We start from the raw sequence: 57,671 nt of genomic DNA, 5'->3' as shown, positions 1-57,671 counted from the left end.
TTTATTTGTTGTTGATTTACAATTGATGGATACCAGTTCCAATATAGCCCACACAACGTGTTAATTATTAGGCGTTACCCTAAACCAGTCTACATCAGCATAGCCCGAATCATTGATCTGGCTTGTACGCGTACAAAACAAGCCAATCTTGGCCCCAATCCAACGGCCTGCCTCGGCCGTAAATGGCCTGCCGGTATTTTTATAATCTATTCCATCGGTGCTGTAGCTGAAGTTACATACAGTATTCTTCGTTACTTTAACACGCAGGTAAACAGTTGGTGACGATAGCTTCGTAATTACTTCCTCCAGCTCCTTTTTGCCCTTATCTGCTTCCGTACAAGTAGTAAATACCAGGTATATGCCATCCTTTTTACTTTGCATGGCTATATTAGCGTAGCTGAAACCCATAATGGTAAGTCCCGTTTTTTCACCCTCCAGCTTTAAGTTAGGCGTAAAGGTGATTTTGGTAGTAGCCATAAATTCATCAGCCGGAAACTTTTGTAACAGCACATTTGGCGTAAACCACAGGTTAGCGGGATCATTTGGGGGTTGATAACTATAAAGCCTCAAAGCACCTTTATTGGTGTTCATAAACATCCATACGGGCTTCGCGTTAGCCATCCATTGCCATTGTAAGCCCGGAGACATGGTATTAAATTCGTCACTTTCCTGCGGAGTGCTTACCGGAAAGATTTTACCAACAACGGGCTTTTTATACGTTAATACCGGTTCGCCTTTGCCATCACCATCCGTATCCACACCAATAACAGGCCAGTTATCCTTCCAGATCATTGGTTGTAAATGCACCACGCGCCCATAAACGCCTTTGTCCTGGAAATGCAGAAACCAGTCTTCTCCGGTTGGTGTATCCACCCAAGCACCCTGATGTGGGCCATTGATGCTACTTTTCCCCTGATCCATTACTACCCGCCGCTCATATGGCCCATAGATACTTTTTGAACGTAGTGCCAGTTGCCAGCCTGTGGGGACGCCCCCTGCCGGAGCAAAAATGTAGTAAAACCCGTTACGCTTATAAAACTTCGGGCCTTCTATGGTAGGGTCCATTTCATGTCCGTCATAAACAATCACGCCATCGTCAACTACCCTGGTTCCGTCATTATTTAATTTGTTTACAGCGATTACGCTTTTTATACCTGCCCGGCTTCCTGCAAAGCCGTGCACAAGGTACATGCTGCCGTCGCTATCCAGCAGCGGGCAGGGATCTATTATACCTTTGCCTTCCATTACCATAACGGGTTTGCTCCAGGGGCCGGCGGGATTTTTTGCTTTTACCACGTAAATGCCAAAATCAGGGTCAGGATAATAAATATAAAATTCGTTATGGTAATAGCGGATGGCGGGAGCCCAAACCCCATCGCCGTGCCGCGGTACGTCAAAATGATCAAAGGGTGGCTGCTTCAATAACGCGTAACCTAAGATGCTCCAGTTAACCAGATCTTTTGAATGCAAAACAGGCAAACCCGGAATTGCTTCAAAGCTTGAAGATACAAGATAGAAATCGTTGCCAACGCGAATAGCGTCAGGATCGGAATAATCGGCATTTATCACCGGATTTTTATAGGTGCCATTACCCTGATCAGCCACCCATACTTTAGAGATATAATTGGCACCAGTTACGGATAGTCCTTTTTTTTGTTGCGCAAGAACCTGTCCGTTTATAATTAATAGCGTAACGAACAGTAATTTATTTTTCATATAACGGTTTAACATTTGAATGCGCGATATGCGGGGTAAGTCCAAGCTTTAACGACCGGATGCCTGCTAAAACTATTTCGGCCATTTTCAGGGCTCCCAACTCACTAAAGTGCGTATCATCAGCCCGGCCTTCCGGATAGTTAATACTTTCTCCCGGAGTAAGGTAATTAAACAACTTTTTTGATCCCTCGGGTCCGAGTTTTTGCAATAAAGCCTGGCTTTCCCTGTCCAGGTCAATCAGCGGGACCTTTTGTTCTGCTGCCAGTTTACGCACTATGGCCGAATACACTTCATGTGTGCCAACTATGGTTCCTGTTGTATCAAACTTTCTTCGCGCTGCTGGTGTCAGCAATACCGGGTTTGCTTTTTTTTTCCTGGTTTCACGGATGAACCTTGCTAGGTTATCCCCGAACCCCTGCTTATTGATATAGCTCTTTTTAGTAGGCACTTCATCATTATGGCCAAATTGTATAAATACATAATCGCCTTCCTTTAAACTGCCGATAATAGAACTCCATAAGCCTTCACTAATAAACGTTTGGGTGCTTCGGCCATTCTGTGCACGGTTGTCAACAACTACCGTACTATCAAAAAAAGCGCTGAAAGGCATCCCCCAACCTGTCTCGGGAAATGCCTTTGGCTGCTTATTGGCCATTGTTGAATCACCCGCCAGGTATACGGTGGTATGGCCGGGAGTAATCAGAAAAGACATCAATAACAACGCGCTTATTAAAACACAAATAAATAATAAGCCTTTAATTTTAATATTACCGCTCTTATACATCATATATTGTTTTTTAACAAAATGTTTTCTCTCCGGTTGCATGCTTATAGCAGGCTCAAAAATTATAAAAAGGGATCATTTATCAGATCCCTTTTATACCGTTTCAAATTAATTATAGCCCGGGTTTTGTTTAAATACATCTTTATTGGTTACGGCATCAATTTGTCCCTGAGGTATGGGTCGTACCAATTCATATGGCTTGAAATTGGCTGCGGCGTCCGGGTTCATAGCCTGGATCCGGCTCGCCAATTTACCCGTCCGCTTCAAATCAAACCAGCGTAACTGTTCGCCGCCCAACTCACGTGCTCTTTCGTCCAAAATAAAATCGAGCGTAACCTGTGCGGGAGTGATCTGCATTTCTGCTATATGACCAGGTTTTGCCGCCCTTGTCCTGAGTACGTTAATATAAGTTGCCGCGGTTCCCGGGTCGCCCAGGTTTAATTTTGCTTCGGCAGCAATCAGGTACATCTCGGCCAGCCTGATCACAAAGACATCGCGGGCACTTTGGGCCTCAGCCACACTTGCACGTGTTGAATCTTTAAATTTCGATAAAGAAACATAAAACTTACGCTGAATAGGTACCCCATTTGATTTATATACCTTGGACAGGTCATAAGTAACGTATTTACTGCTCTGCGACGCTGCAGGTATAGTTGCATTAGGGGTATAACAAACCGTATCGCCAACTTTAACAGCATTACCATTATAAGTACCTGCTTTGTTAGCATACCAAACACTTTGGAAAGAACCGCCATAGCGTGAATCATTTTGCTGATCGAACATGTTTAGATAAGCCAAAGTGGGCATATACCTGTTAAACGGCCTTCCGTTTGGAATATCACGGACGAGCAGGCTTGAATTTATCTGGTCATAAACCATCAGGTATAGTAAGTGCCCGTTGTTTGAACCGCGATAGTGCCCGTTTGGATATGTTGCCGAGGTAAGATCATTATTGGCCAGGTTGGTTGAATAATCAATGGCCCAAATCACTTCCTTGTTTTTCAGGTTCCCCATATTCCACAGATCAGCATATTTAGGCTGCAATACATAGCTATAGTTTTTAATCACATCATCGGCCATGTTAAATGCCTCGGCATTCATACCCCGGGTTAAGTACATCCGTGCTAAAAAAGCTTTAGCTACCGGCACTGTTGCCCGTCCATAATCGGTGGTGGTTGGAGTCAGGTTAGCTACTGCAAATGTAAGATCTTCAAATATCTGCTTATAAAAAGTCTCAACCGGTGTTTTATTAGCTTCTGTATTGGCACCTGCGGTTGGTTTGGTGGTAAAGTTTACACCGCCCCAGGTTTCAACAATATGCCAGTAATAAAATGCTCTTAAAAAACGCAGCTCGGCTTCGCGGTTCAATTTTTGGGCTGCCGTATAATCTGTAACGGCAGCAATCTGGGCTATGCCCGTATTACATAAATTTACACCGGCATACAAGTTGTTCCACAATAACGGCAGCGGGTCTGCAGTGCCTTGTAAATTAATATATTGAGTAAACATTGGGTATGGGTCGCCGGTACCGCTCGTCCAGATATCCGTTCCCATTTCAGAGGCCAGGTACCCTTCTTCCTTCCCATACCAAAACCGGGTATAGGTATAGGCTGCATTAACCAATGTTTCAAAACCTACCGCTTTGGTATAAACCGTTGTAGCGGTTAAGTTACTGGGGTTATATTCTTCGAGCTTTTTGCTGCAGGCACTAAATAAAGTGGCAATGGCTATAAGCAGCAGCGCCCAACTTTTTAGTAAATTTTTCATAATATATTTTTTAAGATATTAGTATTTGTTAAAAAGAAAGGTTTACACCGGCCAGGAACAATTTAGTAAGTGGCCTGTCAAATGAACCACCGCCTTCAGGATCATAATCCTTTATCTTTGAGAAGGTCGCAAAGTTTTTGGCGCTCACATAGATTCTTAAATTAGATACATGGATGGGTTTAGTTACACTTGCGGGAAAGGTAAACCCAAGCGTTGCGTTCCTTATTTTAACATACGAACCATCTTTGTAGCCCAAGGTTGAAGCAAATGGCTCGGATGCCTTTGTGATATTGGCACTTGGCCTTGGGTAGGCGTTTGTTGGGTTTTCCGGCGTCCAATAGTCTACATTGGCGCCATTTTCAATTCCATTCGGCTCATACTTCAATGCGTATTGAGATACGAACGTCTGCCCGATACGTCCAAATACCTGCACATTTAAATCGAAGCCCTTATATTTGAAATCGTTGCTAAAGCCAAAGCTATACCTTGGGACAGCTGAGCCAAGTATTTTACGGTCAAATGTTGTGGTAAACTTTCCGTCATTATCTAAATCAGCAACCTTAATGTCACCTGGCTTGTACCCATAAGTTGCAGCCTGGGCGGCTTCAGATGTTTGCCAGATACCTGTTTTTTGATAATCGTAAAAAGATACAACCGGGTAGCCTATAAACCAGCCATTGGCAAGGTCGTTCACACCATTTGGTAAATAAGTGATGCGTTCCTTATTGCGTGTATAGGTGATATTGGATGTCCATGTAAAGCTTTCTGATTGGATGTTAATGGTTTTCAGTGCAATCTCAATACCTGTATTACGGCTTTTGCCAACATTGGCCAATGTTCTTAGCGCTCCTGTTGAGGCAGGTAATTGCTGTGGCAATAACAAATCCCTGGTGTGCGAATCATAATAATCTATAGTGCCCGAAACCCTGTCTTTATAAATTCCGAAATCTATACCGGCGTTTAAGGTTCCTGTTAACTCCCACTTTAATTGAGGGTTTCCGATATTGGGATCAAGGCCATATGCTAACGCAGTTATATCGTTCCATGAAAATGGAATAAGCACTGCCTTACTTTGTGTTTGGTATGCGCTTACAGCAGCATTGCCGGCAACCCCATAGCTTAAACGTAATTTCAACTCAGAAAACACGTTTTGGGTCTTCATAAATCCCTCATCAACCACACGCCAGGCCGCGGCAGCCGAAGGGAAGAATGCCCATTTATTTCCTGACGACAATACTGATGAACCATCAGCACGCCCGGTGAGGGTTAGTAAATACCTATCTTTAAACGCATAATTTAAACGTAATGCTCCTGAAGTTAAATGTTGCCCAACGTAATTACTTGATATTTTTAAGTTAGACGGATTGTTTTGCAGCGCGTAGAAAGATTGGTCGGGTATTAATTGTCCGGTGCCTTGTGCTGCAGATTGGTCCATAACATTTGATTGATAACTGGTAACACCCGTTACAACTACGCTATGCCTGGCTATTGTCTTTTGCCAGGTAATAATATTTTCCCAAAGCAAATTAGTTTCGTTTGAATTGGTTACTGACGACAATGACCCTGAAGATAAGGCCCGGTTTATAGTATTGGCACTTTCAAAATGGCCGTTTCGTGAACCAGATAGTGTGATACCTAAATTTGACCGTATGGTTAAACCATTTATTGGCTTCCATTCTGCATAGGCGGTTGAAAGCAAATGAATAATCTTGTTTTTATTTACAAACTGGGATGCATCATCATCAAAAAGAGGATTGGCCTGGTTACCGTTACCCGGAAATTTAGCTATACTACCATCTGCATTATACGGATTAAAATAGGGAATAATTTTATTGGCTATGGATAATACCCCATCGTTTCGAAGGTTTTGATCATAATAAGCAAGCTGACTTTGCAGCCCCACTTTAAAAGCTTTGAATAACTGGTGATCTATATTTAACCGCAGGGTATACCTGTTTGAGTAATCATTAGCATATAACCCTTTTTCCTTAAAATAATCAAAAGAAAAGTAGGCTTTTGTTTTTTCACTACCACCGGAAACGCTGGCGTTGTAATCCTGTTGGGAGCCCTTATGCAGTAAAAACCCCGGCCAGTAATATGACAGGCCGCTTTGAACCGCAGCCAGATCGCCTGCACTGGTAAAAACTTTCGGATCGTCGGCAGGGGAATTCCATGTTCCGATAGTTCTGAAGCTTTCACGTTTCAGGTTTGCATATTGCGGCCCTGTCATGGGTACCGGATAGCCTGCAACATCCGAAATTCCATAATATGAACCCGCAGCTACTTTCGGTTGCCCGCTGCTGCCTCTTTTTGTTGTAATTATAATTACGCCGTTTGCTCCGCGCGAACCATAAATAGCAGTTGATGAAGCATCCTTTAAAAACTCCATTGATGCAATATCGTTTTGATTGATATCTTCATAATTGCTGTACTGGATCCCGTCGACTATATAAAGCGGGCCATTACCTGCAGATAGAGACCGGTTACCACGAACAGTTACGCTTACATTTGCACCTGCAGCACCGCTTGTACGCACGATATCTACACCCGAAACCTTTCCCTGAAGCGCTTCCATAGGATTTGATGCCGCAACTTTGGTGATCTCATCCCCCTTAACAGAAACAACGGAACCGGTAAGATCCCTCTTTTTTACCGCGCCATAACCCACAATAATCACCTCTTCGAGCGATTTGCTTAAAGGAACTAAAGCCACCTTTAAAAAGGTTTTGCCATTAACACTCTGTTCTAACGGCCTGAATCCTAAAAAAGTAAATACCAATACGGTATTGGCATTGGGAACAGTAATGGTAAAATCGCCTGAAACATTAGTTGCTACACCGATATCAGTGTCTTTTATCCTTACCGATACACCAGGCAGGGGTTCGCCTTTTTCGTCGGTTACTTTGCCATTTATGGTTATTGTTTCAATTTGCCCATTGTTGTTGCTCGCAGCAGGCCCTACGGTTGTGGTATTAAACAAAATAATATTGTTATCTATCTGGCTGTAGCCAATTCCCCGGCTGGCAAAAAGTTCGTCCAGGATATCCTTTACCGATTTGTCGAGTGAAGAAAGGGTAACACGGGCGTTGGGTGACAGGACATTGTCTTTATATGCAAACCGCAAATTGGTTTGTTTTTCAATTTTTTTGATTACCGATTTTATCGTCTCGTTACCTACTTCCAGCCTGACATTGATCTTATCGAGCGATTGCCCCTTGCTTGAGGAAGCCAAGAGCAATTGGCCGGAGACCAGAAATACCAACAGGATCATAAAACTGAATCGCATAACTTTTCGGAACGTGTTTAAAAATTGGCGTGCAGAGGCACCGGATAATGTGCACCATTGCTTAAACGCAAGAGTTTTTTTCATAACTTGCATTGGTTTTAATCGGTTAATAATAATTGGTTAAATACTTGCCCTGTCGCCGAATGATGTGAGAAGTCGTAAGCAACGGGGCTTTTTTAATCTGGAAGGTTTAAAGTATCAATGTTTCATAGGTTTTTTATTTAAGAGGTAAAAAATTGGTTATTATTCACAGCCGGAACCGGATAGCGTAACATCACCTTCCTTACTCCATTTATAGCTCAGATTATTCAGGTGCGATAATACTTTGATAACCTGTTCCAACCCCGTGGTATTTAAGAAGGTTGCGCTAAAACGGCAGCTTCCTATCTTTTCGTTATCAAGGATAACTTTTACACCATATCTTTCTGTTAAAACGGCCGCGGCTTCTTTCAATGTTATATGATCCATCACCAAATCGGTCTCTTTCCAAAGTACCGTTGTTTTGGCATTCAATATATCTATGGAAGATTGATTATTGATTTCGTTATAACTTATCTGATGATTGGGCAATACAATGCCTAAGGTTTTTTTAGGGGTAGATACTTTAACTTTTCCACGGGTTACCGTTACCTGGATCAAACTGCCTGCCGATTTAATATTAAATGCCGTACCTAACACGCGGGTTGTAATTTGCCCTGTATGCACCAGGAAAGGGTGAAGCGGATCATGCCTTACATCGAAATAAGCTTCGCCGGTTAAATATACTTCGCGGGTTTTCCCGGTGAATTTTGCCGGGTAATCTAAATGACTGTTCTCATTTAATGTCACTACGCTTCCATCGGCCAGCCTGATCTCGTGCACATGGCGGACGGAGTTTGATAGTGTTACCCGGGCCTGCATGGGCATTGGTTTAGGCCTTGTGTGTAAAAAGTACAGGCCTGCGCATATTAACAATGCAATGGTAGCGGCAACCGAACGGATAATTGTTTTGGAGCTTCTTTTTTGAAATGAGTAAACGTTTTTTTCCTTTTTTACAATCTCAAGCAACTTATTGTATAAAACTTCCTGGTGAACGACTTCTGCGTCAGCATCAGGTTTCATTTCAGTATCGGCCCATAGTTTCTCCAATAAACCTTCAATTTCTGGCAAATTCTCCTCTTTGGCCATCAGCTCAAAAAGTTCGTTAAACTCTTCTGTAGTACACGAGGTGTCCAGGTATTTTTGAAATAAGTATTTTATGCGAAAAACAGAGGCTGTTGACATGCTGCACTTGGCTGGTTTAAAACCAATTCATATACATGACGATAAAAAGAGAAGAGAGGACTAATCAGATCTGAAAAAAAATAAAAAAAAACGAGATTGTAAGCAGGATGGATAGTTGACCGTGTTTTATAAACTCGCGTATTTTTTTTAAAGCAGTAACAATGTGATTTTTTACCGTGTTTTTTGACAGGTTTAGCTTATCAGCAATTTGCTCATGCGTAAGCCCTTCTTCCCGGCTTAAATTGAGTATCAATTGTTGCTGCTGAGTAAGCATTTGCAAACAATGTATCACATGCTGGTTATATTCTTTAAAATCATGATTTGAGGCTGCAGTTGCCTGCTCATACAGCATGTGTTGGTTAAGGAGCTGCTGTATTTTTTTTTCGCGGGCGGCCGTACGTAAAAAGTCGAGTGATTTATTTACAGCCATCCGGTGAAGAAAAGCATCAACATTTTCTACTTCACTTAAGATCTCTTTAGCCGACCAGATCTTTACAAAAATATCAAGCACCAATTCTTCTGCAATTTCGCGAGACTTGACAACTTTATAAATATAAGCGAAAAGCCGGGGTTGGTTTTTTTGGAAGAATAATTTAAAAGCAAGCTCATCGCCCGATGACAGACGCTGGTGCAGCGAATTTGATATTTCGTCACCTATATCGGATGAACCCAAATTGTTAAACAAAGCAATATTATAATTGGAATCATAAAGTAACAATCTATTATTCAAATAATCAATAAGTAAGTGAATAAATGATTGTTTAGAATACAATTAATAATACGCTCTGTACCGGTCAACCTTTACTTAAATGATATATCGTAAATTATTGCTAAATATGTCGATAACGGAATCTTAAGGTCCGCTTCAGACCTGTCCTGACTTCAATACAAGTGCATCTCCTTCAAACCTGATTCCCGGCCAGCCATAGGCCATAAACTGACGGATATTCTGATGATCTGTACCATCTGGATTTGCAAGGACGGTCCTATAGTGCTCCGCAAATAAATAAAGCGTATCAGGCTCACTTAGATTATTGAGTTGTGCAAAAGCGAAAACCCTGGCGCTGCCCTGGTTCTGAGCTGCTTCGTTATAAACATTGCCATTTTTAAATGCAGTTGGCTGATGCTCGTAATAATTATTAATAAATTCGATAACTTCATTAAATGTAACTGTACCCTCTTTTAGGGCGGTAAGTAAACCAGACAATTGCTCTTTCATTAAGAAAATATTTTCGCGAAAATAAAATTTAAAAATAGTTATTGATGCAGGTCGTTGATTTCAATTGAAATGGAGCCGGATTAACCGTAGCCTATAGCCAGCCCTGGCCTTTCAGATAAGCAACAAATTGCGGGTTTTGCGCGGAAAGCACCGGTAACCATAATCCTAACTTTTCCCGCTCCCAGTAAGGGCCGGCACCAGGCGCGGGACGGGCAAAACGGTAACGGTAAATAACTGCACGAATATAACGCGGTGGTTTTTCCGGGAAAGGATTTCCGGCAAATAAACCAACTACCCCCGGTTCATTATGCAATAGTTTCCACGCCAGATGATATGTCCAGGGGTACTGATCGGCTGTGGACATTGCGGCAAACCACATCTGCCAGTCCAGTCTTAATTGGTACGGCGCCACCTGGCGAGGAGACTGGTCAGGTGCTACCGGCAAGCCATTATAAGGATAAGCTTTCCAGTTTGCACTATCGGGATTGAGGTCTCTTGTTCCTTCAAAAACTACATTAAAACGTTCCTGTCCCACGCTGCCGAATGCACCATAGGTATTTACAAGCTCCAGTGGATCAAATGAGGTATTCATAATTTGTTTGGGCGACAGGAGGTTAAACGCGGGCTGGAAGCTTAGCAATCCTACTATACAAGTTACTATCAGTGCGGTGTACTGCATAGGCTGCGAAACTTCAGCTTGCTCTTCGGCCTTCGCAGCTTTGCGTACAAGTACACCCGGCAAAAGCTTAGCCCAAAAACCATCATCAAGGCAAGCCAGCGCAGGCACAATGGTAAGCCAATTCAAAAAAGAAAGGTTCCCGCTCGAGATGATTGCAAATTGAAACAAAATAATAACACTACCAGCGATGTGTCTGAATATCCGCGGGCCAAAAACAAACCAGGGTGCCAATAGTTCGGCCAGCCAATTGAACCAAACACCAAGCCGCAATAACGAATGTGGCAGAAAGTGAAACCAGCGGCTAAACGGTCCCGGTATTGGCTGGGTTTCAAAATAATAATACAATGCAGTTCCATTGCGCCACACAGCATCGCCACGATATTTGATCATTCCAGCACCAAACATAATCCTGAAGATGAGCCAGCGAAACAGGATAATAATGAGCAAAGGCGGCGGGCGTTTAGGAAAGGGCCGCATATCCAGCAAAGGGCATAAAAATATAGCCAGAAAGCCGGTTTCTGTAAGTTGGATTTCCCAACCATAACCATACCAGTCCTGCCCAACATGTACCAATGATAGATACAATACCCACAATACCCCCATTGAAAGCGCGTTGGCATAACCGGCCACAACAATCAGGGATAAAATTAAACCTATCCATGAAACAAGCAGTAATGCCCGATCTGAGTGCCAAAACCAAAACACTGAAGGCAGCCGCATAAATCCTGCTCCTTTTGAACCCAGTGCTATACTTACCTGATGCAAATAATTATCAACCGGTAATAAGCCATTTGCGCCCATTAAGGGCAGTACCTGGTTTATAGCTACAAGGAACGCTACCGCGTAAACCGCACCCAGTAGGCGAAGAATCACAAAGCGGGTGAGCCAGTACTGAGGTGTTGGGATATGTTCAAAGCTATATAACATAATGACATGTATCTTAAAGTTACAGAGATTTGAAGATTATGGGTAGAAATATTTGATTAACGCAGTATGCGAATCAAAATGACTTTTCTTGCTCATACCATAAGGACTTCAGCCCAATAAGCAGCCACAGCAATTAAATTAATATATTTATTACCTAAAGCTTAATTCTTAAAAAATGTCAAACAATAAAAAAAACTGGTATCAAAGGCATATTGATTCTGTGAACTTTGGCCAGCGATTGGCCGACTCTGTAGCGGCCGGCATGGGTTCATGGCGGTTCATCATCATTCAAACCTTAATTGTTGCGTTGTGGATGGCGCTAAACGTAGTGGCCTTTATTGGTCATTGGGATCCCTACCCATACATTTTATTAAACTTGTTGTTTTCAACCCAGGCGGCATATGCAGCCCCGATTATCATGATGGCACAGAACCGCCAAAATGAACGTGACCGCGCCCAGGCCAATGAAGACTTCCGAACCAATGTGGAAGCAAAAAAAGAAATTGAAGAATTACAACTGCGCTTAAACGCCATTTAAGTAGACAAGCTCGACAGAATCCTGGCACTGCTTGAAAAAACGGATAAAAAATAATCAATAATCTCACAAACACGAAACCAACCACCTTTTCAGGATAGTTGGTTTCGTAATCTTTGCCAATCGTTTATTGAGTGTAAACTACGGGGTAATGGTTGCCGGCGCTTTAAGAAAAATCTTCATAGCTATTATTTTACAGGTGTATCAAATAAAGAAACCGTAAATTGGCTATCGGCGTCCGTTTCGCTTGTTTTGGCATAAGGAGAAAATGTTTTGACTGACAACTCGTTGCGCTTAACCGAAAATTTATACAAACGCATCAACCCATTGCCGCCGTTAGGCCTGCTTTGATAATCGTTAAGGAAGACCTTAATCGTGTGGCCGTTAAAAACTTCTGTACGATAACCCTCCCCATTATCACCAACGTGCCCGCAAAGCATCATAAACATATTGGGATTGTTTTTAAGGCTCTCATAAATAGCCTTGCCCTGTGCATTAAAAGGAGCCTGCGGCACATTGGAACCCTTTACCGGGTTAAAGTGTAAAATGGAGTGGCTTACCACAATTGCCTTGCGGGAGACATATTTGCTTAAAATTTGGTTAGCCCAACCATACAGCCCTGCCTGATCTTCGTTAAAAGCATCAAATTCGAGAAACAACACGATAAAATCAATACCTCCCGCAGTAAACAAGTCATAATGGCTATCGTTATTATCACCGTAATGACCGCCATAATATGAACGGCCTTCAAAGTGTTTTACACCAAAATATTGATTATATCCATTAGTAGTGCCTGTAACCGGGTGCTGTGACGGGAACTGGTCATGATTACCAACAGCCAAACCGTAAGGAATACTAACTGGATTTTCCAGGCCATAAAGCGCGGTTTTGGCAAGGTACCACTCGCTTCTGGCTGTTACCGGGTTATCACCATGTTCGGTAATATCACCCATGTGTGCTACATAGGCTATGTTTTCTTTAGTCTTGTTCTTCTGGATCCAGTCAATTTGCGCCTTGAACATCTCAAAAGTTCCGCCAAGCTGTGCCTGGGCCAGGTAGTATTGCGAATCGGGAATTACAGCGATTGAAAAATCGCCGGATTTTACCGTTGCTTCGGGTCCCGGAGTGTTTAACACGGTATCTCTTGGAAGCAATGGTTCTGATTGCGCGCTGTTATTCAACAATAATGAGCCAAGGCAAAGCCCGGCTGCGAATGCATTTCTGTATTTCGGTAACATGTGGTATTAGTTTGATGGTGAAACTATTCCCCGCCTTCAGCAATCTGAAAGCGGGGACAGTAAACATTGATGGATCAATAACCCGGGTTTTGAGTCATGTAGCCAGGGTTTAAATCAATTTCGGGCTGTGGGATGGGATATAACAATTTATTGGCTGTTACATTGTAAGTATCAGGTGTAAGGTAGTTTACATGAGTTTTTAGTACAGCTCCAAAAGCGTTCATCACGTCAACAGCTTGGCCGGTGCGTACAAGATCGTTCCAGCGGTGGTTTTCGAAGGCCAGCTCGACCCGGCGTTCATGTGCTATGATAGTGCGCAAAGATGCCTGGTCGGCAGTGGTTGTTGCGGGTAGCCCAGCCCTTGACCTTACTGTGTTCAGTGCAGTTAATGGCGATTTACCCTGCTCGTTCTGTGCTTCGGCTAAAAGCAGCAATGCATCTGAATAACGGTAAACAGGGAAGTTATCACTTGACCCGGTAACCGCAATGAGTGGCGGGTGCTCGTACTTTTTGATGTAAGGTACGCCCATTTTACCTGCTGCCGGTGTATAACCAATTACACTTTTATTGGCCGAATAAACAAACAGGTCGCTGGCGTTATAAGTACCTTCAACAATCCCGATAGAAGCATCAAGGCGCTTGTCATTGGGCTCATAGGCATTGATAAGATCCTGGGTAGGTGTATTCCAGCCACCGGTTGAGCTGTTGTTGATATTAATCCCGGTGATGATTGAGGTATTTGTACTCCTCGGTAAAAAATGAAAAGGCAGCGGGTTTGGCGTAGTGCCTAAAACTGTCCCTTCTAAAAACTGGATGTCAAATAATGATTCTTTGCTGTTTTTATTTCCGGGTGTAAAGGCATCTGCGTAATTAGCGTTTAATCCGTAACCCATGCCCGAAAGCGTAGTTAGTAAGGTTTCAGCATCTGCCCATTTCTTTTGAGTAGCGTAAACCTCGGCCAGGAGCATCGTTGCCGATCCTTTGGTGGCTTCTCCTGTTTGAGGGAATTTCGCCGGTGCACTCAACTCACTGATGGCATCCTTAGCATCGGCAATAATTTGATTATATATCGCGTCAGCTGCTGAACGTGGTAAAAAGGCATCTTCGGCCTTGGTCACTTCCTTTAAAAATAAAGGAACGCCACCAAATAACTTAACCAGTTTAAAGTAATAAAAAGCCCTTAAAAATTTGGCCTGGCCGTCAATGGGCGCTTTAACAGCCGCGTCAAAATCCGCAGCTCTCAATCGCTCAATAACAATATTGGTGCGGGAGATCCCAGTATAGCAATGCTGCCAAACAGCGTTTACATAATCGTTGGTAGATGTATTTGTGAAGTTTGAAATACTTTCGCGATATAAATACGCGGTACCACGGTTGCTGGGATAAGGCTGGTAAATGGTATTGTCCGAGCGCATTTCTGAAGTAAAGTAATCGTTTACCAAAACGTCACGCAGCGGTGCGTAGGCGGCGATGTTGGCCTGTTTAAACTGATCAACAGTTTTATAAAATGTAGCATCGGTATAGGAATCCTTTGGTGTAAGGTCGATAAAGTCTTTTTTACACGAAGCAGCGGTAAGCGCTGTTAATGCAAGGATGATATATGTCTTTTTCATACAATGGTCTTTGGGAGATTATTTAAAAGTTGCTGAAACACCAAATGAAAAGGTGCGTGGGATTGGGTAAGCATTTTCGTCTACGCCAATGCCCAGCGTAGGATCAAGCCCGGCGAAGTTGATCTCCGGGTTCATACCCGAATATTTGGTAAGCACAAAAGCTTGCTGAACAGAGGTATAAACCCTTAAGCTGCGCATCAAAAACTTTTCGCCCAAATTAAACCGGTATCCCAGCGAAATATTCTTTGCAGTTAGGTATGAGCCGTCCTCAACCCATTGCGAGTTAACTTGCCTTCCCATTGCTGTAGTTCCGGTTTTTGTACGTGGATAAACGCCCGAGCTAGGGTTTTCCGGCGACCTCCAACGGTCGGCAGCAGCGGCAAGCATCACACGTGAACCATCGAGATTGGTTTGATAAGCCCATTTAGCCGCATTTAATATTTTGCCACCAACTGAAAAAGCCATGTGGATGTTCAGGTCCCAGTTCTTATAAACAAAATTATTGGTAAGGCCGCCGGTAAAAGTTGGCGTAGGATCGCCGATAAAGGTACGGTCATTTACATCATCAATAACGCCATCTCCATTAATATCCTTAACCTTGATGGTACCAACATCCGAGGCACTGCCATATTTGGCCGAATTAGCCAGATCATTGGCGTCTTTATATAAGCCTAAAAACACGAAGCCATAAAACTCGCCGAGGTGATGTCCCTCCTGCTGGCGGTAATAATCTGACGATACGGTATTGTTACGGCGGATATAGCCCGGAGAAACAAGATTTTTGATCAGGTTGCGGTCGAACGAAATATTTAAATTAGTTGTCCATTTCAATTTCCCGGCAAGGTTGGTTGAATTAACCGTGAACTCATGTCCCCACAACTCAATAGCACCAACGTTATCCAGGATACTTGTGAAACCTGATGCCTTAGGTATAGGGCGCTGCATGATAAGCCCGTCGGATATTTTGTGGTAGTAATCGTAAGTAAAATTCAACCGGTTATTGAACAGCGACAGATCCAGGCCGAGGTCAAATTGTTTATTGCGTTCCCAGCGAAGATCACTGTTAGCCAATCGGTTAATAGTTTGCCCGGCCACAGATGCGCCACCAAATTCATAATAATATTTTCCGATGGTTGCCTGTGCATCATAATAACCAGGGAAGAAATTATTACCGGTTACGCCATAGCTTGCATGGATCTTCATCAGGTTAAGAAAGCTGAAACGATCCATGAACTTTTCATCGCTTACTACCCAACCGGCAGATATTGATGGGAAATTACCGTAACTCTGGTTTGAGCCAAAGCGGGATGAACCGTCACGACGAATTGCGCCTTGTAACAAGTACCTGCCTTTGTAGTTGTAGTTAATACGTGCGATGCTTGACAACAACGAATAGGCATTATATGAACTCCCACCTGCAGATAAACTGGTCGCCGCATTTAAATAGGGAATATCATCACTTGGATAACCTAAACCGGTTAAGGTATTATTAGTACCGCTATATTTTTGAGCAGAATATCCTGCCAGCGCTTCGATATTATGATTTCCAAAAGATTTACGGTAAACGAGGTTCGCCTCCGCTGTATATGATCCATTATCTACCGAACTGCTGGTTCCGGTGGCCTGGCCTACCGTTGAAGTAACCACACCCGACTGAAAATACTGCCGCGTTTCACCGCCTTTATCTACAGCAATATTAGCTTTGATGCTAAGGCCGGTTAAAAACTCGTAGTTTAAATAGCCATTGGCCAGGATGCGTGTAGTTTTATAATCATCGTTAGTAAGGTTGAACTGGGCCAGCGGGTTAATATAAGCTACCATACCCGGTGAATAAGTATCACGGTTGTAACTGCCATCTGCATTATAAGGCGACTTTAACGGACTGGCTTCAAAAATCCTTTCAAACAAACCGCCAACCCCATCAGTACCTAAACGATTGTTATGGTCAAGGCGATAGCTTGGCGCAAGATTAAAGCCTATTTTTAATTTATTGTTGCTTAATGAAAGGTCCTGGTTAATGCGTAATGAAAACAATTTGGTACCGGTATTGATCAATACACCTTGCTGCTCCTGGTAGCCGGCCATAACTGTTGAGCTTGACTTTTCACGTGCACTGCGGATGGTGATATCATAACTTTGTATAGGCGCGGTTCGGGTAAGCAGTTTATACCAGTTTGTACCTTCGCCATATTGCTCCGGATTAAGGTACTCAGTTGGGGTGGCAGTTGTATAACCGGGTTCATATTTACGGCTGTCGGCAAATTTTTCATTCATGTATTGGGCAAAGCCGCGTGCATCCATCATTTTCGGAACGCGCTCGCCCGGTATTTTCTGTACACCGTAATTAGCGTTAAAATCAATCTGTGCATCACCCGGTTTTGCATGTTTGGTGGTGATCAGAATTACGCCATTTGCAGCACGAGATCCATAAAGTGCAGTAGCCGAGGCGTCTTTTAATATGCTGAAGCTCTCGATCTCGGCTGGGTTCATGTTATTGATGCTGCCTGTAACAGGGATTCCATCAATCACTACCAAAGGCTGGTTACTGGCATAAAAGGATGCCGCCCCCCTAATCCTGAATTCTACACCACGGCCCGGCTGTCCGCTGCTTTGTGCTACCTGAACACCTGCAGCCTTACCTTGCAATTGCTGAGCAAACTGCATTACAGGCATATCCTGAAGCGGAGCTGCATCAACCTGGGTAAGCGAACCCGTAACTTCCCTTGCACGCTGTTTTCCATAACTTACGGTAACTTCTTTTAACTGGCTGCCGGCCACAAGGCGAATATTTAAAGTAGTTGTTTGATTACCATTGATTGTAACATTGGCAGATTCAACACGGCTGTAACCCACAAATGAAGCAGCCACGGTGTAAGTACCTTCGGGCAGGCTGATATTGTACCTGCCATCTGCATCGGTCATCATTCCAAACGAGGTACCAACTATGCTTACCGATGCACCAGGTAAGGGCTGTCCGCTTTCATCTGTTATCCGCCCGCTTACCCGTCCGGTAAGCTGCCTGTAAAGTATAATATTACCGGCTTGCTCCTTAAAGCCTATCTCCTGCCCTTTAAACAAATCCGTTAGGATATTTTTCAGGCTTTCGTTCTGATAATTTGCCGCATTGACGTGTTTATTAGCGAGTTTTAAAAACAACTCGTCATAGGCAAAAGCAACGTTGGCCTTTTGCTCCAGTTTTTTTATAACTGAAGAAAGGTCTTCGTTCCCGATGCTGATATCAAGCCGGGTATTAACCCCCTGGGCCGCTAACTCAGTGGCTTTTACCGATACCAGGCCGATGGTTATTGATATGGAAATTAGTAAAAAAGAGATACGCATAAACTGTCTGCATAACTGTGTATGGAAATTCATATTTTTGATTGCTTTGTAATAGTCAAATTTTGCTGAGCATTGCGGGTTGTGGTCGGCAAACCTTCACCTGCTGAAATTAAAGCCGGCTCCTGCTGAAACAGGACCGGTTTCTTTTTTAAGGGTTAATAAATAATTACTTCAGTACCCTCCTTTCTGAAATGTGCATTATGTATGGCGCTGATGAGTTTCAGCGTTTCTGTGGCCGGTGTATTGCGCTTAATACGTAAGGTGAATAAATAATCATGCACCCGTTTGCTGCCTGCTTTTAAAGTAAGGCCATACAGGTTTTTAAAAACCAATGACAGTTCCTCAAACTTTACTCGATTTAAATAAGTGTCACCATCTTTCCAACTCTGGCTTTGACCGGCATCCACTTTTTTCTGCTCAAAGGTGCCATTGTCCGTCATATAGCTGAGTTCCTGTCCCGGTGCGAGGAATGAAAGCAACTTTGTTCCTTTACTTACCCCTACCTTGCCGGTAACAACAGTAATTTTAACATGAGGAAGGCTGTGATATGCGTTGATGTTGAACGAGGTTCCTAAAACCTGCACCTGTAAAGGAGCGGTGATAACCCTGAATGGTTTGTGAACATTGTGCTTAACCTCAAAATAAGCCTCCCCCTCATCCAGGTAAACCTGGCGTATAGTTTTATCAAAATTAGAAGGGATCCGTACACGGCTTTGGGCATTTAACCAAACAACAGAACTATCCGGCAATGTCAGTTTCCTGATCTCACCGTTATGTGTACTTAAAGTGGTATAAGTTTCCGGAACTATAGTTGCGGGGTTTCTCAGAAAATAAATCAACGCAGCGGAGCAGCATAACAATAAAATACTTGCAGCAATTCGATAGCTGAACCACATCGACCGTACAGGCGTATTGATGGAGCCGCTGATCTTTGCATGCATAGCATTTCTTGCGCGCTCCAGCTCTTCTGCCGGCAACGCTTGCTTTTCATTCCCGGCATCATATGAATCATACCAGGCTTCAATGATCGCTTTTTCGGTTTCGTTAGTTGCGCCTTTCTGGTACCGGCCCAGTTGTTTTATAAATTTACGTAGCTCCATAGTGGGTTTTCAACAGTAAGTCGTTAAAAGGCCCTGGAGGTACTTATAATTTACATCAACATTTTGTTAATTAATTGTAAAGCACAAATAGTATTAGTGCTAAATAGGCGGCGCTTTGTTCGGGGTGTTTTTCGGAGATAGCGATACGGAGCCGGCGCAGTACTTCAGAGATGTAATTTTTTACCGTTTGCTCAGCCAGTCCTAATTCGCTGGCAATTGCTTTTACCGAGTGGTTTTCGCTGCGCAGTTCGTAAACCTTTTGCAGCATTTCGGGCATATGCTTAACCGCCTGTTCAAGCGTTTGCTCCAACTCAAGATATCCGGAATGGTCATGTACGGAATTTTCAAGCAATTCTACACGCTGCAGCGCATCCTCCAGGCGCACATGCGTAACCTTTTGAGTTCTGAAATAACTGATCACGCTCAGACGTACCGCGCTCAATAAATATTGCTCGAAACTTGTTTGAATGTTTAGGGAATGTCTGCGCTGCCACAGTTTGATGAAAATTTCCTGAATGAGGTCCTGCGCTTGTGCTTCGTCATCAAGCCTGGCACGGGCTGCCTGGTACGCGCGCTCCCAATAACGCTCAAACAGCAGATCAAAAGCCGAATGATCGTCTTCCCTGATTCGTGAAAGTAAAATAGTATCGGCAATTTCTATCATTTGATGCTACAAACCTACATTACTAATGTTAACTAAACTTTAAGAAAATGATCGCTGCATGGTTGTTACAAAAAACTAACCGTCTAATAAAATATTGGATGATAGTTTGTAGATTTAAAAATTATGAGAAACCAACCTACTATTAAAAAGAACTCAAATAGCAGATTCATCCGCATACAGCTCATCGCAGGATTGCTGCTTTTAATGATTTCGGGAGCCAAAGCTCAACAGGCAAAGGACCCTGCCGTTATCGGCCGATGGGATATAACCATCGACAAAGGTGGCAAAAGCCTTCCTTCCTGGCTGGAAGTTCAAAAATCAGGCACACATACCCTGATTGGCCGTTTTACCTATGCTTTCGGAAGTGCGCGACCAATATCAGAAGTAAAACCACACGACGGCAAATACAGCTTCTCTATCCCGCTGCAATGGGAAGAGGGAAACCGGAACATGGATTTTGAATTTGAGGTTAAGGGTGAAGAATTAACCGGAACAATGGTATATTCAGATGGGGTTACTTATCATTTTACAGGTGTCAGAGCTCCATCAATGACAAGGGCAAAGGCACCTGTTTGGGGCAAACCTGTTAAACTGTTCAACGGTAAAGACACCAAAGGCTGGCATACTGACGGCAAAAACCAATGGGTAGTAGAATCGGGCATATTGAGAAGCAAGCACTCCGGCGCAAACCTTATTACCGATCAAAAATTCAGCGATTTTAAATTACACATCGAATTTCGCTATCAAAAAGGCAGCAACAGCGGCGTTTACCTGAGAGGGCGCTATGAGGTACAGGTTATCGACACTAAAACCGGTGAGCCTGAACCTATCAATAACCAGTTTAGCGCTATTTACGGTTTCCTGCCGCCTAATAAAATGATGGCAAAAAATGCCGGGGAATGGCAATCATATGATATTACACTGGTAGGGCGTTTAGTTACCATCGTAGCCAATGGCACCATGGTGATATGCCAGCAGGAGATTCCGGGCATTACCGGCGGGGCTATCGACAGTAAAGAAGGTGAACCAGGGCCGCTCCTGATTCAGGGGGATCACGGACCTATCGATTACAGAAACATTATCATTACTCCGGCAAAATAAATTACCGAAGGTATATTATTAAAAAAATCGGCCTGTTTATACTAAGCAAACAGGCCGATTTTTTTCAAACTGATTTATTTAAAAACGATTAATCGGCTTGATACATCAGTTCTGCAAAGTTCTCCTTTTCGGCGCCGCAGGTTGGGCATTCATATTCGCTTAAATTTTCAAAAGGCATTCCGGGTTCTATATTATTAAAGATATCTCCATACAACTCGTCATAAATAGTGAAACAGCTTTTACATTGATGAACTGTTTTTTGATTGGGTGATTTAATTTCATTATTGGTTTTGCTTACCGGCAATGGTGATAGGTTATTGATTTGTTGTTCATAAAACATATCGCAAAGCGCTGTCAGGTGCCTGCTTAAATCTGCTTTGGCAACACCTTGTTTGTAAATCACAAATTCGCGGGTATTGTGGTTAAAATCGCGGGTATGCACAATTTCAAATTCATCAGGCATCCGTGCGCGGATCATAACCGAACCATAGATCCCCGATTTAGGCGAGCGCTTTATGGCAAAGCTAAGTCCATATGTTCGCAAATCGGCCTCCTCAAATTCGCTTACCAATTGCTGCTTAAGCTCGAGGCAGGGATTGCAAAGGTCTTCAACCTGCCAGTTAAGCTCATTTGAAGCATGCCTGATGTTTACCCGGTATTTATTAAGCAGGTTACCCCATAACGGCCTGTGCTTTGCCTCGATATTTTTAATGAGTAAGGATTTCCACGGGCTAAAATACAATTGTCCAACCCTGGTTTGCATACACAGGTTGCAGATTTCTTTCAAAAACTCAATATCAAAAAGCTCGTGGCGCCTGTAAATACCCAGCCAGTATTTATTACCCTGTTTGTTAAAACCCTCATAATAGGGTAGTTGAAATTCGGGAATAATAAGCGGTTGATCAATTTCCTGGATTACAAATTGGTAACCGGCAGTAACTAATTGATAAAGCTTATCGGGATTGATTTCAACCTGATCGTAAAACAGCTTTTTGTTGGCAAATATAACCTGTTGTATTGCTTTGCCAATGGCGGGAATATCATCCGAATAAACCAATACAGGCCAGCAATACAGGATATTAGTTTTAGGAAACCTGATATACAAGTACCAGTAATTACTTACCGGCGAAGAAATAAAATTAAGGTTACCGGTAAAAAAAGAAGCAAAAGTTTGATTGCTGTCAACCAGGTTTATTTTCAGTTCGGGCTGATAATCAAACAGGTCGAAAATGTCTTTATAAACACCTTCTTTGAGCCAGTTCTCCTGGTTAAAAATACCATCAGCTATGTACGAACTGGTGATGTTGGGATAAGTATCCTGGTTAACTTCATGGTCAATACCGGCACTAAGCATATCAAATCCCAGATCCTCCAGCTGCGCTTCTTCAATTTCAAAATACAGTTGCTGCCGGTTCCCAAAACGGACCTGTTTAGCACCAGCATTTTGCGCGATGATGAGCATCTCGTAAAAATCACCGGCAGAAGCTACACCGCCGGGTAAATTTATCTTAATTAGTTGCTTATTATCCATTAGTTCAAGCTTTTAATAATTGTTGCTCAAGTACTTCTTCCAACAGGCGTTTTACTTCGGGCCTGCATGATCCGCAGCCCGTTCCAGCTCCGGTTTGGCTGCAAACATCGGCCAGTTGGGTACAGCCGCCGGCTACTTTATTACGTATATTATCGGCCCCCACGTTGTTACAACTGCAAACCAGCTTGCCCAAAACAGGTTCGGCTACCTTACCGCTGCGAAGCAATTTAAGGCGCTTATCGCTGAGCTCGGTTTTGTTTGCTATCAGCTCCCTGAATTCCTGAAATTCACCTTTATCACCAATTAAAATGGTGCCCACCAGCCTGTCCTGGTGAATAATGCATTTTTTATAATAACGCTTGGCCTTGTCTATAAACACAATTTCTTCATAGTCTTTTTCATTCGGGCAATCAGATAAACCGATACTGCACAGATCAAAACCATGAATTTTGATGATATTCATAAACAGGCTGCCCTTGTAATAACTGGCTATGTCGCCGTTCATATAGCCTGCAACTACAGCAGCTTGTTGTTCCGCAGCAGCGGTTATACCATATAATGTGCCGTTAAACTCTGCTATTTCGCCAATGGCGTATATGTTCGGATCGCTGGTAAGCAAACGTTCATTAACAATTACGCCGCGCTTAATTTCAAGGCCGCAATCTTTTGCAATTTCAAGGTTTGGCGTAGTACCGATGGCCAGGATCATGGCATCGCAGTCAATTTTTCGCCCGCTTTTTAAACCTATACCGGTAAGCTTGCTGCGACCGTAAAATAACTGTACTTCGTCGTCATAAAAAATATCGCAGCCTTGATCAACCATTTCTTCGTGCAAGAGCCTGCTGCCCAACTCATCCAATTGGCGGTTTAAAAATCTTGATGTACGTTGAATAATGGTGATGGTAATCCCTATTTCACGCAGGGAAGCCGCCATCTCCAATCCCAATAAACCACCACCAACAATAACCACATGCCCGTTTTTAGGTACATGCTTTTTGAAATTATCAGCATCGTTACGGCTGCGCATACTGAAGATCCCCGGCAGGGATGGAACGTTTTTAGGAATTGCCGCCCGGCTGCCGGTAGCCAACAGCAACACATCGTAATAGGTTTTTACACCGCGGCTATCGAGGACATATTTGTTAACACGATCTATTTTCTCGACACTTACGCCACGTAATAACTTTATTTTAAGTTCGGGTTCTTCCTCATCCGTCATTTTTACCAGTTGCTCCCAGCGTTGCTCACCGCTGATATAATCTGGCAGCATAACACGATTGTAAAAAGGATGGTCTTCTTTACTGAAAATGATGATCTCATCATCTTTGTTGAGCTCCCGATATGATCGTACAAAGCCGTGCGCACCGGCACCGGCGCCAACAACCACAATTCTTTGAAATGGCTTTTTATATTTTTGGATATTTACCCCGCAATACTTAAAATCCGGCTCCTTTGATATCGGATCAAGTGCGTCATTAGTAACATTGTTAATGCGGTGCAGATCATTGTTCAGGATCTTGCCCCAATGCATCGGCACAAAAACGACACCCTGCTTTATCTGTTCGGTAATCCTGGCTTTTACCCTCACTTCCCCCCTTCTGGATGTAATAATAGTTACATCGCCTTCCCTGATTTCCAATGCTTCAGCATCAGCAGGATTGATCTCGATAAATGACTCTTTAATATGCTGGTTAAGCTTATTCACCTTACCGGTTTTGCTCATGGTGTGCCATTGATCTCGAATGCGGCCGGTAGTGAGAATAAAAGGATAGTCGCCGTCAGGAACCTCGCTGGTATGCGCATCCGGTACCGCGCTTATCTTAGCGTTACGTGTTTCGGTATAAAATTGCTTGTCGGTAAACAAGCGGGGTGTCCCTGGTATCGCATTACGTTTTTTATAAGGCCATTGTATTGACCGTTGTTGTATGATGGTTTCGTGCGTGAGCCCGCTGATATCAATATTGGTTTTGCCGGTAAGTTTAGCATGCTCGGCATAAATTTCTGCGGCATTTTTGAAGTCGAAGCCTTTGTACCCCATTTTTTGAGCAAAACGGCAAATGATCTCGCTATCCGGCATAGCCTCGCCTGGTGGGTCAAGTACTTTACTCAAATAACTGATCCGCCTTTCAGAATTGGTCATAGTACCCTCCTTTTCGGCCCAGGCTGCTGCGGGGAGGATCACATCGGCATAAGCCAATGTTTCGGGCTTATTGCTGATCTCCTGAACCACCACAAACTTTGCTTTTTTCAAAGCCTCTTCGGCAAGGCGTACGTTTGGCAAGCTGGTTAGCGGATTAGTGCACATGATCCAGATGGCTTTAAGGCGGCCATCATTCAGGGCCTCAAACATCTCCGTTGCGGTAAGACCAGGTTTTGCGGCTATCTCTGTGCCTCCCCAAAACTTCTGTACCTCCGCCCTGTCTGCCGGATTGGTTAAAACACGATGCGCCGGTAAAAGATTAGCAAGCCCCCCTACTTCACGTCCGCCCATAGCATTTGGTTGCCCGGTTAGTGATAATGGGCCAGATCCGGGCTTACCAATATGGCCTGTTATCAAATTAAGATTCAGGAGGCTTAAATTTTTATTTACCCCAACAGCGCTTTGGTTCAAGCCCATTGTCCACATTGAAATGAAGCCTTTCGCTTCGCCAATATAACCGGCAGCAAGGCGGATATCGTTTTCGCTTACACCACAAATAGCAGCCGATTCAGCAAGGGTACGTTCAAATACCAGTTTGCTATACTGCTCAAAACCATCAGCATGATTGTGTACAAAATCAATATCGATATCACCGTTCTCTATCAATACCCTGCCAATAGCGTGGTTAAGTGTGATATCGGTACCCGGATTTAACTGCAGGTGCAGATCGGCATTGCTGCAGGTATCCGTAACCCTGGGGTCAACAACGATGATTTTCACATCGGGATTTGCGGCTTTATGCGCTTCAACCCTTCGCCATAAAATAGGATGGCACCAGGCTGGGTTAGCTCCGGTTACATAAAAGCAATCGGCCAGTTCAATATCGTCATAACAAACAGGTACAGTATCCTCGCCTAAAGCAATTTTATACGCGGCAACCGCGCTGCTCATACACAAACGCGAATTAGTATCTATATTATTACTGCCAATAAAACCTTTAATTAGCTTATTGACAACATAATATTCTTCAGTAAGGCACTGGCCTGAGGCATAAAATGCAACCGAATCCGGCCCGTATTTATCAATGAACGTTTTAAAAATGGCTGCTGTGCGCTCCAATGCGTCGTCCCAGCTTACCCTTTGCAGGGGCATGCTTTTGTTATAACGCATTTGAGGGTACAGCAGCCTGTCGGTTTTATCATTAGCTGTGTAATGCAGGTTAAGCCCTTTACTGCACAACATGCCTTTATTTACAGGATAGTCCTTATCGCCCTCAAGCGTTATACTGCCATTTTTTTCTTTATTAATTACCACACCACAGCCTACCCCGCAGTAGCAGCAAGTACTTTTAAATGTATTTTGAGGGCGTTTGTTCAACATTTCTTTTAAGCTAAAAGCTTTTCTTTAAGCCGAAAGCTTAAGGCTTAAAGCCTAAAGCTTTCATATGATTTCTTTTCTATTTATTCAGCCTTCTGCTTTAAGCTTATAAAGCTAAAGCAGGTTCATCTGCTGTTTGAGCTTCAGCCTGTTTTTGAAAACGGGTGATCAGCACAATCACGGAAATTACCATAACAGTTATACCGATGTAGGTAAATGCCTGTATATAGGTGATATGCTCCGATTTAAAAAGAAATCCAAACAACATCCCGCCAAGGTTACCGCCCGCACCCACTATACCACTTACCATCCCAACATTTTTACTGTTGATGAAAGGCACTATGCCATAGGTGGCGCCGTTTGACATTTTGAGGAACAACGCGAATGAAAGCATGGAAATAATAGCCATTGTAAGGCTGCCCGAATTTGCAAACAGAACAAGGCCAATACCCTCCAGCAGCAGCACGCCGGCAAGCAATAGGCCTTTGCCGCGCATACCGAATTTGCCGCCAACTTTATCAGATACGATGCCGCCTAACGCACGGGCAAAAATGTTCATGAAGCCAAAAATACCTGCCCAGAAACCGGCCGAACTTTGCGACAAATGAAAAGTATCTACAAAATGCAGGGAAGCTACGTTATCAAAAGTGATCTCCATACCAAAACACATCGCATAGGCCAGTGTAAGTGCCCAAACACGCCAGTCGGCCAATATCGACCAATCGGTTTTTGATGGGTTGGTTTTGGCATAACCTACTTCATCATAGTTACCGTTAGGCGTGTCTTTGGTAAATTTCCAGTATACGAATGCTATTATCAGCATCATTACACCCGGAACTATCATGGCATACCTCCAGGCTTCGGCCTTGGTAAAACCGGCCCCTACTATAGCAGCAAATATTAAAGGCATCACCATATTGGTTACACCACCGCCAAGGTTACCCCAACCACCGGTTACCGCGTTGGCTGTACCTTTTATATTAGGCGCAAACATCATAGAAGTGTGGAACTGGGTAATTACAAAAGATGAACCTATTACACCAATAGCCAGGCGGAACAGTAAAAACGAAGTATAATCATGAGCCAGACCTACCAGAAAAACAGGCAATGACCCTATAATTAATAACCTGACTGCTGTTTTACGCGGTCCCCAGGTATCACAAAGTTTACCTATAATAAGGCGGGCAATAATTGTTGCAGCTACAGATGCAATGATGGTGTTACCCACTTGTCCTTTACTCAAATGTAATTCGGCACGGATGGTTGGCATTAATGGCGCCAGTCCGAACCAGCCAAAAAAGCAAACAAAAAACATGAGCCAGGTAATGTGAAAGGTGCGCATTTGTACACCCTTTAATGAAAATATGTTGAGTTTGGTAAGTTGTTTTTCCATTTTTTTAAGCTTAGAGCTCAAAGCCTAAGGCTAAAAGCTGTTTGTTGTACTTTAATTTTTTAACATTTCTCGCTTTCGGCTTTTAGCCTTAAGCTTTCAGCCTACATTACTTGTTTAAAAACTCAGGTTTGATATTAAGTTGCAGGTATGCCCAAAACGGGTGCAGTTTGCTGCTATCCGGCGTTAAACCTTTAGCATACTCCATGCTGTGGGTTGCTGCCATGTAAGATAAGCCCAGATCAACAGCGGTAAATTTGTTAAGCTTATAGCTGTTGGTGAGATCAAACTCAGTACCCAAATATTTGTCGATAGGTTGGCCGTTTGTTCCTTTCTGATCTTTAGCCAACAGAAAGTAATGATTAGCCAAATCAACGCTAAATCGCTTATTATCTGAAAGATATTTGATTTTAACGTAAGGGTTGCTCAAGCCGCCGGTTGGGGATCCGGTGCCTGCATAAAAATAGTCCATATAGCCCCAGAACTTATGCGGAGTACCATACAATGGGTCAAACCTGTGATTGGTTTTTGAAGTGGACAGCGCATCATTTCCTGACAGATAGTCCCATCCGGCTGTGTAAGCCATGTTACTGCTTTTGTATGATAAAGATGCGGTATAAGTGTAAGCACTTAACTCAGCACCGTCGCGATCATGACCTCCCTGGTAATAAAATCCAGCGGTAGCAGCCCATTCATCTTTGCTGCCGAAAACGGGATTAACAAGCAGCCCGGTTGTATAGCGGGTATTAACTCCTGGTTGATTAAACCGGCGGCCATATATATAACCAACATCTTCGCCTGATACATTTTTTACCGAATCGAGCTTGTATTTGGCAAACTGATCGGCCAGGAAAAGGCCGGTTACTTTAGTTTTATTAAATTTTTTAGCAAAGTAGAGATATTCAAGTGCTTTATAGTTCTGGCTTTGCCCGTTAGTACCGGGAGGATTTAAAAATGAGAGGTTGCCGTTTTTGGCGCTAATACCAGAGGCATTGACTAGCGGGATAAGCCCGGCAGGGGTGTTAGCCAGATTACCTTTGCTATCCTTTACTGTAGCGGGTACATTGGCCGGTGTATAATAGGTGCCATTATAGTTAATAGCATCAGAGCTTTGATTAAAGGCAGCGCCGAGATCAACCTGCCAGCCTGATTGAAGAAGTTTTAATACGATGGCGTCGTGCCTGCGGGCTTGCTGAATCCAGTCGGTAGCGCCAAGCAAGCGTTCATCGTCATAGCTAATTTCCTGGCGACCAGCTTTTATGGCGAAATAATCAACAGGTGATTTTTTAAAGGAAGTGTCTTTTTTGTTGGAGAGGATCAGCTCGGCCCAGGCTTCGTGAAGGCTTAGCCGGCTGCCGTCGTTGATAGTAATAGTTGAGGCATCCTGGCCCCACAGCCTTACATCCTGTACGGATGTTTGGAAAATAAGCTTGCTGCTTTTGTAATTAAAGGTGAGCCGCGTTCGTTGTGACACAAAGGCCGCGTTTTTGTTACCTACCGGTTCTAAAGTTCCATAACCATCACGTAATTCGCCCCTTGTTTTGATCTGGCCTGTCAAAGACAGCTGCGCAGAAGCATTATAAGAAACGAAACATGATATAATTAATAGAATTTTTCCAATAGTGTATTGATTAGATACATTTTTGTACATTTGAATTGGTTTTTTATTTGTTAAAGCGATTAAAAACTATTTAACCCTGTCTGGGAATGCGACCTCCCGGCAGGGCTTTTTTATGAATTTTTGATTTTTACCATAGGCTCAACCTTTTTTGATTTATTTGTCTGTTTAATTATGATAAATATAACTTATTTAATGATTGCGTACAAATAATTGATTTTTAAAATGAATTTTTATGATTAAAATCATTAAAAACTATATTTTTTGACAAAAACTCAAATTACAAACGATCAAAAACAGCTGAAATGCATTTTTAACAATTTATTAATAGATAAAAAACCAATAAACCATCGCAAAAAACAAATTAAAATCCTTTCAATAAAATAAAACCACTATAAAAAATCACATACATTGATATAAATCCATTTAAATTTGCTTTAAACTCTAAAAATTCGAAAAATAAATTCAAAATAAGACGGCAAAAACGAACATGGCTTTATTAACCAATACCTTGGTGTATAAAATACACTGAAATTTTAAACAAAAACGCAAAAAAAGCGCCATTACCCCTTTCGGCAACGGCGCTTAATGTAAATTTCGTTCTGTTTTCCGCCTAAATACACCAGCATTTAATCAACTCCGACAAAAACTTTTCCGTCGGCTATTTTTACCGGAAAAGTTTTTATCACCAATTCCTCTTCCCCCAAGCACTCACCGGTAAGCAGCGAAAATGTTTTTTTATGAAAAGGACAAGCTACTTTTGGCTCGCAGCTTTCGCCGGCACTGCCGATCATGCCACGCGATATTGCCATTTGCTGCTTATGTGGGCAAAGATTTTGCGTTGCATACCATTCATTGCGACGTGTAAAATTAAATATTGCTATCTGTTCATCGCCGTGCTTAATACATGATCCGCCATTTTCTGGCACATCATCAACATAACAGGCCATGATCCATTGGGTTGCTATTGTTGCTTCCATTGTGTTTTCTTTTTAATAATGATCAATCTAACTTTGAACTAAAAACTCGGGATTTCCTAATAAAACCTACCATTCCTTAGCGCGAACCTGTTCACGCATTGGCTCAAATTGAGCATGAGGATCTTTTTCATCAGGCGCATTTATAAAATGAGCGAAGCGCTTACGCATTGAACGGTTATTTATAGCCTCTTTCCACTCGCAATGGTAGGTATTTACCAACGCCTGCATTTCCTCTTCCAACTGCTCACCCAATCCGAGACTGTCATTTACTATTACATTTTTAAGATAGCTCATGCCGCCGTCGAGCTTATTAAGCCAGGTTGCTGTCCGGGTTAACTGATCGGCTGTTTTTATATAAAACATCAGGAACCTGTCGAGATATTTAATTACGGTCTCCTTATCAATATCTGTAGCCAGCAACTGGGCGTGCTGAGGCTTTGAGCCACCATTACCACACACATATAAATTCCAACCTTTCTCTGTGGCTATAATTCCAAAATCTTTTGATTGCGCTTCGGCGCACTCCCTAACACAACCACTTACGCCGCCTTTAATTTTATGCGGTGCGCGAATCCCTTTGTATCTATCCTCCACCTCGATGGCGAAAGTCACACTATCATGCAAGCCAAACCTGCACCAGGTACTGCCTACACAGCTTTTTACGGTACGGAGTGCCTTGCCATAAGCATGCCCGCTTTCAAAACCGGCATCAATAAGCTCTTCCCAAATTAAAGGCAGATCGCTCAGGTGCGCACCAAACATATCAATGCGCTGCCCTCCGGTTATTTTAGTATACAACCCGTATCTTTTAGCAACCTGGCCAATCACGATCAATTTATCAGGCGTAATTTCACCACCCGGAATACGCGGCACAACAGAATAAGTGCCTCCCTTTTGAATATTGGCTAAAAAACGATCATTGCTATCCTGTATTACTTCCTGTTTTACAATAACATCATTCCATAAACTGGATAAAATACTGGCAACAACCGGTTTGCAAACCTCACAGCCATCGCCCTTGCCGTAATGGTCAAGCACCAGGTCGTAGTTTTTCAGCCCGTTTATTTTAACAAGATCAAATAGCTCCTGGCGCGAGTAATCAAAATGCTCGCAAATAACATTTTTAATATACTGGCCATTCGCCTTCATGGTGCCGGCAATCAAATCTTTTACCAATGGCACGCAACCGCCGCAGCCTGTACCCGCCTTGGTGCATTTTTTCATGCCATCAATACCGGTAACACCGCCGTCGTTCACTGCCGAACAGATAGCACCTTTGGTAACAGCCTCGCATGAACAGATCAACGCATCATCAGGCAAGCTCATTACACCTGCCCCCGCATTAGTTTCACCTCCCCGTGATCCTAATATCAGGTCTTCCGGATCCGGCGGCAGCACTATTTTATTATTAACGGTTTGCAGCAGCATATTATATGCATCCGCATCGCCGATTAAAATACCGCCTAAAAGGTTCTTGCCATCGTTTGTTATATTAATACGTTTATAAATCCCCTTATGCGTATCCTCAAACAAAATAGTACGACAATCAGGTTCAGTAATAAAGGCATCACCAAAGCTGGCCACATCAACACCAATCAGCTTTAGCTTAGTGCTCATATCATAGCCATAAAAACTCTTATCAGCCTCAGTTAGATGAGCTACTACAATATCAGCCATCTCATAGCCGGGTGCAACGAGGCCATATATCATACCTTCGTATAAAGCACACTCGCCAATAGCATAAATACTTTCATCGCTGGTTTGCATTTTTTCGTTCACCACAATACCGCCGCGGGTACCTACATGTAAACCGGCTAGTTTAGCCAGCTCATCGCGCGGACGGATGCCGGCCGATATAACCAGCATATCTACAGCAAGCTGGCTATCATCATTAAATTTTAACGAGTGGATTTTTCTATCGCCGGTGATAGCAGCAGTGCTTTTATTAAGGTGAATATGCAACCCCAGCTGGCTCAATTTCATTTGCAACATATTACTCCCTGCAGAGTCTATCTGACGCGGCATCAGGCGCGGTGCAAATTCAATAACATGCGTTTCAGAAATACCAAGATCTATTAAAGCCTTAGCAGCTTCCAGCCCCAGCAAGCCACCACCCATTACAGCTCCTGATTTTGCATTAACAGCGCAGGCCTTGATCAACTCCAGGTCTTCAATGGTGCGATACACGAATACACCTTCCTTTTCAATACCCGGGATATCGGGCACAAAAGCCGATGAGCCGGTTGCTAAAACCAGGTAATCATATTTAAGTGTAATGCCTTTTAAAGAGTGGATTGTTTTTTCGGTGCGATTGATTTCCTGGATGGGGTCATCCAAATGCAGCGCGATGCCATTATCTGAATACCACGATAAAGTGGATAGCGACAGGTCATCAGCAGTCTTACCGTTAAAATATTCACTAAGGTGCACCCTGTCATAAGCGTGACGCGGCTCTTCGCCAAAAACAATTATTTGGAACTGTGTTGATCTGGCTAAAAGTTTTTCGCAAAACTTATAACCTACCATACCGTTGCCAACAACAATGATGGTTGGTTTTGACATATCGAAATTTTTTAAATGTTAAAGCAATTTTCAAACTAAAAATGAATCAACTGCGACCTTGATTTCATTTATATCACAATTATAACTCAAAAAAACATCAAATAAAAATTTAATTTCAATTTTTTATTAAATAAATCATGATTATTGGTGTTTAAATTCATAAATTAGTGCTATTAATATAATTTATATCAATATTTAAACAGTTTTTTTTCATTGATTTTGTGATTTTCACAAAATCAATGAAATATAAAGGCTTAAAAATCTATTTTTCAATCACTAATTTAATAAAATGCAAAAAAAAATACAAAATCCAGAACTTTTTGTACTTGGAGCCGGTCCAGGAGACCCGGAATTGATGACTATCAAGGGATTTAAGGTATTACAGCAGGCAAATGTGATATTATATGACAATCTGGCTAACAAAGAGTTACTGGCGATAAGCCGGGATGATTGTGAAAAGGTATACGTTGGCAAGCAACCTTATGGTGACTATACACCGCAGGAAACAATTCATGAGCTGATAAAACACTACGCATTTACTAAAGGTAATGTGGTAAGGTTAAAGGGAGGTGATCCATTTATATTTGGCCGCGGATTTGAAGAAATTGTTTATGCCCGTCAACATGGTATCACCACACATTACATACCTGGTGTAACCAGCATGCAGGCCTCCGGACTGGAAGACATCCCCTTAACCCACCGGCAAGTGAGCGAAAGCGTATGGATGGTTACCGGCACCAAAAAAGATGGCAGTCTATCTGCCGATTTAACCTGCGCCATGCACAGTAACGCAACAGTTGTTATATATATGGGGATGAAAAAGCTGGCAGAAATAGCATCAGCCTACATAAAAGCGGGTAAAGGCGATACACCGGCAGCTATTATACAACATGCTTCATTGCCTCAACAAAAATCTGCAAAAGGAAAAGTAAGCGGGCTTGAAGCTATCGCGGCAGATAATCAGCTTACTTACCCAGCTATTATTATTATAGGTGATGTTGTTAACGTAAAAAATTAAAAAAATGAAGATCAGAATAAAAGGAAACTCGCTGCGCTATCGCTTAACCAAAACAGACGTTGAAAACTTTGACAGGGACGGCTATTTGGAAGAAAGCACCAATTTTGGTTCACAGGTATTTAAATATGCATTGCAACGCTCTTTAAATGATTCTTTAACCGCAGACTTCAGCGCCAATACGATCATTATGCATATGCCGGTTACTATGGCCATTGAATGGACAAGTACCGACCGCGTTGGTTATGAAAATAATACCGGCCCGATGTATCTGCTTATTGAAAAAGACTTTAAATGCCTGGACAATGTGGCGGAAGACCAAAGCGACAATTATCCTAATCCGTTAAGCTTAAAACTTTAGCATTAACCCAGGAGTGAATTTATTTACTGATAAAGTATATTTATCAGTAAATAAAAATCATTTAAACCGAAGTTATGATGCAGTTTTAGATTGGTTATTCAACCTTAAATGCCGAACGGTAAAAAATAGCGCAACTAAAATTAATATCCATACCCAGGTATCCAGCGGGCAGCCATCAGGTCCGCCATCATTACCATCGCAAAGACCATCTCCCGGATCTGCAAAACTCAAGGACACTGCAAGCAAATTGATTATAATAATAGCTAATACTGTTTTCCATTTTGATATAATCATAGATAATACGTACATACTGTTATTGTTTAAAAAACATTCCGCTCCCAATCCTATCTCCTGTGCCTTCATTAACTGCAACTACTATGTAAAGTCCCCGGCCCAAACTATTAACATTTTCCTGCAAGGTATTAGTACCAATAGCCGATAGCTTTCTGACAATAGCGCCCGAAGGGCTAACTATATTGATCCTAACAGGTCTGGTTGATGTTTGTTCTACTTTTATATTGACTGTGCTGGCTGAAACTACGGTTGGATATACCAGAAATTTAACGACTCCGGCGCCCGGTCGGATTTCAAAATTGAGGTTATCAGATAATTTAGTTTCGCCGGTTACCAGGTTTTGGCTTAGCCTGTAAATGATCTGGCCGCTCCCCGGAGTTTGGTCGGTATAAGTATATTTACCTGTTCCTGTTGATTGCAGGCTATCGATGGTTAAAAAAGTTTTTCCGCCATCCGCGCTTTTCTGAACGGCGAATTTGGTAAAGTCACTTTCGTTGTTGGTTTCCCAGTTCAGTGCTACCCCTTCAATAACTTTCTTTCCTGTAAAGGTCAATAAACGGTAATCATGGCCCGGCACGATACCGATTTTAAGATAAAACCTGTCATGAGCATAGCTTGCCGGGTTCGACTCGACCTTAAACGCATATTCGGCGTTATGCACAACATCAAGCGAATCGTTGGTGTATTTATCCTTTAGATAGATGGAGTACCTTGCGTCAATACTCTTTTTTATAGGTGAAGTGAGTTTATACGTACCATAATTAGAGAAAGTAACGATAAGGTTTACACGTTTTAATTTTTCGAGGTTACCTGTGTAATTAGCAAAGCACCCTACCGAATCGCTGCTTAACGAGTAAAACAAATCGCCCTGCCCCGATGGCCGATAGTAGGGCGCATCCTCGCCGGGGACAAACCTGGCGGTAGCATTTTCATCAAAATTGATGTCGGTAGAGTTGTGAACAACAGTGTCTTGTACCAGGTTCATGGTTAGACGGGGAATACTGCTTTCAGCATTATTGGTAGCCGGGCTTGCTGCAAATGAAGCCGCAATATTTTTTGAAGGGCTGCCAACCACATTAAATACAGGGGTTGATGGAAGCGCTCCGCTATAATTTGAGTATGCCACCTTCATTGTTTCATCAAACTTAATAGCTGAAGCAGAAGTTGCAGCGGTAAAAAATCCCTGCCCTGATAAAGCGTAGCGACTTGCTCCTGTGCCAATAGATCCGGTACTGGCATCGTACAACGCGAATTTGGTTGACGAGCTATTGGTTCCGGTACTGGCATCTTTTACCAGCATATAATAAAATTTGTTGGTGGTGTTTACCGTGTAAAGGGTATGCAGATCTATTACCGACGCATATGGATTACCAATAAGGTTTAAACCTTGTTTAACAGCCGGTGTTGACGTGTGATAAGACAGGGTAGCCGGGGCACTTACCGCCGTAGTTGTATAATAAGTTGGCGGTGTAGATGGAAAATTCACAATATTGGCCGTTAATGTTGCATTGCTGGCCCCCGTACCCTTAATAACAGTTCCAAAAAAGTTTAGCGTAGCATTATCTGTTGCCGGAAAAGGCCTTACAAAGGGGTTTGCTACACTCCTGCTCCCTCTGAAATAGTATAAAAAACCGTTTGCAGGTGGCAAACCCTGACTGGTTGAGCTAAAAGGCTTGTATTCATTATTCAATACCTGATTTACATCCGAAGTAACCGGTGCGTTTTCATCATAAACAAATACCGAAGGGCTGTTGCCGGTAGCTGTAGCATCATCAAATCCATTTGTTGTACCACCTGGACCGGTAATGTAGGTTGTAGCGATAAGCGGTAAAAGATTATAGGTGCTAAGCGAACCTGTTGTTAAAAATGTTGATGTTGTATTAAGTACCGGCGATGACATTAGCATATAACGACGCAATGTACCTTTCACATAACGTTGAACATTGATACTGCCGGTAATGGTGCCTGCTGAAAGACTACCGATACTTGCATCCCCTGCAGCGGTGGATAATATGGTAAGCGCCGTTGTGGTCGACGTGGCATTGCCTACCGCAAGCGTTGACGACGAGTTAACATTTAATGTATAAGTTGGCGCGACGGTAAATTTACTTCCTGAGGCCATTGTCTTTGTTCCGCCAGTTGTGAAGGTAACGTTGTAAAAATTTGTTCCCGTAGCAGTTGCGTCTGTAAGCGTTTGGGTTGTACCGTCAAATGATATCAGCGCGGATGCATTAGGCGTGAACGTGCCTGTATTTGTGTAATTACGCGCGATATTTAAAGCGCCCGTACCCATATTCATGGTACCTGCATTGCTGAGTGTTCCGTTTATATCAATTGATCCCGTACCACCGGTAATGGTTGCTGCCGAATTATTCGTCCAGGTGGCCGCTGTTGATCCGGCTACACCAACTTTTGTAGCTGTATTGGTTGCATTGGAAAATGACACATTTGAGTTTGTAGTAAATGTGGAATCGATATTTAAATAACTTGTTTGACCAGCCGTTGTACCACCAATAACAGCGGTACCACTGCCTTGTATAATAAGGTTGTCATAAATACGATCTGTAGCCGCATTTGGGTTTACAGGACCACCACCCGGACCAAAACCCTGAACCGAAGTTGTATAAATCACTGGGTTAGCCCCTTTATAATTAACAGTAGCTTTACCTCCATGGTCACCATAAAAGTTACAGGACGCATAAGGTACAGGTATCGTTCCGATAGCGTTTGTCGCATTAAGGATTAATGTTGGATTTACAACCGTATTAGTTGTTTTATATGATGTGAGAGCATTCACCGTAAAGTAAGCGCCGTTCTGATTGGTAACACTGTGATTCGTAAAAGTTATCTGGTTATTTATGGTCATAGTCCCCCCTTCCAATCTGAATCCACTTCCGTTTTGTTGTTTTACATTCAGATGTATATTTACATTGTTGCTAGCTGTTAGTGTGTTGACTTCCGAAAACAAAAATGAAAAACTGCCATAAGTAGCTGAATTAGTACCGATCTGTATGTTTGTGCAGGAAATTGTACCGGTTCCCCTCATATCATTGAAAATGGTACCACTTGCATTAGTATTGACATCCTGGGTAATATCACCTGTTACGGTCAATGTCGCGCTATTTACAGTTAATATTGTCCCGGTTAGCGAGGTGCCCGTTAAGACTCCTCCCGAAACGTATTGAATCCGCCCAAAAGTGATCGAAGCTACTGTAACGTTTGCCGAAAGGACAGGTTGATTTGTGTAAGTAGATCCTGTGACACCAAAGCGAACAATATCGGTAGTGCTTCCGCCCTGGCCGGGGTACGAGGTTGTTGTCAGTCCTCCAACAGTCCAGTTATCCGGATTACTCCATAAAGTGCCGTTTATATAACCACCAGAACATAAAAAACCTGAACATGTCCCCGCGCCGGTCCAATCAAAAGTAGCTGCAAGAGCGAGCTTATTTATGAAGAGTGCACAGATTGATAGCAGGATAATTTTCAAATAGCTTATTTTCAAGATTTTTGTGCGCTTGGTTTTAAATTGTTTCCTTATACGTTATACATTTCCTTCAGGTTATATTTCTATGCAAAAAACAAGTTACAATTAATTAATAAGCAGAAATAAAACAATACAAATCCCCCCCTATCAGCCATTTGATTTGATCGGCCCGCTTATCGGGAATAGTATTGGTATCCTTAATGTAACCATCTAACGGCGTAAACAGGATCATACAACAAGATGGCTACGAACTGTTATTAACAACACGTATCAGGAGAACTTTAAATTTCAGGCAAAAAACAATTCGGCCTGGCGGCTAATACTTTTTTTAACTCGACCCTAAATCTTTTTTTTCCATTGTTTACTACCACAGAAGTATAATACCATTCAGAAACAATATAAAGTGTATTCGACGATAATATGAGTTTTCCAGACCCAGACTTTCAGAAAGCAAAATTCAATTTTATGTAACCTTATGAAGATTGGATGAAGGCTACGGCCGAGAGTTGTTCATGTTTAAATATGAATTATATATTTGTAACTCATATTTAAACATGGCTAATCATAAAAAGACTGAGTTTGCCGCAACAGATCAGGACATATCAATGGTAGCAAAAGCACTGTCGCACCCGGCAAGAATCGCTATTATGCGTATTTTGGCACAGCACAAGCATTTTACCTGCGGCGAAATAGTTGAAATACTCCCTTTAGCGCAGCCAACGGTATCCCATCATTTAAAAGAATTGATGGATGCCAGGCTGATTACTGTTGCAATTGATGGTAAAAAATCACTGTATGATGTAAACTGGCCAACCTGGAACAGATATACAGCCGAGTTTGAAAATATGCTCAGTGCTATTAACAAGGCGGAACAGCAGCCCTGATCTGCCAGCTCAATTTATGGGTTATATTCGTACACAACCTTATAAGGTACCTGTTTAAGTGAGGCAGATATCTGTCCTATCTTCAGATCACGCAGCTGTGGGGTAGGCTCACAAAAAGAATAAGCTTTTCCTTTATAAAGCAAAGGTTTCCCCATCGGTTTATCAAACTGCACTGCCATAGTTATATGAGTGGGATATAACACCGCTATCATCGGCAAATTGTATATTTCTTTAACAAGGTAAAAAAACAACGCGGCACGATCATCGCAGTCGCTGTATTGAGCAAACAGGGTTTCTTCCGGGCTCAACCGTTTCTCCCGGCCAAAATTAATATCATCATTTTCATATAAAAAGGCATATCGCGTAAAATGCATCAGGTAATCAACGCCTTTTTTAATGCTCATGCCGTCCACATTTTTTTTTAGCAAAGGGATCAGCGATCCATAAGTTTCTTTACTAAGAGGAATATTGAAGTATGATTCGAAATCTACAACCGGATAATTCCTGAAAATGGAATCAATCAGCGGGTTAAGCTTAATCCTGAAATAGTATGCCTCATGCCGATAGGTAAACTGCAGGTTCTTTTCCACATAGTCCGCAGGCGTAAAATCAGGCATCCTCGTAACCTTATATGAAAATGAGTTTATTGCACCCGGCACATTGATATCAACAGGAATAGCCGGTTGTATTGTAAGATCAGTACCCGGGTAGTCATGAATGTTAAGACACATGTACTTTTTATCATCAACCATATAAGAAGGAATATCTGATACATCTTCATTGTTGTAAACATAAAAAATGATTTTTTTTCCGGCCAGCGCCAGTCGTGCGTCATAGCCCGATTTAACCATCAGGAACCATTTATATAAGGTGTACGTATTGTAATTTTTTTCTTTAGGGCTTATTTGCTGGGCAGTTTTGCGCACGAGTTGGTAATACAGCCAGTCGTTAAGCTGGTGATCTTGTTTATAACTCAACAATGCATTAATTAAAGGTTTATAATTACCGGCATCAACATTGACATAAAAGCTTTTTATGTTATTTACCGATAGTCCGCTTGTGGTATCGCTAATAGTTAAAGCATCGGCATTAAATGTACCATCATAAAAAGCAAAACAAATCCTCCTGTTATTTTGAGCAGACAAATTAACTGTACTTAAAAGTATCAAACAAGGGAATAATATTTTAACATATCTGCCCATAGCAAACACATCATTTTACTTATAAAGGTTAAAGCATTCTGCTTTATGTCTAAATATACAAAATTGAAAATTAAAACATCAATTGACTTAATATTATTTTAATCGTTTAACAACATACTATTAATATTAGGCGCATAGATTTGAATTGGAAAATTATGATGCATGGCGACAGAAACATTAGGTAAAAGAATACTATGCTTATTTATAGCTATAGGATATTTCTTTTTTTCGTGTTTGTATGTTACACGATGTCCCAAAATTGCAGGTCATGCTAAAACAGGAAAGTATTTAACGCTTAATAACGGACCGGTAAAACAAAACGGTCCGGTTATTTCGAGTGCAAATGATGGCAAATCTGCACCTGTTCTCTTTTTATCCCGCCCGCGGGTAATTTTCGGCAAAACCTTAGCTGCATTAAGTAATCAATTCAGGTTAATTCGTACCTGCGAGTTATGCCCGTTCCGGTTCATATCACAATATGATACTCAAAGCAGATTTCGGTCTCACAAGGTTTTTTATGCTGCTAACATTTTTTCCATTACCTGTACCTGGAAAATCTGAGTTATCAGCTTCTCACCTGCCAATACCTTTACAATGTTTTCTTATTTTCTTATTACCTGCATTTACGGCAATTAATGCCGTACTAACAATTAATTCATTTAACAACCGTGTGGACAAGTTATGCCTTATTTCAACTTAAAATTTTCAAATACCGATAACGAACTGGCTAATTTTGCGAAAGCCCTTGCATTGCCCGTCAGAATTGCCATTGTCCGTATTATTATAGCTAACGGCAATTTAGTACCCAAAGAAAGTTTATATAGCATCCCGTTTAACCAGGAAACAATAACCAAGCACATTGCCGAATTAAAACGGATGGGTATTATAAAGACTCATGGTTTACGCGGCTCAATTAAATACAGTATTGATGAGCGCTTGTTTGGTCAAATGGCCGATGGATTTGCCATGCTATTTGAAAGTATGAGAAGATTTGAACATGATCTGCAGAATCATTAAACCTGATTATACGGGCATCGAGGTGAATTTCCGAACTCGGGATAATAAATTCAAAAAAAATTTCAATTATAATAGTCTGATAAACAGATACTGCATTATAACTTTTACTTAACCTTCGCTTAAAGTAACAATTCGGATTTGGCAATTCGGTTCAGATTTGTACTTTTGCGCCCGGAGAGTTGGCAGAGTGGTCGATTGCGGCAGTCTTGAAAACTGTTGAACTGTGAAAGGTTCCTGGGGTTCGAATCCCTAACTCTCCGCCAAGTATTATTCAATTAGGATCAAAGCGCTGTAAATGAATTATTTACGGCGCTTTTTGTTTTTAGTCCTCACCAAAATAAACCAATCAATCGCTTTGGTCTGGTGACCTGTAGGTGACCTTTTTCAAGGTAATCCTATCGGTCACCGGAATTCTTATAAGTCGCTGTTATTGAGCATGTTCAGTATTTAAACATCTTGATTTCAGCAGGATATGTAACTAATTTTATTCACTTAAAAGCTTCAGCGATGAACAAATTTTTTAACCTGCTCTTTTACGTAAAGAGATCAAAAACAAATGCCGAAGGCCTCGCTCCTGTTTACCTGCGTATCACTGTTGATGGCGTACGCATCGAAGTCTCCTCTAAACGCTATGTCAATCCCGACAAATGGAACACAAATGGACAAAAGTTAACCGGAAATAGCGAAGACGTAAAAAGTATCAATGCCTACCTGAAAACTTTAGAACACCAGGTGTATGATGTTCACCGGGACATGATCGAGCGAAAGTTGTTGATCACCGCACCTAATTTGAAAGACAGGCTTCTCGGCGGCAAGCCTTCACCTGGAAGAATGCTGGTGCCGATATTTCAGGAACACAACAGGCAGGTTGCCGCGCTTATTGGTAAAGAATATGCAAAAGGCACGCTTGATCGCTACGAGACAAGCTTGAAGCATACTCAGGCATTTTTGATTTGGAAATATAATGCCGCCGATATCGACATCAGGGCAATCGATCATGAGTTCATTATGGCCTACGATTTTTATCTCCGTTCAGAAAGAGGCTGCAACAATAATTCGACAGTCAAATACCTTAAAAATTTTAAGAAGATTATTCTGATCTGTATTGCAAATGGTTGGCTTGATAAAGATCCGTTTGTTAAATACAAACCAAAAGTAAAGGAAGTTAAACGGGATTTTTTAAATGCCGAAGAACTGGAGGTAATGGCTAATAAGAAACTGGTTAGCGACCGGGTGTCTCAGGTAAGGGATATTTTTCTTTTCAGTTGTTACACCGGCTTAGCTTATGCAGATGTCAAGAAATTAAAACGCGCTGAAATCGTAACAGGCATTGACGGACAAAAATGGGTTTATACCAATCGGCAAAAAACAGATACTTCTTCCCGCATTCCTTTACTTCCTCAGGCTATGGAATTAATGGCTAAGTATGAAGAGCATCCTCAATGCGTGAATGATGGCTTGTTACTCCCTGTATTAAGCAACCAGAAAATGAACAGCTATCTGAAAGAAATAGCAGATGCCTGCGGTATCAATAAAGAATTAACCTATCACATAGCCCGTCATACCTTTGCAACAACTGTAACGCTTGCAAATGGTGTTTCAATTGAAAGCGTGTCAAAAATGCTTGGTCATACCAATATCAAAACAACCCAGCATTACGCTAAAATCCTTGATATGAAAGTGGCCCAGGACATGTCCAAGCTAAGAAAGCTTTATTAGGCCACCTGTTTACATGACCATAAAGCCATAAGTGGCGCTATGGTTAATCGTTAAATTTTTAGACAACAAGAAATAATTGAGCAATGCAACTTCAACATCAGACGATATCATCATGACCAAGATCTATTATATCAGGGATCAAAAAGTAATGCTTGACAGCGATCTGGCTGAACTTTATGGCGTAGAAACAAGGCGTTTGAACGAACGCTTCGATTGGAAATTGAATAAATTAAAAGCAAACTGATAAGGCAGGATAAAAGCCTTGAGTTGATATTTGGATATCTGGATGAACTTATAGAGAAAAAGTCGCAACCAACAGATAGAAAAAGAATTGGTTATATGCCGGATACTGATACCTTATAATCAACTGAGGCCTGAATTTTACCCACTGTTATTCAGAGAATACTGGCATGGATTTTCATGCCAGTATTCCTACATTTTATATGTAAACAGTGGGTCTTTTTATTGATGTAAGTCTCGTTGGCCACTGATTCTAACGAGTTCCTCTTACATCTCATTTGAGCATGGAGGGTTGTTATTGCTCTTCATGTTTCAATTCATGCTTTAATAATCGATTTCAAATTTTTTTATTCCGTCAAATGGATGACCAATCAAAATATCACCAGGCAAAGAGTCATTTTTCGCGATCAAATATTCCTTAAACCCTCTAAATAAGTCTGTTAATATACTATCCGACGTGTATGATAAATCGAACATGAAGATCTTTTTCTCTTTAAAAAAAGTTTTTATAAAATTAACTTCATTCACTTTATAGTTCACACTAAACTCTTGTTCTACGTCATCTAATTCAAAATGATAATACAATTTGCCGCGATGATGCTTAACATTTTGGAAAAATGCCGTGTCATGATCTTTACTGACCAATCTAATCTCGGGAAAAGAATAAATAAATGTGTCAAATAACGATACAATATCTTTATTCGATGTAATCACTGTTGCAACTTCCATATTATTTGATAATAGCTTTTATTGCGTTAAAAAGTTGTGTTTGATTCTTAAGCACTGTAATCCCATTCTTGGCCGCTTCTCTTATCTGCGCTGTTGTCGCTTCGGGCATGTAAAAGATATAAGCTTTTCCTTCATGTGCAGCTTGAGCCATGTTTTTTACCTGTTGAGGTATTTTTAATTTTCCTCCTGATTTTACCTCAATATTAATTTGCTTTAGATCAATATCTATATCTCCGATGCCAGCAGGACTCTTGTAAGCTCTTTCGACTCCCTGAACCGTCCCATTTCCAAATTCAGAGTCAATCGCTTTTGCGAGATTGCCAACAAGTGGCGCGTCTGTCATAGCAGCCCAGTCCGTTGCTGTACTAAATAATCTGCCCACCCAGGATGCAATAGGTCTAAATACAGGCTTTAATATATATCCCAATGCCTCGCCAGCGGCGAAAGTTGCTAATCCCCAAGCATTCTCTTTATTATACTCTTCCCTTTCATCTTGGGTCATATTTGCACCAATAGGCCCGCCTATAATATTATGAATTATTGCATCGTTTTTCTTCTTCTCTTTTTCTTTCTGACTTTTATCACCAGGTGGGTTAGGATGACCAAATTGATTCTGTAAACTTTTAAAAGCAGCTACAGCTGCATCACCTTCAAAATATAGATTACCTCCACCCACACTTCCTAAATTAACCGTTTCCATACCATCAGGATCTATATTCCTGATAGGATTGTTCTCAACATAATTATAAGGCGACCACCGACTTGAAATTTCTGCCAAAGGATCGACAGATGTCCACCTGGCAATCGCCGGATCATAGTATCTTGCACCATAATCATACAGGTTTAATCCGTTTTGCTGTAACTCTTTCTTATTATAAAGATATAAACTTTTTGTTCCCAGTACAGTGCTATTACTTTCCATACCGAACGGATAATAATCATCCGTCTGCACCTGCCTGGCTGTTGTACCTGTGCTTGTGTCGAAGTTTACACGGCTATTACCCAAATGATCTGTCAGGCTGTATTCGTAATTATAACCAATAGCCCCGTTCGGGATCGCCCGGCCTTCTTCTGTTTGGATGAAGTCAATTGCTGTACCGTTGTACTGGACGCCACCGATGTATTCCGTTGTTGATGCACCGGTACCGCTGATCACTTTCCGTAGTTTTTGCCCGTTTGCATCATAGGTATAGGCCGTGTTCAGTACTGCAATACTCTGCGGAAGGTTCAACAGATTGTACTTAATCGGATTTGTCGAAAGAATACCCCGGCTATCGTCCGAAGTAAGATTGCCATTCAAATCATAACCATAAGTCGCTGTCCCATTTTTTTGTCCCAGGGCGTTACCGCTGTCATCCGTAACACTGCCCAGTTGATTTGAGTTGGCCGGATAATTATAAGTCAGCCGGTCGATCAGCGTAGTTGATGTGGTCGCATAACGTTGCAGGAATTTTATGTTACCCATCAGGTCATAGGTGATGCCGTTCTCATGGTCACCTGTTGAGCTATAGCCTTGCTGGAGCCTGTTAAGCTGATCGTAAGAATAGCTATAGTGTTTATCCAGGTTGCCTGGTATTCCCCAAAACTGGTAGGCGATATTGCCGTTATAATACTTATTGGTTCCTGTATTATAATAAAGTAGTTCTTCGAATAGCGGAGCACTGCTTCTTAACAGCCAGCCGCGTTCATTATAGCTATAAGTCACCAATTGCCGGGCATTGCCGGTACCGGTAGTATCCGTAGTATGCAGGTTCTTCTTCCATAACTGTCCTATTTCGTTATAGTCCAGCTTCGATATCAATGTCCTGGTATCAGCTGTTTGCCCCACGTTCTGAAGTACAGACCATGTCTTCAGTTTTCTACCCATATGATCGTACAGATAACGGAGTCCTTGCGTCAACTTAAGGCCACCAGCGACCGCTGTATAGTGCTGTCGTGTCGTCGTTGTTACCTGATCATTGAAGTTATAAGTCGTTGTAACAGCATCATAGTTTGCGGCATTAAGCGTCCCACCAAGATAATGTTGTTGGTACGTTTTTATTAGGCGACCCTTATCATCATAATAATGCGCCGTCCATAACATATCAGTTGAAATACCATTACTGTTCAACACTGCCGTCCTCGTTGCTGTTAGTAACCCGTTAGGTGCCGCTGATGCGCCTGCTGGCGCAACAAAACCTGAGGGAAAACCAGTAATCGCCGGATAAGTATCGTAATAATTGATGCTGAGGACCGGGCCTCCTTGAGGAGCCAGCGCAGTGTAGCCGGTAGCTTGGGTGTTATCTCGTGTAAGCCACAAAGTGGTCTGCCCGGCAGCCCAGGAGGTTAGCCATTGTTCCAAAACATGACTGGGGCACTTATGTTTGAGTCGCCGGTATTTCCAGGCGCTCCGCTTGAACCCCAAATACCAGTTATCGCTATTCTGCCAAATGCATCATATTGGGTGTACGTCCAAACCTGCGGGTTCTGACTCCGCTGGTTAGCATCCTGGGTGAAGATCACCTGATCGAGCTTATTATAGATTATAAATTCCCAGCCTTTGCCGGGAACTTTCTTCTCTATTAACCGGTTCCGCCCGTCGTATTTGTATTGGTAGCATAGGCCATCCAGCGCAGCTTGGTTTAAAGCACTTGTAATACCGCCGTCTGCGCCGCTGCCGGGCGGCAAAACATAGCACAGGTTACCATAATCATCATATACATAATAGGTCGAGAGAACCTCCAATTTTGCCGGGCTGCCTGGTACAAAGTTAAACACCCGCTTCAACACCACATGCCCTTCGTCATCCTTGTACTCTTCTATTGTTCCTCCTCTGCTGTTACCGAGCCCCGTATTCTTCCAGTTCTCATCTTTACTTACAGTAACATGCAGCTTCCCGGCCACGTAATTGTTCTGACCATTTATTCCGAGCAGCAGGCTGCCGTCAGTACCTACGGTATATAAGGCCGCGTAATAAGTATTACTTGTATCGCTGATGGCTGTTGTATTGTTTGTTGTGTAAACAACCTTCTTTGTATGACCAGTGGTGCCTGATGGTTGCCAGTCCGTCCCTGGAGCTCCTTGTTCCGTTACACGATTCATCGGCGATTGCTCGAATACGGTTTGCGCATAAGGCGCTGAACTTGCTTGTACCCCGGGAGAGTTCCATGTTGAAACGTTTGTCGGGTCGGTATAAAATGCGGCCTGGTCAGTCACTGCTGTTGTTTTATAACTTCCGTCACCATTCGTTGCCTTTACCACATATGGCTGATATTTTAATGCTTCCCTATTATACGCGTCGTAGACAATTGGTTGGACGATATCGCGTCCCGTTGCGCTTCCCTTAACCTGAACAGATTGCTGCGGGCGACCAAGCCCATCGAAATACTGGACATCGATCTGCTCATTATTCTTATCCGATGAGGCTGCGATTACCTGGGCATCTGTTGTTAAGTCTTTTATCCTGGGGACATAGGTCACAATATAATTCCGATCCAGGCTCAGATTTAAAGCTCCCGCTGCTTTTACAGTAACTGTCAACTGGGTAGTTGCCGTATTGTCATTGTTATTGGCGGTGATCGTATAGGCTGTCTGCGCTGTCACCGCTGTCGGTGTTCCGCTGATAACACCTGTAGTACTGTTTAATGACAGACCAGCAGGGAATGCCGGATTCACCGTATATGGTGTGGCAACGATCTTGCGGATCAGGTTCGTCGTAAAGTCCCCTACATACACCAGGCCGCCTGCATTTGCAGCTATCGCAAACGGCAAATAAAACGTTGACGCATTACCTGCACCATTCATGCCACCCTGGGCACCCGTACCCGATAGGGTCGTAACCACACCTGCAGATGTTACTTTCCTGATCCGGTTATTGGCTTCGTCCGTTACATACAGATTCCCTGCCTTATCGATCCCAATGCTGGTTGGAGCGTTAAAACTTGCCGCAGTTCCTGTACCGTCTGCGAAAGATGCCGTACCGCTGCCTGCTAATGTCGTCACCACACCTGCCGGGGTCACTTTCCTGATCTTTGCGCCAACCCGGTCTGTTACATAGACATTCCCCGAGGCATCTGTCACCACGCTGAAAGGCTGATTGAACGTAGCGCCAGTGCCTGTTCCGTCTATTGAACTTGCAGTACCACTTCCCGCAAGCGTGGTTACCACTCCAGCCGAAGTGATCTTTCTGATCTTGTTATTGAAAGCATCCGCTACGTATACGTTGCCGGAGCCGTCTACCGCAACGCCGCAAGGGTAATAGAATGTCGCTGATCCGCCCGCTCCGTCCGTACTGCCCTGTGCGCCGCTGCCCGCGAACGTTGTTACCACACCTGCCGGCGTGATTTTTCTGATCGCGTTATTATCCTCATCGGCAACGTAAATATTACCGGAAGCATCAGCCGCCAATCCTACCGGATGATAAAAGCTCGCCGCTGTTCCCGTTCCGTTTGCAAATCCCTGTGTGCCGCTCCCAGCAAAGGTCGTTACGACACCCGCCGGTGTGATTTTCCTGATCAGGTGTGAACCGCCCTCAGCTACGTAGGTGTTTCCGGAAACGTCAACCGTAGCGCCAAGCGGCTGATTAAAGCTTGCCGAGGTCCCCGTACCGTTTGCTGAACCGGCGCTTCCCGTCCCCGCGAATGTAGAGGTTTGCCCCGCTGCGGATACCGCGCCGCTTACTGTCGGGCTCAGCGCCGCAATTGCAGTTCCGGCCGAATAGGTCTGAGGGCCGGCATAACTGATCGTTAGCGGCGTAATTATGGTCACATCCAGAGCAAATATGATGGCCCCGGTATTTGTTGAATAGCCCTCTGCAACTGCATAATAGGTTCCCGGTGCCAGGTTGGTAAAACTCAGTGATGATCGTGAACTCGTACAGAGCGGACCACCGTCATCATTGCTTGCTATCTCCGTACCGCTGCTGTTCAGCACATGCAGATAGGTATCAAAATTGCTTTCGCACAACGATACATTTACCGAGTTTGTGGAGCCTCCGATGGTAAAACTGTACCAGACATCCGGTGATGCCTGTCCGTAATTATTGACAAAACCATTGGCTGTCGTATTGGTCTTTGTATCCGAATAACTGCCCGACACACTGTAACTGCCCGCGTTGATTGCGGTGCCCATCGTAGTTCCCTGAGAAAAGGCCTGTACGGTAATACCTGCCAGCAATATCAGCAGGATGAATGTCTTTTTCATTATAATTGTAATAAGGTTATCGTGTGGTTCTCTGTTACCGGTTGCTTTTAAATGTAGTATCACGTTTCCAGGTCTGTTTCCGCTCTGTCGTCGGTATGATCAGGTTACGCTGCGCTTCCGGCAACAGCCCCTCCAACTGACGGTTCTTCTCGTTCATGAGCGAATCAATCGCGGCACGCTTCTGCCGGTCGGTCAATGCCTCATTGCTCAGTACCAGCTTTAAGGCCTGTTTGTAATTGTCCTGGATATCGCTGGCCTTCCGTGCTGTCGAAGTATCGGTCTTCAACAGGTTCCTGATATAACTTACCCGGTTTATTTTAACACTGTCCACCTGCTGCCCGTAACTCCTGCCTATGCTTATTGTCATTAATATAACAATGGCTATTAATATTCTTTTCATGTAAATAATCTCCTTTATTGTCCCTGATAGTGATAATCGATGTGTTTAACAATATTGCCATCCTTGTTCTTGATGTTCTTCAGGCGTTGGAAGTTATCATATTCGTAATATGTCGTCACCCCTTTGACATCGGTCATGCTCGTCATGCCCACCAACGGTGAATAAGTGTAAGTACTTATCTTTGCGGCCGAAAGTCCCGAGGCTGTTCGCAACGGCGCAAGAAAGCTGTTCACTGCCGCATCTGTTGGTGCCTGGTTGTCACGGAAGTTTTGCACGGCAGTCGCGCCGCCAAGAGCTGCAACTACAGTTGCATAGTCCGCATTACTTACTTCAGCTATCGGGTAAGTACCGCCGTATCCATAAACGTAACAGATTTTTGGTGCACCACTTTTGGAAACACTCTGGATATTACTTTTATTATCATAAGCATCAAATACAACCCGTGCTTCCGATGCATCTGTACCTTTTTGGGTTTCCACACTTGAGGGTGCATATACATTATTGCCCCAGTCTTTATAATTGGTCAGCGTCGATGACAAAAAATGAGCTTCATCATTCTTAAATGCAGTTTGCTTGATCACTGGAGCGATAATATTGGCATTAACCATAGTTGTATACGGAGCAGCAGCATAGTCATAGGGATAAGTATATTCCAATAACTTACTGTTACCATTACTTTTTGAAACGGTGGTCTTTGTTGTTTTCAGGTAGGTAGGGTGATAAGTATATTGCGTGGTAGTGTTGACGCCATCAGTAGTCTCATTGCTGCTGATCAGTAACCTCGACCCGGTGCTTAGCTGGTAATCAGTATAAGCATGAATAGATGGAAGGTGTAATGCCTGAAGCGGATTATCGCCATCATTAAAACACTCGAGGCCCATGAATTTATCGTTATCGGTTGTTCCGGGAGTATTCCAGTCAATGGACGCTATAATTTTCAAACAAGTGTAATCATGGTTATTGAAATCCTGGTACTGGTTGGTAACTGAAGAAACCAGGGAATAACCCGAAGAGGTTTTATTGTATACTTGTTTCTGCAAAAGGTTACCGGATTTCCATAAGTTGGAACGATACACCATCGGGATATACTTATAAAAATACGGTTGAAAATTCGCAAGGTCATCCTTTATAATCTCGAACTGGCTCACCGTTTTTCCATTAGCGTTTACGCCGTCACCTGAATACTCCGTCACATAATCATAGACCACAGAACTGCCTGCCCAGGAATAACTGAACTTGGGGAATGCACCGTAGATACGTTCATTATAGGTATAGTTGTAGCCCGGTGTATTTGTTCCAGCGTAGCTATAGGTATTGGTATAGACATTCAACATTGAATAACAGTAATCGGCTGGGTTTATTGGTGCGTAACTAATGCCATCGCCATTTTCTGTCTGACCATATTTATACCACTTGGAAAACAAATAGGTACCGTTACTATCGTAATTATCTATTTTCTTTATCCGGAGTCCGCCTGCTACTTGCCCGCCGCCAAAACGGTGCGCTTCAAAATTGAAAATTGAGTACCCTCCGGTGGGATAGGTAATCTTATTCAGTGTCCCCTGGAGCATGGCATTTTCATTAGGAGTTCTGTCCATAGATCCGGCGTTGGTCATTTCAGCATCCTTAGCCACCTGGAAATTGGGAACATAGTCGTTGCCTAATGCTGTGCCATTATAAAAACCCCAATAGTCTATCCCGCTCATTTTGGCATAAGGCGTACCGGTATAGCCCAGCTTATAGTTGTAACTCTTTTGCAAAACATTGTCAAAGAAATTGACTTGGTCCAGTTTGTAATAGTCGCTGCCATAATTGCTTTGTTGCAATGTAACCGTCTTAATCGGACTTGAAGAAACGTTATTGTAGACATTTAATGCTGTTAACTGATTCTGGCTATTGTAAGTCAGCGCCACGCTTCCGTTATTAAATGTAATCGAACTTAGCTGTGCATAAGTGAAATTCTGCATATAATGACCTCCGGAATATACCTTGGTGTTATTATCTATAGATCCTTGGTAAGTTCCCCATCGATTAAGTCCGTCTTTAATGGTCCATTGATCGGTGATAACCAGTTTCGAGGCTGGTGAAAGGCCGGGCAAACCGTCAGTGCGAATGGTATAATTAAAGCGGATGATATCGGATTTGTCGGCCGAAACAATTTCGGTCAGCAGGTAGTTACAGGTACCCTGGTCCGTAAAGGATACTTCCTTTGCCAGGTTCGAGCTATTCGAGTAATAACCGAAACGGTATAACGTCCCGTTTTCGTCGGTAATATCGAAACTATAGCTGCTTATTGCAGTTGCTACACCTCCGTTGCGCACTATCTTCATGTTTTGAAGGGGTGTTATCACCGGTGTGCTCGTACCCGGATAAAAGAATTTACCCTGGTAATTCAAAAAGGAGAAATTATAGGTATCGTATTCACTGTCCTCATAGCCCTTGTCGAAATTGATCAGTGTGCTGTTTTCACCACCACTTCCCGGCGTGTTGCAACTCGAGTTAGGATTAATTAAGCCGGCACTTTTAAAGTAATTGTTCAATCCCCCGAGGTTATCAATAACACCCTGAACGGAACCCGTGATCATTCCCCCTGAAAATAGTGTCCATCCGATGCCTATACCATTGCAATTGTCATCATATTTGATACCCGAAGCATGATATTTCAGCGCTATCGGGACACTCGTACCATGCGATTCTATGGTGTAAAGCGGTATAGAGACATCCACGAGCCCGCTATTTAAGCTGACAGGGTAATCGGTATACTTTTGAAGGGTTGACGCAGTGGGCGATGAAGGAGTTACCTTTGGCAGAAGGGGGCCGGTCTGGGCGAATGCGGCTTTTAAAGAGCCGGTCAAAATAATTGCTAAACACACTGATTTAACAAGTCGGGGGCATTTCGTTTTCATAAAAAGGCTTAGGTGACACTGTGGTCTGACAGTGTCCGATATGAGAGTTTGATTTGTACTATACCAGGAAATGTTGCAGTTTATGCACGCTGTTTAAATAGTTTGAAAGCAATATCAGAGAAATTAATGGCAGCGGAAGTCCCCTCTTTACACGGGAAGTTTGAAGACATCGAAGTTATGAGCGTAATCATGTATAAAGTTTTAGTTAGGTAAAACAAATATAGTAAATATGTAATTTTTATTTAATCAATATCGCATTAAATAAAAATTACATATTGTAAAAACTTTGACAAAAAGAACGCACCTATTTTTGCTTCTGGTTGGTGTTTTCCCCGCACCAAAGAGGCTGTATCACCAATCAAATTGAGCGCCCTGGTGTTGCGTCACCTATAAATTGAAATTCAGCTTATAATATTTATAACTGAGTGGTTAAAATATTTTTAGCATAAAAAACATTCAATTATCTGATTTACCTCTAGGTATTTTAGGAACACCAGCATGGATTTTCATTTCATGCCAGTGTTCCTTTATTCTATCTATGCATCAATTGTTATTGTCTTGCCACGATCAAAATTGCTATGCTCGTCCTGGTGCACATATCCGAGTTGATTGGTTAGCAGCTCAGTTTTCCCGATATTAAATTCAGGGGTAGCATCGTGATGATGGCCGTATATCCAGTAATCAACACCGCTGTCCTCAATAAAAGCATCTAAGTCGGTGGCAAAAGCTTCATTTAAAACGCTGTCTAAATATTGTTTGGGATAATGCTGAAATGTAGGCACGTGATGCGACACAACGATGTTCCTGATATCCTCATTCCGGTTATCCGCTCCAGCCTTCAATGCAGTTTCGAGAAATGCCAGGGAATCTGAATGCATTTGGTTGTATTTTTCGACCGAGAACAACCTGCCCTCATCTTTAATCACCCTGAAATCCATCATCCCCCGTTCGATATAACGGGCTTTATATTTCGATATTTTCGACCATAGTGTCGTAAAATGGATCTTGACCCGGTTCAATTCAATAGTAGAATTGTTAAGCAGCGTCACGTTAGATCGGATCGACTCACGAAAAACACCTGACCTGTTGGCTATATCGAAATGGTAAAATTCATGATTACCGGGAACCCAGTAAGTGTGTTCATAATTGTCGGCAAGCAAACTAAAGAAATCACTATGACGGTCAATATCTTTCAATGGTATTATATCTCCCGCCAATAAAAGGATATCTCCATTTATCTGCAAAGGGTTTAAAGCCATATAATTCCGGTTTTCCGGGAATTCCAGGTGAAGGTCCGAGGCTATCTGTAATTGCATAATTGTAAATGTATTTAGTATTTATTTAACGATGGCACACTCAAACTTCAGAAATCATTTTTATCCGCTTCTTTCAGCCATTCATCATTGGACGGATTATAAGGATCCAGCCAGTCTGCTTTGGCATTCGCCCAGGAAAACCATTGCGGATCGGGATCCTGCACAGCCAATGTATATTCCCGGATGAGCTGAGCTCGCTTCCAGCGTTCGGCATCCCTCATCAATTCTTTAAAAGCTTCTTTTTCCTGTTTTTTTCGAGCTTCAAATTCAGCTTTTTCTTTTCTTTCCCGCTCCCAGTTTGCCTGCCAGATCCGCGCTTTTTCCAGGTAAAGTTCTTCTTCTTTTGCAGCCAGTTCCAGCTTTGCCAGTATTTTGGGTAATTGCTCTTCCAGCAAAACCGCTTTGAGGTCCTGCCATTCCGACTTCAGCCTCGTATCAATTCTGAAAACGACTTTCCCATTCGGGTGCCATTCGTAATTACGATAAGATTTATCATACACCCTCACTTTGGTTGTCCGCTCCCGAAATGTCACTTTTAATTTGATGTCGCGTATCACAACATAATTGCCGTCGTCATGCAGTTCAAATGAATAGCCTCGTACCCTCACGCATTTGATAAGCGTATCCATAAAGCGGAGCGCACGTCCTACGTTAGCTGGTGAGACTTTGATATCCAGTTCCCGCTTTGCTGTCATTACCATGCCGGAAAATTCGGATCAGTCAGTCTTTTCAGGCTCTCCCTGGCAGCGAGCGTAACCGGCTCGGGCCTGACGAGACGATCAGGCACTCTGAAAGGCAGCTTTTCGGATGCTATTTTCCTGGTATGAATTTTTAGCTGACAAACCTTTTTCACAGGTGCTCCGGCTGGTCTTTCTTCAAGTACCGCCGGTTTATAGATTTTGCCGGTTACGGGCAGCACGGGCTGTTTCAGTTTGTAACCCGCCTGGATCTTAGCCCACTGTCCCCGCTTCGGAACAGGAACGTCCATGCGGATACATAACTTACGAAAGCCAACATCTGATATGATATATTTCTTCGCGATCAGCGTCATTGGCGTTTCCCAGACTATCCGGTATATTTCTTCACGTGTAAATGTGATCATAATACCGGGGCCGCTGCTTTTAATTCTTCGGTATCGAACTCACCCAGGCTGCGCAGGTATTTCAATGTGATGACCACTGAAGAATGTCCCATGATCTTTTGAACCATATAAACATCCTTTGTTCGGCGAAACACGTCAATTGCAGCAGTATGCCGGAAAGAATAAAGGGTTTGTTTGGGATAGATCAGGCCGTGGCTTAGCATTTTCTTTTTTTCGCGGTTCCATTGCTTTCCGAAATAGGTTTGGTTGAAAGGTTCGCTAATACCACTGAAGATATTGTCTTCCCTTTTTAACTCCTGCAATACCGGCTCCAGCTCTTCCCTGACGTAATCCGGCACGTAAACGACACGGATCTTGCCGCCTTTGTTTTCTGAGCCGTCCAAATGAATTTCAGTATTATCTTTCCTGAAGTGCTTTTTGGTTAACAACCTGATCTCCTCATGTGGACGCAGCAGGCATCCGTAAGTCATCAGGCAGCACCGATAAAGGTTTGTGTGGTTAGCTTTCAGGAAAGTAAATACAGGCTCTAACTGTTCTTTTTCGTAAGCCAGATGGAGTGTTGCTTTAACCCGCCTGGATTCAGTTCTTTTCGCGGCCATCAAATCCTCGTCGATCATTCTTGAAGCGAGGTTAAAAAGTATGTTCAGCTCCCGCCGCCTGTTCATGTAATACGTTGCAGAAGAACCGAAAAGCTGTAAGAACTCTTCGATCCTGGAGGTGGTCAATTCCCGGATCGACATTTCACGTCCTTCCGCTCCAAGAAAGTCCATGAAATGGTTAAAGGCATAGCGCAAATTGTTTTTGTGGTGCTTGCTTAAATCAGAGGCCAGTTTTTTGTCTAATGCCTGCTGGAACAGCAGGCCGATTGAATCATTTTTATTTATTTCCTTCATCGGGCAAAAATCTTTCACCTAATGGTAAAAGGATAATCTCAGCTAAGCAAGCGGGGATGTGAATAATTCACAGCCCCGCGATGCTTTCGCCGGGGCTACTTGGTCGGTCCTCCACTCGTTTCTTGGCGGTACATTACAAATTTCACAATGTAAATCCGGATAATCTATTCTTAGCATTTCTAAAGTATCCTAAAACAAGTCATATTTTAGTTTACAGTATCTGCTCACGAAAACTTACCCAAAGAATACTCGAGAAAAGCGATTTGCTGATTATACAACTCTTCAGTTCTCGATAGGTATTGTTCTATCTTTTTTGCAGCAGTTTCCATAACGGATTTGTCAGCTTTGAAATTTTTTGTTTTAGCCTTTGGATATCCTTTATCGAAAAGATTGTAGAAAACAAACTCCGTATCATCATCCGTACCTTCATAAAGAATGTATTGGTAATCATCACTAAACAGGCTTATTATTTGTTGCAGTTTGGCAAATTTTCCGTCCTGCCTGTTGTATCCCAACTTAAGCTCTATCGCACACCGTTGCACCGTTTCAATCGCTTTAATCATAAATGATAGTGCAGACTTGTATTCTTCCTTTCTCAAGTGGGTTTCTATCCGTTTTAACAGGCTACGGCACTCTTTATGAGAGCCCTTCCAGCACCTTTCCAACACCGCTTTATGCATTTCGACAGTCACATATTCAGGATTAGGAATCACAAGATCCTTATCGGTATATAATACTGTCCCAGCATAAACTACCCATTCCCAAAAGCGTGGGTTCGTTTTGATTTCATCTAAAGCGGCTTCGACTTTATAAACGAGGGGAATGATAAATGTTTTTCCAAGCCTATCAGATTGAATTTTATCCGATATCTCATCTTCTGTTATCCCAATCTTGTCATCGACTAAAATGAGCAGGTAAATCCTGTCCGCGTATGGTATAGCACCCAAGTGGCATACATGCCGGATAAATGGAAATTCTGTTACGAGAGTCGCGGCCATTTCCCCGAATTTAAATTCCCTCTCTAATCTGTTTTTGCGTTTGAGTGCCCTGGGCAGTTGCCAATCGAAAAGATTATATTCTTCCTTGTCCTCCATAATAGTGATCACCTTACGGCCATCTTTAGTATAAGATAGGTGATGACCGTTATTTTTAGTGAGGGTTTCCCATACCGCGCCAATAGCAAGCTGCTCGACCATATAAGCTGCCGAGTGGAGTTTTAAAAGATCGTCGAATAATGCTGGCATATTTCCTTCGAATTCTGCTACTGTCAAGGCCTTATTGCTCAGCGCTGAATAAAGCCAGTAATCGAAATAGTCACGCAGGTCCTGCAATCCGATATAGCCAAAGATTCGTCTAAAGACGATATACGGATTCCGCTCTTCGTAAAACGACAAATCATCAGGAAAATATTTCCAGGTATTCTTGGCAAAATTTAACTGCCAACCCTCAACAAGTTCAGCCTTATCCCAATCATCCGGCGTTTTTCTGTCGAGCCATAAAATATAGCAAATCTCGATCATCCGAACCCATTCGTTTACCGCCAGCACCATTTTAGCAGGGCCTTCTTTGCCCCCCTGGTAATGTGTATCGCTTAGCGCAAATGCTTTTAATTGTTCCAGCAAACGTTTATTCCTTTCAGGTTCGCCCCAAAAAGCGTCTCGTAACGCCCGATAGGGATCGCGGATTTCATTAAATAGTAGGAATTTAGGATAGTTCTCCCATGGTACATAATGTTCGTCACCTCGCATAGCTTAATAAATTGAGTGAATAATAGTTTGATGTCCGAAGTTGAAGAGATCCTTTTGTATATCCCACTCAGCTATGTTCTATCTGACGTCGCTATATGCATATTTCACCGGCAATTATTTCTATATTAGATAAAGCACAGCTTTTTATTATTTTGTTTAATTTTGAGCAAACTCTACATACTGACTTATGAACACTACCGACCCGCCAAAAAATATTCATCAAGGCCGAAATATTAAACGTTTTCGTGAAATGCTCGGTGCGCCCGTAAAGGCGCTTTGATAAATATACTTTAGCAAGTATTGGGCATGTGTTCCAAAGCCCATCATCAACCGACCTATCCTTGAGGGAAA

Annotated in this window: 40 protein-coding genes and 1 tRNA gene; 9 read left to right on the top strand and 32 right to left on the bottom strand. The window is 42.6% G+C overall.

Features of this window, described 5'->3' with window-relative positions:
• Positions 1 to 60 precede the first annotated feature (60 nt).
• The 8 genes from ABIC84_RS18585 to ABIC84_RS18550 all read right to left on the bottom strand — a co-directional run bounded on the left by ABIC84_RS18585 (position 61) and on the right by ABIC84_RS18550 (position 11,641).
• Positions 61 to 1,716, bottom strand: coding sequence for a glycoside hydrolase family 43 protein (locus ABIC84_RS18585; RefSeq protein ID WP_429264503.1), 1,656 nt, complete (start codon positions 1,714 to 1,716; stop codon positions 61 to 63).
• Positions 1,706 to 2,503, bottom strand: a complete 798-nt coding sequence (locus ABIC84_RS18580; protein WP_429264502.1) for a rhamnogalacturonan acetylesterase — start codon at positions 2,501 to 2,503, stop codon at positions 1,706 to 1,708. Before ABIC84_RS18580 ends, ABIC84_RS18585 begins: the two co-directional genes overlap by 11 nt.
• A gap of 105 nt (positions 2,504 to 2,608) precedes the next feature.
• Positions 2,609 to 4,267 carry a RagB/SusD family nutrient uptake outer membrane protein gene (locus ABIC84_RS18575; RefSeq protein WP_429264501.1) on the bottom strand — a complete coding sequence of 553 codons (1,659 nt, stop codon included), beginning with the start codon at positions 4,265 to 4,267 and terminating at the stop codon, positions 2,609 to 2,611.
• A 28-nt stretch (positions 4,268 to 4,295) separates the two neighbouring features.
• Positions 4,296 to 7,553, bottom strand: coding sequence for a SusC/RagA family TonB-linked outer membrane protein (locus tag ABIC84_RS18570; protein WP_429264500.1), 3,258 nt, complete (start codon positions 7,551 to 7,553; stop codon positions 4,296 to 4,298).
• Positions 7,554 to 7,796: 243 nt separating this feature from the next.
• The gene (locus ABIC84_RS18565; RefSeq protein ID WP_426587595.1) at positions 7,797 to 8,816 is read right to left on the bottom strand and encodes a FecR family protein; all 1,020 of its coding nucleotides are present in this window, start codon (positions 8,814 to 8,816) and stop codon (positions 7,797 to 7,799) included.
• 64 nt (positions 8,817 to 8,880) lie between these two features.
• Positions 8,881 to 9,546 (bottom strand): RNA polymerase sigma factor, encoded by a 666-nt coding sequence (locus ABIC84_RS18560; RefSeq protein WP_429264499.1) that lies wholly within the window; start codon positions 9,544 to 9,546, stop codon positions 8,881 to 8,883.
• Positions 9,547 to 9,681: 135 nt separating this feature from the next.
• Positions 9,682 to 10,035, bottom strand: coding sequence for a HopJ type III effector protein (locus tag ABIC84_RS18555; RefSeq protein WP_129570123.1), 354 nt, complete (start codon positions 10,033 to 10,035; stop codon positions 9,682 to 9,684).
• Positions 10,036 to 10,126: 91 nt separating this feature from the next.
• The gene (locus ABIC84_RS18550) at positions 10,127 to 11,641 is read right to left on the bottom strand and encodes a lipase maturation factor family protein (protein ID WP_426587591.1); all 1,515 of its coding nucleotides are present in this window, start codon (positions 11,639 to 11,641) and stop codon (positions 10,127 to 10,129) included.
• A gap of 175 nt (positions 11,642 to 11,816) precedes the next feature.
• Between ABIC84_RS18550 and ABIC84_RS18545 the strand changes: the two genes are divergently transcribed.
• Entirely contained in the window at positions 11,817 to 12,179 is a 363-nt protein-coding gene (locus ABIC84_RS18545) for a DUF1003 domain-containing protein (RefSeq protein WP_426587589.1), read from the top strand.
• Positions 12,180 to 12,364: 185 nt separating this feature from the next.
• On the opposite strand, the gene ABIC84_RS18540 is transcribed toward ABIC84_RS18545, so the two are convergent.
• The 5 genes from ABIC84_RS18540 to ABIC84_RS18520 form a co-directional block, all read right to left on the bottom strand.
• On the bottom strand, positions 12,365 to 13,414 hold the full coding sequence (locus ABIC84_RS18540) for a metallophosphoesterase (protein WP_429264498.1): 1,050 nt from the start codon (positions 13,412 to 13,414) through the stop codon (positions 12,365 to 12,367).
• A gap of 74 nt (positions 13,415 to 13,488) precedes the next feature.
• Entirely contained in the window at positions 13,489 to 15,027 is a 1,539-nt protein-coding gene (locus tag ABIC84_RS18535; RefSeq protein WP_429264497.1) for a RagB/SusD family nutrient uptake outer membrane protein, read from the bottom strand.
• Positions 15,028 to 15,045: 18 nt separating this feature from the next.
• Complete coding sequence (locus tag ABIC84_RS18530) at positions 15,046 to 18,399, bottom strand: SusC/RagA family TonB-linked outer membrane protein (protein ID WP_429264496.1); 3,354 nt, start codon at positions 18,397 to 18,399, stop codon at positions 15,046 to 15,048.
• Positions 18,400 to 18,521: 122 nt separating this feature from the next.
• Entirely contained in the window at positions 18,522 to 19,466 is a 945-nt protein-coding gene (locus tag ABIC84_RS18525) for a FecR family protein (protein ID WP_429264495.1), read from the bottom strand.
• A gap of 70 nt (positions 19,467 to 19,536) precedes the next feature.
• Positions 19,537 to 20,130, bottom strand: a complete 594-nt coding sequence (locus ABIC84_RS18520; protein WP_429264494.1) for an RNA polymerase sigma factor — start codon at positions 20,128 to 20,130, stop codon at positions 19,537 to 19,539.
• A 123-nt stretch (positions 20,131 to 20,253) separates the two neighbouring features.
• Here ABIC84_RS18520 and ABIC84_RS18515 point away from each other — a divergent pair, with 123 nt between their 5' ends.
• Positions 20,254 to 21,231, top strand: a complete 978-nt coding sequence (locus ABIC84_RS18515) for a 3-keto-disaccharide hydrolase (RefSeq protein WP_413316953.1) — start codon at positions 20,254 to 20,256, stop codon at positions 21,229 to 21,231.
• Positions 21,232 to 21,319: 88 nt separating this feature from the next.
• Here ABIC84_RS18515 and ABIC84_RS18510 read toward each other — a convergent pair whose 3' ends face one another.
• The 6 genes from ABIC84_RS18510 to nirB all read right to left on the bottom strand — a co-directional run bounded on the left by ABIC84_RS18510 (position 21,320) and on the right by nirB (position 32,829).
• The gene (locus ABIC84_RS18510) at positions 21,320 to 22,762 is read right to left on the bottom strand and encodes a rubredoxin (protein WP_429264493.1); all 1,443 of its coding nucleotides are present in this window, start codon (positions 22,760 to 22,762) and stop codon (positions 21,320 to 21,322) included.
• Positions 22,763 to 22,766: 4 nt separating this feature from the next.
• Entirely contained in the window at positions 22,767 to 26,282 is a 3,516-nt protein-coding gene (locus tag ABIC84_RS18505; RefSeq protein ID WP_429264492.1) for a molybdopterin-dependent oxidoreductase, read from the bottom strand.
• A 103-nt stretch (positions 26,283 to 26,385) separates the two neighbouring features.
• Entirely contained in the window at positions 26,386 to 27,672 is a 1,287-nt protein-coding gene (locus ABIC84_RS18500; RefSeq protein WP_429264491.1) for an MFS transporter, read from the bottom strand.
• Positions 27,673 to 27,778: 106 nt separating this feature from the next.
• Positions 27,779 to 29,320, bottom strand: coding sequence for an alginate export family protein (locus tag ABIC84_RS18495; RefSeq protein WP_429264490.1), 1,542 nt, complete (start codon positions 29,318 to 29,320; stop codon positions 27,779 to 27,781).
• A 596-nt stretch (positions 29,321 to 29,916) separates the two neighbouring features.
• The gene (nirD, locus tag ABIC84_RS18490; RefSeq protein ID WP_429264489.1) at positions 29,917 to 30,267 is read right to left on the bottom strand and encodes a nitrite reductase small subunit NirD; all 351 of its coding nucleotides are present in this window, start codon (positions 30,265 to 30,267) and stop codon (positions 29,917 to 29,919) included.
• Positions 30,268 to 30,333: 66 nt separating this feature from the next.
• Entirely contained in the window at positions 30,334 to 32,829 is a 2,496-nt protein-coding gene (nirB, locus tag ABIC84_RS18485; protein ID WP_429264488.1) for a nitrite reductase large subunit NirB, read from the bottom strand.
• Positions 32,830 to 33,118: 289 nt separating this feature from the next.
• Between nirB and cobA the strand changes: the two genes are divergently transcribed.
• On the top strand, positions 33,119 to 33,847 hold the full coding sequence (gene cobA / locus ABIC84_RS18480) for a uroporphyrinogen-III C-methyltransferase (RefSeq protein WP_090525798.1): 729 nt from the start codon (positions 33,119 to 33,121) through the stop codon (positions 33,845 to 33,847).
• A gap of 4 nt (positions 33,848 to 33,851) precedes the next feature.
• Entirely contained in the window at positions 33,852 to 34,205 is a 354-nt protein-coding gene (locus ABIC84_RS18475) for a DUF7009 family protein (protein ID WP_429264487.1), read from the top strand.
• A gap of 72 nt (positions 34,206 to 34,277) precedes the next feature.
• Here ABIC84_RS18475 and ABIC84_RS18470 read toward each other — a convergent pair whose 3' ends face one another.
• Positions 34,278 to 34,514: a hypothetical protein gene (locus ABIC84_RS18470; RefSeq protein WP_429264486.1), complete on the bottom strand. Its 237-nt coding sequence runs from the start codon at positions 34,512 to 34,514 to the stop codon at positions 34,278 to 34,280.
• Between the two features lie 4 nt (positions 34,515 to 34,518).
• Positions 34,519 to 38,001 carry a beta strand repeat-containing protein gene (locus ABIC84_RS18465; RefSeq protein WP_429264485.1) on the bottom strand — a complete coding sequence of 1,161 codons (3,483 nt, stop codon included), beginning with the start codon at positions 37,999 to 38,001 and terminating at the stop codon, positions 34,519 to 34,521.
• Positions 38,002 to 38,537: 536 nt separating this feature from the next.
• Between ABIC84_RS18465 and ABIC84_RS18460 the strand changes: the two genes are divergently transcribed.
• The gene (locus tag ABIC84_RS18460; protein WP_426587560.1) at positions 38,538 to 38,867 is read left to right on the top strand and encodes an ArsR/SmtB family transcription factor; all 330 of its coding nucleotides are present in this window, start codon (positions 38,538 to 38,540) and stop codon (positions 38,865 to 38,867) included.
• 14 nt (positions 38,868 to 38,881) lie between these two features.
• Here ABIC84_RS18460 and ABIC84_RS18455 read toward each other — a convergent pair whose 3' ends face one another.
• On the bottom strand, positions 38,882 to 40,012 hold the full coding sequence (locus ABIC84_RS18455; RefSeq protein WP_429264484.1) for a hypothetical protein: 1,131 nt from the start codon (positions 40,010 to 40,012) through the stop codon (positions 38,882 to 38,884).
• Positions 40,013 to 40,750: 738 nt separating this feature from the next.
• On the opposite strand from ABIC84_RS18455, the gene ABIC84_RS18450 reads away from it, so the two are divergent.
• The 4 genes from ABIC84_RS18450 (at position 40,751) to ABIC84_RS18435 (ending at position 43,049) form a co-directional block, all read left to right on the top strand.
• Entirely contained in the window at positions 40,751 to 41,086 is a 336-nt protein-coding gene (locus ABIC84_RS18450; RefSeq protein ID WP_426587556.1) for a hypothetical protein, read from the top strand.
• A gap of 173 nt (positions 41,087 to 41,259) precedes the next feature.
• Positions 41,260 to 41,349: transfer RNA gene (locus tag ABIC84_RS18445), tRNA-Ser, on the top strand.
• Positions 41,350 to 41,593: 244 nt separating this feature from the next.
• Positions 41,594 to 42,805, top strand: a complete 1,212-nt coding sequence (locus tag ABIC84_RS18440; RefSeq protein WP_429264483.1) for a site-specific integrase — start codon at positions 41,594 to 41,596, stop codon at positions 42,803 to 42,805.
• 76 nt (positions 42,806 to 42,881) lie between these two features.
• Positions 42,882 to 43,049 carry an ORF6N domain-containing protein gene (locus tag ABIC84_RS18435; RefSeq protein WP_429264482.1) on the top strand — a complete coding sequence of 56 codons (168 nt, stop codon included), beginning with the start codon at positions 42,882 to 42,884 and terminating at the stop codon, positions 43,047 to 43,049.
• A 320-nt stretch (positions 43,050 to 43,369) separates the two neighbouring features.
• Here ABIC84_RS18435 and ABIC84_RS18430 read toward each other — a convergent pair whose 3' ends face one another.
• The 10 genes from ABIC84_RS18430 to ABIC84_RS18385 form a co-directional block, all read right to left on the bottom strand.
• Positions 43,370 to 43,774 carry a hypothetical protein gene (locus ABIC84_RS18430; protein WP_429264481.1) on the bottom strand — a complete coding sequence of 135 codons (405 nt, stop codon included), beginning with the start codon at positions 43,772 to 43,774 and terminating at the stop codon, positions 43,370 to 43,372.
• Position 43,775: 1 nt separating this feature from the next.
• Positions 43,776 to 46,115 carry an RHS repeat domain-containing protein gene (locus ABIC84_RS18425; protein ID WP_429264480.1) on the bottom strand — a complete coding sequence of 780 codons (2,340 nt, stop codon included), beginning with the start codon at positions 46,113 to 46,115 and terminating at the stop codon, positions 43,776 to 43,778.
• A complete protein-coding gene (locus ABIC84_RS18420) occupies positions 46,100 to 48,955 on the bottom strand; it encodes a DUF6443 domain-containing protein (RefSeq protein WP_429264479.1) in 2,856 nt (951 codons plus the stop codon). The genes ABIC84_RS18425 and ABIC84_RS18420 overlap by 16 nt, the downstream gene beginning before the upstream one ends.
• Positions 48,956 to 48,989: 34 nt before the next feature.
• On the bottom strand, positions 48,990 to 49,355 hold the full coding sequence (locus ABIC84_RS18415; RefSeq protein WP_429264478.1) for a hypothetical protein: 366 nt from the start codon (positions 49,353 to 49,355) through the stop codon (positions 48,990 to 48,992).
• A 14-nt stretch (positions 49,356 to 49,369) separates the two neighbouring features.
• Positions 49,370 to 52,210, bottom strand: a complete 2,841-nt coding sequence (locus ABIC84_RS18410) for a hypothetical protein (protein ID WP_429264477.1) — start codon at positions 52,208 to 52,210, stop codon at positions 49,370 to 49,372.
• 587 nt (positions 52,211 to 52,797) lie between these two features.
• Complete coding sequence (locus ABIC84_RS18405; protein ID WP_429264476.1) at positions 52,798 to 53,577, bottom strand: metallophosphoesterase; 780 nt, start codon at positions 53,575 to 53,577, stop codon at positions 52,798 to 52,800.
• A gap of 47 nt (positions 53,578 to 53,624) precedes the next feature.
• On the bottom strand, positions 53,625 to 54,272 hold the full coding sequence (locus ABIC84_RS18400; RefSeq protein ID WP_429264475.1) for a hypothetical protein: 648 nt from the start codon (positions 54,270 to 54,272) through the stop codon (positions 53,625 to 53,627).
• Positions 54,272 to 54,679: a hypothetical protein gene (locus tag ABIC84_RS18395; RefSeq protein ID WP_429264474.1), complete on the bottom strand. Its 408-nt coding sequence runs from the start codon at positions 54,677 to 54,679 to the stop codon at positions 54,272 to 54,274. The genes ABIC84_RS18400 and ABIC84_RS18395 overlap by 1 nt, the downstream gene beginning before the upstream one ends.
• Complete coding sequence (locus tag ABIC84_RS18390) at positions 54,676 to 55,572, bottom strand: tyrosine-type recombinase/integrase (protein ID WP_429264473.1); 897 nt, start codon at positions 55,570 to 55,572, stop codon at positions 54,676 to 54,678. The genes ABIC84_RS18395 and ABIC84_RS18390 overlap by 4 nt, the downstream gene beginning before the upstream one ends.
• Positions 55,573 to 55,796: 224 nt before the next feature.
• Positions 55,797 to 57,320 (bottom strand): hypothetical protein, encoded by a 1,524-nt coding sequence (locus tag ABIC84_RS18385; RefSeq protein WP_429264472.1) that lies wholly within the window; start codon positions 57,318 to 57,320, stop codon positions 55,797 to 55,799.
• Positions 57,321 to 57,671: the final 351 nt, after the last annotated feature.

The organism is Mucilaginibacter sp. 3215, from assembly GCF_050433785.1.
Taxonomy (GTDB): domain Bacteria; phylum Bacteroidota; class Bacteroidia; order Sphingobacteriales; family Sphingobacteriaceae; genus Mucilaginibacter.
This window is presented reverse-complemented; position numbering and strand designations above follow the sequence as displayed.

Coding starts and splice junctions, on each gene's coding strand:
- ABIC84_RS18580 (WP_429264502.1), bottom strand. CDS start 2,503: ATGATGTATAAGAGCGGTAATATTAAAATTAAAGGCTTATTATTTATT.
- ABIC84_RS18395 (WP_429264474.1), bottom strand. CDS start 54,679: ATGATCACATTTACACGTGAAGAAATATACCGGATAGTCTGGGAAACG.
- ABIC84_RS18450 (WP_426587556.1), top strand. CDS start 40,751: ATGCCTTATTTCAACTTAAAATTTTCAAATACCGATAACGAACTGGCT.
- ABIC84_RS18470 (WP_429264486.1), bottom strand. CDS start 34,514: ATGTACGTATTATCTATGATTATATCAAAATGGAAAACAGTATTAGCT.
- ABIC84_RS18405 (WP_429264476.1), bottom strand. CDS start 53,577: ATGCAATTACAGATAGCCTCGGACCTTCACCTGGAATTCCCGGAAAAC.
- ABIC84_RS18390 (WP_429264473.1), bottom strand. CDS start 55,572: ATGAAGGAAATAAATAAAAATGATTCAATCGGCCTGCTGTTCCAGCAG.
- ABIC84_RS18510 (WP_429264493.1), bottom strand. CDS start 22,762: ATGGATAATAAGCAACTAATTAAGATAAATTTACCCGGCGGTGTAGCT.
- ABIC84_RS18440 (WP_429264483.1), top strand. CDS start 41,594: ATGAACAAATTTTTTAACCTGCTCTTTTACGTAAAGAGATCAAAAACA.
- ABIC84_RS18545 (WP_426587589.1), top strand. CDS start 11,817: ATGTCAAACAATAAAAAAAACTGGTATCAAAGGCATATTGATTCTGTG.
- ABIC84_RS18525 (WP_429264495.1), bottom strand. CDS start 19,466: ATGGAGCTACGTAAATTTATAAAACAACTGGGCCGGTACCAGAAAGGC.
- ABIC84_RS18385 (WP_429264472.1), bottom strand. CDS start 57,320: ATGCGAGGTGACGAACATTATGTACCATGGGAGAACTATCCTAAATTC.
- ABIC84_RS18400 (WP_429264475.1), bottom strand. CDS start 54,272: ATGACAGCAAAGCGGGAACTGGATATCAAAGTCTCACCAGCTAACGTA.
- ABIC84_RS18500 (WP_429264491.1), bottom strand. CDS start 27,672: ATGGAAAAACAACTTACCAAACTCAACATATTTTCATTAAAGGGTGTA.
- ABIC84_RS18495 (WP_429264490.1), bottom strand. CDS start 29,320: ATGTACAAAAATGTATCTAATCAATACACTATTGGAAAAATTCTATTA.
- ABIC84_RS18555 (WP_129570123.1), bottom strand. CDS start 10,035: ATGAAAGAGCAATTGTCTGGTTTACTTACCGCCCTAAAAGAGGGTACA.
- ABIC84_RS18585 (WP_429264503.1), bottom strand. CDS start 1,716: ATGAAAAATAAATTACTGTTCGTTACGCTATTAATTATAAACGGACAG.
- nirB (WP_429264488.1), bottom strand. CDS start 32,829: ATGTCAAAACCAACCATCATTGTTGTTGGCAACGGTATGGTAGGTTAT.
- ABIC84_RS18570 (WP_429264500.1), bottom strand. CDS start 7,553: ATGCGATTCAGTTTTATGATCCTGTTGGTATTTCTGGTCTCCGGCCAA.
- nirD (WP_429264489.1), bottom strand. CDS start 30,267: ATGGAAGCAACAATAGCAACCCAATGGATCATGGCCTGTTATGTTGAT.
- ABIC84_RS18430 (WP_429264481.1), bottom strand. CDS start 43,774: ATGGAAGTTGCAACAGTGATTACATCGAATAAAGATATTGTATCGTTA.
- ABIC84_RS18530 (WP_429264496.1), bottom strand. CDS start 18,399: ATGAATTTCCATACACAGTTATGCAGACAGTTTATGCGTATCTCTTTT.
- ABIC84_RS18475 (WP_429264487.1), top strand. CDS start 33,852: ATGAAGATCAGAATAAAAGGAAACTCGCTGCGCTATCGCTTAACCAAA.
- ABIC84_RS18565 (WP_426587595.1), bottom strand. CDS start 8,816: ATGTCAACAGCCTCTGTTTTTCGCATAAAATACTTATTTCAAAAATAC.
- ABIC84_RS18420 (WP_429264479.1), bottom strand. CDS start 48,955: ATGAAAAAGACATTCATCCTGCTGATATTGCTGGCAGGTATTACCGTA.
- ABIC84_RS18505 (WP_429264492.1), bottom strand. CDS start 26,282: ATGTTGAACAAACGCCCTCAAAATACATTTAAAAGTACTTGCTGCTAC.
- ABIC84_RS18575 (WP_429264501.1), bottom strand. CDS start 4,267: ATGAAAAATTTACTAAAAAGTTGGGCGCTGCTGCTTATAGCCATTGCC.
- cobA (WP_090525798.1), top strand. CDS start 33,119: ATGCAAAAAAAAATACAAAATCCAGAACTTTTTGTACTTGGAGCCGGT.
- ABIC84_RS18520 (WP_429264494.1), bottom strand. CDS start 20,130: ATGATAGAAATTGCCGATACTATTTTACTTTCACGAATCAGGGAAGAC.
- ABIC84_RS18515 (WP_413316953.1), top strand. CDS start 20,254: ATGAGAAACCAACCTACTATTAAAAAGAACTCAAATAGCAGATTCATC.
- ABIC84_RS18550 (WP_426587591.1), bottom strand. CDS start 11,641: ATGTTATATAGCTTTGAACATATCCCAACACCTCAGTACTGGCTCACC.
- ABIC84_RS18415 (WP_429264478.1), bottom strand. CDS start 49,355: ATGAAAAGAATATTAATAGCCATTGTTATATTAATGACAATAAGCATA.
- ABIC84_RS18460 (WP_426587560.1), top strand. CDS start 38,538: ATGGCTAATCATAAAAAGACTGAGTTTGCCGCAACAGATCAGGACATA.
- ABIC84_RS18535 (WP_429264497.1), bottom strand. CDS start 15,027: ATGAAAAAGACATATATCATCCTTGCATTAACAGCGCTTACCGCTGCT.
- ABIC84_RS18540 (WP_429264498.1), bottom strand. CDS start 13,414: ATGTTACCGAAATACAGAAATGCATTCGCAGCCGGGCTTTGCCTTGGC.